This window comes from Gloeomargarita sp. SRBZ-1_bins_9 (assembly GCA_039794565.1).
In the GTDB taxonomy this organism is placed as follows: Bacteria; Cyanobacteriota; Cyanobacteriia; order Gloeomargaritales; family Gloeomargaritaceae; genus Gloeomargarita.
The window spans coordinates 45,001-100,278 of the sequence record JAUQVX010000005.1; the positions used below are offsets into that span (position 1 = coordinate 45,001).

The 55,278-nt window shown below is 59.5% G+C and carries 58 protein-coding genes and 3 tRNA genes (2 of these 61 cut by a window edge); 33 read left to right on the forward strand and 28 right to left on the reverse strand.

The window, feature by feature from the left end; all coding sequences use genetic code 11:
- On the reverse strand, positions 1-849 hold the 5' portion of the coding sequence (locus Q6L55_06360; protein MEN9258332.1) for a peptidylprolyl isomerase. 330 nt of this gene lie to the left of the window's left edge; the window shows 849 of its 1,179 coding nt (coding positions 1-849); its start codon is at positions 847-849; its stop codon lies beyond the left edge, outside the window.
- Between the two features lie 76 nt (positions 850-925).
- Between Q6L55_06360 and Q6L55_06365 the strand changes: the two genes are divergently transcribed.
- The gene (locus tag Q6L55_06365) at positions 926-1,528 is read left to right on the forward strand and encodes a hypothetical protein (protein ID MEN9258333.1); all 603 of its coding nucleotides are present in this window, start codon (positions 926-928) and stop codon (positions 1,526-1,528) included.
- A complete protein-coding gene (locus Q6L55_06370; GenBank protein MEN9258334.1) occupies positions 1,525-2,463 on the forward strand; it encodes a MoxR family ATPase in 939 nt (312 codons plus the stop codon). The genes Q6L55_06365 and Q6L55_06370 overlap by 4 nt, the downstream gene beginning before the upstream one ends.
- On the opposite strand, the gene alaS is transcribed toward Q6L55_06370, so the two are convergent.
- Entirely contained in the window at positions 2,460-5,081 is a 2,622-nt protein-coding gene (gene alaS, locus Q6L55_06375; GenBank protein MEN9258335.1) for an alanine--tRNA ligase, read from the reverse strand. The genes Q6L55_06370 and alaS overlap by 4 nt on opposite strands.
- Positions 5,082-5,249: 168 nt before the next feature.
- On the opposite strand from alaS, the gene Q6L55_06380 reads away from it, so the two are divergent.
- On the forward strand, positions 5,250-6,785 hold the full coding sequence (locus Q6L55_06380) for an NAD(P)H-quinone oxidoreductase subunit 4 (protein ID MEN9258336.1): 1,536 nt from the start codon (positions 5,250-5,252) through the stop codon (positions 6,783-6,785).
- On the opposite strand, the gene Q6L55_06385 is transcribed toward Q6L55_06380, so the two are convergent.
- Positions 6,735-7,538, reverse strand: coding sequence for an SDR family NAD(P)-dependent oxidoreductase (locus tag Q6L55_06385; GenBank protein MEN9258337.1), 804 nt, complete (start codon positions 7,536-7,538; stop codon positions 6,735-6,737). The genes Q6L55_06380 and Q6L55_06385 overlap by 51 nt on opposite strands.
- Positions 7,539-7,580: 42 nt before the next feature.
- Between Q6L55_06385 and acnB the strand changes: the two genes are divergently transcribed.
- The 5 genes from acnB (at position 7,581) to Q6L55_06410 (ending at position 14,817) form a co-directional block, all read left to right on the forward strand.
- A complete protein-coding gene (gene acnB / locus Q6L55_06390; protein MEN9258338.1) occupies positions 7,581-10,103 on the forward strand; it encodes a bifunctional aconitate hydratase 2/2-methylisocitrate dehydratase in 2,523 nt (840 codons plus the stop codon).
- Positions 10,104-10,411: 308 nt separating this feature from the next.
- Complete coding sequence (locus Q6L55_06395) at positions 10,412-12,610, forward strand: glycosyltransferase (protein MEN9258339.1); 2,199 nt, start codon at positions 10,412-10,414, stop codon at positions 12,608-12,610.
- On the forward strand, positions 12,607-13,212 hold the full coding sequence (locus Q6L55_06400; GenBank protein ID MEN9258340.1) for a hypothetical protein: 606 nt from the start codon (positions 12,607-12,609) through the stop codon (positions 13,210-13,212). The genes Q6L55_06395 and Q6L55_06400 overlap by 4 nt, the downstream gene beginning before the upstream one ends.
- Positions 13,136-13,765, forward strand: coding sequence for an adenylyl-sulfate kinase (cysC, locus tag Q6L55_06405; GenBank protein ID MEN9258341.1), 630 nt, complete (start codon positions 13,136-13,138; stop codon positions 13,763-13,765). The genes Q6L55_06400 and cysC overlap by 77 nt, the downstream gene beginning before the upstream one ends.
- Positions 13,766-13,782: 17 nt before the next feature.
- On the forward strand, positions 13,783-14,817 hold the full coding sequence (locus Q6L55_06410; protein ID MEN9258342.1) for a sulfotransferase: 1,035 nt from the start codon (positions 13,783-13,785) through the stop codon (positions 14,815-14,817).
- On the opposite strand, the gene Q6L55_06415 is transcribed toward Q6L55_06410, so the two are convergent.
- The 8 genes from Q6L55_06415 to Q6L55_06450 form a co-directional block, all read right to left on the reverse strand.
- Entirely contained in the window at positions 14,792-15,565 is a 774-nt protein-coding gene (locus Q6L55_06415; GenBank protein MEN9258343.1) for an ABC transporter permease subunit, read from the reverse strand. The two genes, Q6L55_06410 and Q6L55_06415, sit on opposite strands and share 26 nt — an antisense overlap.
- Positions 15,566-15,572: 7 nt before the next feature.
- Complete coding sequence (locus Q6L55_06420) at positions 15,573-16,130, reverse strand: thylakoid membrane photosystem I accumulation factor (GenBank protein MEN9258344.1); 558 nt, start codon at positions 16,128-16,130, stop codon at positions 15,573-15,575.
- Positions 16,131-16,222: 92 nt separating this feature from the next.
- Positions 16,223-16,723, reverse strand: a complete 501-nt coding sequence (dps, locus tag Q6L55_06425; protein MEN9258345.1) for a DNA starvation/stationary phase protection protein Dps — start codon at positions 16,721-16,723, stop codon at positions 16,223-16,225.
- Positions 16,724-16,785: 62 nt separating this feature from the next.
- Positions 16,786-17,046 carry a sulfiredoxin gene (locus tag Q6L55_06430; protein MEN9258346.1) on the reverse strand — a complete coding sequence of 87 codons (261 nt, stop codon included), beginning with the start codon at positions 17,044-17,046 and terminating at the stop codon, positions 16,786-16,788.
- A gap of 71 nt (positions 17,047-17,117) precedes the next feature.
- Positions 17,118-17,561, reverse strand: a complete 444-nt coding sequence (locus tag Q6L55_06435) for a hypothetical protein (GenBank protein MEN9258347.1) — start codon at positions 17,559-17,561, stop codon at positions 17,118-17,120.
- Positions 17,562-17,937: 376 nt separating this feature from the next.
- Positions 17,938-18,264, reverse strand: coding sequence for a divalent-cation tolerance protein CutA (gene cutA, locus Q6L55_06440; protein MEN9258348.1), 327 nt, complete (start codon positions 18,262-18,264; stop codon positions 17,938-17,940).
- Between the two features lie 4 nt (positions 18,265-18,268).
- A complete protein-coding gene (locus Q6L55_06445; GenBank protein ID MEN9258349.1) occupies positions 18,269-18,409 on the reverse strand; it encodes a hypothetical protein in 141 nt (46 codons plus the stop codon).
- Positions 18,410-18,450: 41 nt separating this feature from the next.
- Entirely contained in the window at positions 18,451-20,121 is a 1,671-nt protein-coding gene (locus Q6L55_06450; GenBank protein ID MEN9258350.1) for a R3H domain-containing nucleic acid-binding protein, read from the reverse strand.
- Between the two features lie 128 nt (positions 20,122-20,249).
- On the opposite strand from Q6L55_06450, the gene rpe reads away from it, so the two are divergent.
- The 6 genes from rpe (at position 20,250) to Q6L55_06480 (ending at position 23,869) form a co-directional block, all read left to right on the forward strand.
- Positions 20,250-20,939, forward strand: coding sequence for a ribulose-phosphate 3-epimerase (gene rpe, locus Q6L55_06455; protein ID MEN9258351.1), 690 nt, complete (start codon positions 20,250-20,252; stop codon positions 20,937-20,939).
- Between the two features lie 69 nt (positions 20,940-21,008).
- A complete protein-coding gene (locus Q6L55_06460) occupies positions 21,009-21,560 on the forward strand; it encodes a M23 family metallopeptidase (protein MEN9258352.1) in 552 nt (183 codons plus the stop codon).
- A gap of 44 nt (positions 21,561-21,604) precedes the next feature.
- A complete protein-coding gene (locus Q6L55_06465) occupies positions 21,605-22,183 on the forward strand; it encodes a pentapeptide repeat-containing protein (GenBank protein MEN9258353.1) in 579 nt (192 codons plus the stop codon).
- An 80-nt stretch (positions 22,184-22,263) separates the two neighbouring features.
- Positions 22,264-23,319 (forward strand): heat-inducible transcriptional repressor HrcA, encoded by a 1,056-nt coding sequence (hrcA, locus tag Q6L55_06470; protein MEN9258354.1) that lies wholly within the window; start codon positions 22,264-22,266, stop codon positions 23,317-23,319.
- A 2-nt stretch (positions 23,320-23,321) separates the two neighbouring features.
- Positions 23,322-23,477 (forward strand): hypothetical protein, encoded by a 156-nt coding sequence (locus Q6L55_06475; protein ID MEN9258355.1) that lies wholly within the window; start codon positions 23,322-23,324, stop codon positions 23,475-23,477.
- A 35-nt stretch (positions 23,478-23,512) separates the two neighbouring features.
- Positions 23,513-23,869 carry a Nif11-like leader peptide family natural product precursor gene (locus Q6L55_06480; GenBank protein ID MEN9258356.1) on the forward strand — a complete coding sequence of 119 codons (357 nt, stop codon included), beginning with the start codon at positions 23,513-23,515 and terminating at the stop codon, positions 23,867-23,869.
- Here Q6L55_06480 and Q6L55_06485 read toward each other — a convergent pair.
- The 3 genes from Q6L55_06485 to cobS form a co-directional block, all read right to left on the reverse strand.
- Entirely contained in the window at positions 23,862-24,137 is a 276-nt protein-coding gene (locus Q6L55_06485; protein MEN9258357.1) for a hypothetical protein, read from the reverse strand. The two genes, Q6L55_06480 and Q6L55_06485, sit on opposite strands and share 8 nt — an antisense overlap.
- Positions 24,138-24,212: 75 nt before the next feature.
- Positions 24,213-25,745 (reverse strand): Hsp70 family protein, encoded by a 1,533-nt coding sequence (locus Q6L55_06490; protein MEN9258358.1) that lies wholly within the window; start codon positions 25,743-25,745, stop codon positions 24,213-24,215.
- A gap of 24 nt (positions 25,746-25,769) precedes the next feature.
- The gene (gene cobS, locus Q6L55_06495; GenBank protein ID MEN9258359.1) at positions 25,770-26,525 is read right to left on the reverse strand and encodes an adenosylcobinamide-GDP ribazoletransferase; all 756 of its coding nucleotides are present in this window, start codon (positions 26,523-26,525) and stop codon (positions 25,770-25,772) included.
- Between the two features lie 47 nt (positions 26,526-26,572).
- Here cobS and petG point away from each other — a divergent pair, with 47 nt between their 5' ends.
- Positions 26,573-26,671, forward strand: coding sequence for a cytochrome b6-f complex subunit PetG (gene petG / locus Q6L55_06500; GenBank protein ID MEN9258360.1), 99 nt, complete (start codon positions 26,573-26,575; stop codon positions 26,669-26,671).
- Here petG and Q6L55_06505 read toward each other — a convergent pair whose 3' ends face one another.
- The 4 genes from Q6L55_06505 to Q6L55_06520 are packed head-to-tail and all read right to left on the reverse strand — an operon-like array spanning position 26,672 to position 29,487.
- Positions 26,672-27,151, reverse strand: coding sequence for an RsmD family RNA methyltransferase (locus tag Q6L55_06505; protein ID MEN9258361.1), 480 nt, complete (start codon positions 27,149-27,151; stop codon positions 26,672-26,674). It abuts the gene before it with no gap.
- A gap of 6 nt (positions 27,152-27,157) precedes the next feature.
- Complete coding sequence (gene mreD / locus Q6L55_06510) at positions 27,158-27,652, reverse strand: rod shape-determining protein MreD (GenBank protein MEN9258362.1); 495 nt, start codon at positions 27,650-27,652, stop codon at positions 27,158-27,160.
- A 7-nt stretch (positions 27,653-27,659) separates the two neighbouring features.
- Positions 27,660-28,421, reverse strand: a complete 762-nt coding sequence (gene mreC / locus Q6L55_06515) for a rod shape-determining protein MreC (protein ID MEN9258363.1) — start codon at positions 28,419-28,421, stop codon at positions 27,660-27,662.
- A gap of 43 nt (positions 28,422-28,464) precedes the next feature.
- Complete coding sequence (locus tag Q6L55_06520; GenBank protein ID MEN9258364.1) at positions 28,465-29,487, reverse strand: rod shape-determining protein; 1,023 nt, start codon at positions 29,485-29,487, stop codon at positions 28,465-28,467.
- Positions 29,488-29,612: 125 nt separating this feature from the next.
- On the opposite strand from Q6L55_06520, the gene Q6L55_06525 reads away from it, so the two are divergent.
- Both Q6L55_06525 and Q6L55_06530 read left to right on the forward strand, forming a co-directional pair.
- Entirely contained in the window at positions 29,613-30,308 is a 696-nt protein-coding gene (locus tag Q6L55_06525) for a Crp/Fnr family transcriptional regulator (protein ID MEN9258365.1), read from the forward strand.
- A 29-nt stretch (positions 30,309-30,337) separates the two neighbouring features.
- Positions 30,338-31,666: a hypothetical protein gene (locus Q6L55_06530; protein MEN9258366.1), complete on the forward strand. Its 1,329-nt coding sequence runs from the start codon at positions 30,338-30,340 to the stop codon at positions 31,664-31,666.
- On the opposite strand, the gene pstC is transcribed toward Q6L55_06530, so the two are convergent.
- The 3 genes from pstC to Q6L55_06545 are packed head-to-tail and all read right to left on the reverse strand — an operon-like array spanning position 31,617 to position 33,404.
- A complete protein-coding gene (gene pstC / locus Q6L55_06535) occupies positions 31,617-32,537 on the reverse strand; it encodes a phosphate ABC transporter permease subunit PstC (GenBank protein ID MEN9258367.1) in 921 nt (306 codons plus the stop codon). The genes Q6L55_06530 and pstC overlap by 50 nt on opposite strands.
- Positions 32,530-32,811, reverse strand: a complete 282-nt coding sequence (locus Q6L55_06540; GenBank protein ID MEN9258368.1) for a DUF3082 domain-containing protein — start codon at positions 32,809-32,811, stop codon at positions 32,530-32,532. Before Q6L55_06540 ends, pstC begins: the two co-directional genes overlap by 8 nt.
- Complete coding sequence (locus tag Q6L55_06545; protein ID MEN9258369.1) at positions 32,808-33,404, reverse strand: hypothetical protein; 597 nt, start codon at positions 33,402-33,404, stop codon at positions 32,808-32,810. Before Q6L55_06545 ends, Q6L55_06540 begins: the two co-directional genes overlap by 4 nt.
- 62 nt (positions 33,405-33,466) lie before the next feature.
- Here Q6L55_06545 and Q6L55_06550 point away from each other — a divergent pair.
- From Q6L55_06550 to Q6L55_06560, 3 genes are all read left to right on the forward strand, one after another.
- Positions 33,467-33,558 (forward strand) — tRNA-Ser (locus tag Q6L55_06550).
- Positions 33,559-33,578: 20 nt separating this feature from the next.
- Entirely contained in the window at positions 33,579-34,061 is a 483-nt protein-coding gene (locus Q6L55_06555) for a Tic20 family protein (protein MEN9258370.1), read from the forward strand.
- Complete coding sequence (locus Q6L55_06560; protein MEN9258371.1) at positions 34,061-35,371, forward strand: FAD-dependent oxidoreductase; 1,311 nt, start codon at positions 34,061-34,063, stop codon at positions 35,369-35,371. The genes Q6L55_06555 and Q6L55_06560 overlap by 1 nt, the downstream gene beginning before the upstream one ends.
- On the opposite strand, the gene crtD is transcribed toward Q6L55_06560, so the two are convergent.
- Positions 35,343-36,854, reverse strand: a complete 1,512-nt coding sequence (gene crtD / locus Q6L55_06565; GenBank protein ID MEN9258372.1) for a C-3',4' desaturase CrtD — start codon at positions 36,852-36,854, stop codon at positions 35,343-35,345. The genes Q6L55_06560 and crtD overlap by 29 nt on opposite strands.
- Positions 36,855-37,035: 181 nt before the next feature.
- Between crtD and Q6L55_06570 the strand changes: the two genes are divergently transcribed.
- The 4 genes from Q6L55_06570 (at position 37,036) to nuoK (ending at position 38,511) form a co-directional block, all read left to right on the forward strand.
- The gene (locus tag Q6L55_06570; protein ID MEN9258373.1) at positions 37,036-37,248 is read left to right on the forward strand and encodes a hypothetical protein; all 213 of its coding nucleotides are present in this window, start codon (positions 37,036-37,038) and stop codon (positions 37,246-37,248) included.
- A gap of 154 nt (positions 37,249-37,402) precedes the next feature.
- On the forward strand, positions 37,403-38,023 hold the full coding sequence (locus Q6L55_06575; GenBank protein ID MEN9258374.1) for a class II aldolase/adducin family protein: 621 nt from the start codon (positions 37,403-37,405) through the stop codon (positions 38,021-38,023).
- Between the two features lie 15 nt (positions 38,024-38,038).
- A tRNA-Leu gene (locus Q6L55_06580) sits at positions 38,039-38,119 on the forward strand.
- An 80-nt stretch (positions 38,120-38,199) separates the two neighbouring features.
- Complete coding sequence (gene nuoK / locus Q6L55_06585) at positions 38,200-38,511, forward strand: NADH-quinone oxidoreductase subunit NuoK (protein ID MEN9258375.1); 312 nt, start codon at positions 38,200-38,202, stop codon at positions 38,509-38,511.
- A 186-nt stretch (positions 38,512-38,697) separates the two neighbouring features.
- On the opposite strand, the gene Q6L55_06590 is transcribed toward nuoK, so the two are convergent.
- Complete coding sequence (locus Q6L55_06590) at positions 38,698-40,887, reverse strand: hypothetical protein (GenBank protein MEN9258376.1); 2,190 nt, start codon at positions 40,885-40,887, stop codon at positions 38,698-38,700.
- Between the two features lie 128 nt (positions 40,888-41,015).
- Here Q6L55_06590 and psbZ point away from each other — a divergent pair, with 128 nt between their 5' ends.
- From psbZ to Q6L55_06625, 7 genes are all read left to right on the forward strand, one after another.
- On the forward strand, positions 41,016-41,204 hold the full coding sequence (gene psbZ / locus Q6L55_06595; GenBank protein MEN9258377.1) for a photosystem II reaction center protein PsbZ: 189 nt from the start codon (positions 41,016-41,018) through the stop codon (positions 41,202-41,204).
- Positions 41,204-41,731 carry a 6,7-dimethyl-8-ribityllumazine synthase gene (ribH, locus tag Q6L55_06600; GenBank protein MEN9258378.1) on the forward strand — a complete coding sequence of 176 codons (528 nt, stop codon included), beginning with the start codon at positions 41,204-41,206 and terminating at the stop codon, positions 41,729-41,731. The genes psbZ and ribH overlap by 1 nt, the downstream gene beginning before the upstream one ends.
- 37 nt (positions 41,732-41,768) lie before the next feature.
- Positions 41,769-41,840: transfer RNA gene (locus tag Q6L55_06605), tRNA-Gly, on the forward strand.
- 769 nt (positions 41,841-42,609) lie between these two features.
- Positions 42,610-43,452 (forward strand): ABC transporter substrate-binding protein, encoded by an 843-nt coding sequence (locus tag Q6L55_06610; protein ID MEN9258379.1) that lies wholly within the window; start codon positions 42,610-42,612, stop codon positions 43,450-43,452.
- 33 nt (positions 43,453-43,485) lie between these two features.
- Positions 43,486-45,732, forward strand: a complete 2,247-nt coding sequence (locus Q6L55_06615; protein MEN9258380.1) for a TonB-dependent hemoglobin/transferrin/lactoferrin family receptor — start codon at positions 43,486-43,488, stop codon at positions 45,730-45,732.
- Positions 45,733-45,734: 2 nt separating this feature from the next.
- Entirely contained in the window at positions 45,735-46,718 is a 984-nt protein-coding gene (locus Q6L55_06620; GenBank protein ID MEN9258381.1) for an iron ABC transporter permease, read from the forward strand.
- A gap of 3 nt (positions 46,719-46,721) precedes the next feature.
- A complete protein-coding gene (locus Q6L55_06625; GenBank protein ID MEN9258382.1) occupies positions 46,722-47,510 on the forward strand; it encodes an ABC transporter ATP-binding protein in 789 nt (262 codons plus the stop codon).
- Here the strand turns inward: Q6L55_06625 and Q6L55_06630 are convergent.
- From Q6L55_06630 to Q6L55_06640, 3 genes are all read right to left on the reverse strand, one after another.
- Complete coding sequence (locus tag Q6L55_06630) at positions 47,505-48,122, reverse strand: DUF3386 family protein (protein MEN9258383.1); 618 nt, start codon at positions 48,120-48,122, stop codon at positions 47,505-47,507. The two genes, Q6L55_06625 and Q6L55_06630, sit on opposite strands and share 6 nt — an antisense overlap.
- Before the next feature lie 85 nt (positions 48,123-48,207).
- Positions 48,208-48,633, reverse strand: coding sequence for a biopolymer transporter ExbD (locus Q6L55_06635; protein ID MEN9258384.1), 426 nt, complete (start codon positions 48,631-48,633; stop codon positions 48,208-48,210).
- Positions 48,608-49,282, reverse strand: coding sequence for a MotA/TolQ/ExbB proton channel family protein (locus Q6L55_06640; protein MEN9258385.1), 675 nt, complete (start codon positions 49,280-49,282; stop codon positions 48,608-48,610). Before Q6L55_06640 ends, Q6L55_06635 begins: the two co-directional genes overlap by 26 nt.
- Before the next feature lie 133 nt (positions 49,283-49,415).
- On the opposite strand from Q6L55_06640, the gene Q6L55_06645 reads away from it, so the two are divergent.
- Both Q6L55_06645 and Q6L55_06650 read left to right on the forward strand, forming a co-directional pair.
- Complete coding sequence (locus Q6L55_06645; protein ID MEN9258386.1) at positions 49,416-50,237, forward strand: TonB family protein; 822 nt, start codon at positions 49,416-49,418, stop codon at positions 50,235-50,237.
- 98 nt (positions 50,238-50,335) lie between these two features.
- Positions 50,336-52,420: a TIGR00300 family protein gene (locus tag Q6L55_06650; protein ID MEN9258387.1), complete on the forward strand. Its 2,085-nt coding sequence runs from the start codon at positions 50,336-50,338 to the stop codon at positions 52,418-52,420.
- Here the strand turns inward: Q6L55_06650 and purL are convergent.
- Positions 52,402-54,681, reverse strand: coding sequence for a phosphoribosylformylglycinamidine synthase subunit PurL (gene purL, locus Q6L55_06655; GenBank protein MEN9258388.1), 2,280 nt, complete (start codon positions 54,679-54,681; stop codon positions 52,402-52,404). The two genes, Q6L55_06650 and purL, sit on opposite strands and share 19 nt — an antisense overlap.
- 10 nt (positions 54,682-54,691) lie before the next feature.
- Positions 54,692-55,278, reverse strand: partial view of a tRNA (guanosine(18)-2'-O)-methyltransferase TrmH gene (trmH, locus tag Q6L55_06660; GenBank protein ID MEN9258389.1) — the 3' portion only. Its footprint extends 70 nt past the window's final position; the window shows 587 of its 657 coding nt (coding positions 71-657); the start codon falls outside the window, past its right edge; the stop codon is at positions 54,692-54,694.

Below are 55,278 nucleotides of genomic sequence, written 5' to 3' on the forward strand. Positions count from 1 at the left end.
ACGACCGGCGGCCTCTAGGGTGGTACCGTATAGGGGGGCCGGGTCCCCTTCCACGCGGATTTCTAGGGGGATGCGCCGCACGGTGCCGGTGCGGGGGTCCATGTAGCCATCGGCCTCCCCGGGGGGGTCACCGGCTTGGACCACAAAGGATTCCTCGGCCCGGGTAAAGGGTAGGTGGTCGTAGAAGTGCTGCTGGACCAGGTCCAGGAAATTGCCGGCGGTAATAGGGGCGTTATAGCCATCTAAGACGGCTATCAGGTCGCCTTTGTTGGTGCGGATGCGAACGGTAGCGCGGCCCAAAAGTTGGGGTAAATGCCGGTATGCCTCGGGAATCGCAAAGGGGAATTCCCGCACCATCAGGGCTTCGACTGCGCCCACATGGTCAAGTAGGTCGGCCTGAGTGTCTAGGACGACATTGCGGTTGCGGTCCCTCACAGCTTCATTCAATTCATCCAGATCGGCGGCGATGTGGTCGAGTAGGGCTTGGGCTGGGGCTTGGTTTTCCGGCGCGACCTGGGTCAGGATGTCCTGGCGATGCTCTGCTAAAATCTGCTGGGCGGTTTTGACGTCATTGGCGATGGCTCGCCACCGTTTGGCTTTCAGCTGGTCGCGGATGTCCTCGAGGCGACTTTCGATTTGCCGGATATGGGGTTCATCTACGGGGAGGGCGTGCCGGAGGATGGCTTTGGGGTCGGTGACGGGATTGCGGGCCACCAGTAAGCCACCGGCGGCATATCCGGGCATGGTCGGCATCCACAGAATCAAGATCAGCACCAGACCAACGAGCCAACGCACGGAGCGAAACAATTGCATGTTCCCTTCCCAGACAGCAATGGATTTACCTGGCATTTTCCCACAGGAATCGCCACCGGCTCAACGGTAGTGGGCGGCTATGGTATGGTGAAAGCGTGGGGCGAGGGACGGCATGCTTCGACGCTGGCAAAGGATACTCTTGACAACGGCAGTGATGGCGGGGGTAAGTGCCCCGGTAAGGGTTGGGGCGGAGTTGGCCAACCTGCCGGTGGTGGAGTCGGCGGCCCTGGTGGTGGGGATGCAGGTGCCCTGGTCGCGGCCGGTGTGGGTGCGGGACCCCTTTGAGGGGGAGGCCCTGGGGGTGTTTGACCGGCACGAGTTCAGTCGGGGGGACATTCCACGGGTGACGGTGTTGAGCCTGTGGCAACCCCAACGGGTGCGGTTTCTGGTGGGGTATGGCACGTTCTGTAGCCGGCCTTATGTGGGGTATTTATTTGTGGCCTTCCCGGTGGGTGGGTTGACCTGTAGCCAAATTGATACCAGCCGCAAAATTGGTAGTGTGCAGCTTAAAGTTGGGGAGCATCATGTGACCTTGAACCAAGGTGAAGACAATACATTTGTAGTTTCCAGGGAAGTGGCCCAAGTGTTAGCCCAAGCCCCGGAAGCAAAAGTATTGATGCGGCTGGTGACGACGGCGGGGGAATTGATTGATAGCGAAATCGGGGTGAATACGGTGCGGACCTGGCCCCGGATTTATGGTGGGGTGGCACCATGAGGGAACACCCCATTGCCCAATTGATGGCCAATATCACGTCGGTATTTTTGGGCAAACCCCAGGTGGTGGAGCGGGTGCTGACGGCGGTGGTCGCGGGGGGACATGTTCTCATCGAGGACGTGCCGGGGGTGGGGAAAACGACGCTGGCCCAGGCGATGGCCCGCAGCATTGGGGGGAAGTTTCAACGGATTCAATTTACCAGTGATTTGCTGCCGGCGGATATTTTGGGGGTGACGATTTTTGACCGGAATCAATCCCAATTTGTGTTTCGCCCTGGCCCCATTTTTGCCAATGTGATCCTGGCGGATGAAATTAACCGCACCTCTCCCCGCACCCAGAGCGCTCTGCTGGAGGCGATGGCGGAACGCCGGGTGTCGTTGGATGACCAGACCTATGAGCTGCCCCAACCCTTTATCGTCCTGGCTACCCAAAATCCCATTGAATACCACGGGACCTATCCGCTGCCGGAAAGCCAACTGGATCGGTTTTTGATGCGGCTGTCGATTGGCTACCCGGACCGGGAGATTGAAAAGAAATTACTCCTGAATCGGCAGCAGGCGGAGCCGGTGGACCAGTTACAGGCGGTGCTGTCGCTGGAGGAATTGCTGGCGCTGCAGGCCCAGGTGGACCAGGTGCGGCTGGAGGAATCCCTGGTGGATTACATGCTGCAGGTGGTGGCGGCAACCCGGACATCGCCTTTGCTACGGGCGGGGGTATCCACTCGGGGGGCGCTGGCTTGGGCCCGGGCGGCCAAGGCGCGGGCGTTGGTGCAGGGGCGGACCTACTGCGTGCCAGACGATGTGACGGAACTGATGCTGCCGGTGCTGGCCCACCGCTTGTCCCTAGGAGGGGTGGGGCAAGACCTTCAGAGTCATCGCCAGGAGTCGGAGGCCATCCTGCGGGATTTGGCAGCAGAAATTCCGGTGCCAGTTTAGGAGGTCAGTTTCTGGCGCAGGAGCTGACGGGCCTGTTCTAGGGCGCGGGGGAGTCCTTGGGGGTCTTTGCCACCGGCTTGGGCAAGGTTAGGGCGACCGCCACCCCCGCCACCACAGGTTTTCGCCAGCTCTCCTACCACCTTGCCGGCCTGTAACCCCAACTGCACCACCTCGGGGCTGAAGGCAGCCACTAGGGTGACTTTGTCGGGGGCAGGCACTGCACCTAAGACAACGGCGCCGGGACCCAGTTTCTGCAACAGTTCTTGGGCAACCGTTTTTAGGGCTTCCCCCTCGACCTGGCCCAGTTGCCCCACCAGCAGGCGGTAGCCGTTGATGGTTTCGGCGCTCCCTAAAAGTGGCAGGGCTTGGGCGCGGGCCAGTTGGGTGTGCAATTGCTCGATCTGTTTGTCTTTGGCCTTGAGGTCCTGTTGCAGGTCCCGCACTCGGTCGACAATCTCCTCGGGCTTCACCTTGAAGAGGTCGGTGAGGTCTTTGACGACGCGCTCTTGGCGGTTGAGGTAGTCCAGCAAGGCCAGCCCCGCTACGGCTTCAATCCGGCGAATGCCACTGGCAATGCCCGTTTCTGCCACGATTTTAAATAGGCCGATTTCCTGGGTGTTGCGCACATGGGTGCCGCCACAGAGTTCCATGGAAACGCCGGGGATGTCAATGACTCGCACCGGGTCGCTGTATTTTTCCCCAAACATGGCGATGGCGCCCCGGGCTTTGGCCTCGGCTAGGGGTAGGATCAAAACCTGGGCGGGATGGGCCTCGGCAATCCACTGGTTGATTTGCCACTCAATGGTTTGCAGTTGCACCGGGGTCAGGGGACGGGGGTAGTTGAAGTCAAAGCGCAACCGCTCGGGGGTCACCAGGGAACCGGCCTGGGCAATGTGGGGGTCAAGGCACTTTTGCAGGGCCGCCTGCAACAGGTGGGTAGCGGTGTGGTGGGCTTGGGTGCGATGGCGTTGCCAACGGTCCACTTGGGCTTGGACGGCCATGCCGACGGCTAATTCCCCCTGCTCTACCTGGCCGTAGTGGACCCACAGGTCGGCTTTTTTCTGTACGTCGGTGACCCGAAAGCGCATGTGGCCATCGGGACTGGTCAGGTAACCGGTGTCCCCCACTTGACCGCCCCCTTCGGCGTAAAAGGGGGTTTCTTGGAGAACCACCAGCACTGTTCCTGCCTGGGCATCGCAGCGACTGACCCGCTCGCCCCCCTGGACAATGGCCTGCACGGTGGTGAGGCCGCTGATGTTGAGATAGCCGGTAAAGACGGTGGCACCTAGTTCCTGGGCCAGGTCGGTCCACTGCTGGTCGGCCAGCACATCCGCCTGGGTCTGCCCTTCCCGGGAAAGCGCCCGATGCTGGGCCATTTCCTGCTCGTAACTGGCCAGGTCCACCCCTAGCCCCTGTTCTGCGGCTATTTCCGCCGTCAGCTCCACCGGAAAGCCGTAGGTTGTGGCCAGGTCGAAGGCCACTTTGCCGCTGATGACGGGGGGTTTTTGGGCAATGACCGCCAGCAACAACTGCTCGCCCACATCCAAGGTTTTGAGAAACTGGCGCTCTTCTCGATCCAGTTCGGTTTGGATGACGGTTTGGCGCTCCCGCAGGTGGGGATAGGCCGGGGCGGCTAGGTCAATGGCGGTCTGGGCTAGCTCGGCGGTAAAGGGTCGTCGCAAGCCCAGCAGACGGCCGTGGTGCACCAGGCGCCGGATTAGCCGCCGCAAAACATAGCCCCGCCGTACATTGCTGGGAATCACCCCGTCAGCAATCAGATGTACCACGGCCCGCATGTGGTCGGCAATGATGTGCAGGGAGCGCTGTTGGCCAGAGTCGGTGGGGGGATAGGTCAGAGGCAGCCAGTCGGCGGTGCGTTGGATTAAAGGAAACAGCAGGTCGGTCTCAAAGTTGCTGGGCACGTCCTGGAGAATGCGGGCCAGGCGCTCGAGACCCATGCCGGTGTCAATGTTTTTAGCCGCCAGGGGGGTCAGGTGCCCCGCCGCATCCCGGTTGAATTCCATAAACACCAGGTTGTAAATCTCGACGAAGCGGTCGTCGTCCCTTAGGTCCACCGGCCCTTTTTCCGGGGCAAAGTCATAGTAAATTTCGGAGCAGGGTCCACAGGGACCGGTCGGCCCGGCTGCCCAGAAGTTGTCTTGCGCCCCCATTTTCTGGATGCGCTCGGCCGGTAGCCCCACCACTTCCTGCCAGAGGGTCACGGTCTCCGGGTCGCCTTCGTAAACACTCACCGCCAGGTGCTCCGGGGGGAGACCATATACCCGGGTCACTAGCTCCCAAGCCCAGGCAATCGCTTCCTTTTTGAAGTAGTCGCCGAAGCTGAAATTGCCCAGCATTTCAAAGAAAGTGTGGTGGCGGGGAGTGCGGCCCACGTTGTCAATGTCGTTGGTGCGTAAACAGCGCTGGGCGGTGGTCACCCGGGGAGCCGGTGCCGGTTGCTGCCCCAAAAACACCGGCTTGAAGGGCAACATCCCGGCAATGGTCAGCAACACGGTTGGGTCGCTGGGAATCAAGGAGGCGCTGGGCAACACCCGGTGCTGCCGCTGGGCGTAAAACTCTAAAAATGTCTGACGAATCCGGTCACCGGTCCAGCGCATGGCCCCTTCTACCCCAAAATCAGTACTTCAATTCTAAGGGTTTCCCATGCCGGGCTTCGCCGCTGCCATCCATCCGTTGCCCCTATCGAGGTATTTAACTTTTCTTAACCATCTCGGCCCCGTCTCGGTTACAATAGTTAACATCTAGCGACTAGGTATTTATTCCTAATGAACACGCAGATTCCGTGGTTGACGCTGGCGGTGCTGGTTCCCTGGGGGGCGGCGCTGCTGTTTCCGTTTTTACCGGGCAAATCGGGACGGGCCGCGCGTTGGGTGGCTTTAAGTGTGGCGTTGGTGGACCTGGCTATCCTGGTGACGGGGTTGTGGTTGGGTTATGACCCGCAGGTGCCGGGTTATCAGTTGGTGGAGCAGTGGTCCTGGTGGCCGCAGTTGGGTTGGCAGTGGGCGCTAGGGGTAGATGGGTTGTCCCTGCCGTTGCTGGTGCTGGGGGCGTTGGTGACGACGTTGGCCATGGCCGCAGCCTGGCGGGTGCAACACCGGCCCCGGTTGTTTTATGCCCTGATGCTGGTGCTGTACGGGGCGCAGTTGGGGGTGTTTGCCGCTAAGGATGTGCTGCTGTTTTTCCTGATGTGGGAGCTGGAGCTGGTACCGGTTTACCTGCTCATTGCTATTTGGGGGGGGAGTCAGCGGCAGTACGCGGCAACCAAATTCCTGCTTTACACGGCGCTGGGGTCGGTGTTGATCCTGGTGGGGGGATTGGTGCTGGCACATAGGGCCGGTTCTTGGGATATGGCGCTGCTGGCCCAGTACCCCTGGCCGTTGGAGATCGCTATTGCGGTGTATCTGATGTTTTTGGTGGCCTTTGGGGTGAAGTTGCCGGTGTTTCCCCTGCATACCTGGCTGCCTTTTGCCCACACGGAGGCGCCGGCCCCGGTTTCTATGGTGTTGGCAGGGGTGTTGCTGAAGTTGGGGGGCTATGGGTTGCTGCGGTTGAACGGGCAACTGCTGCCGTTGGCCCATCAGGTGCTGGCGCCGATGCTGGTGGTGCTGGGGGTGATCAATATCCTGTACGGGGCGTTGACGGCCTACAGCCAAGAGCACCTGAAAAAACGGCTGGCCTATTCGTCCATCTCCCACATGGGCTTTGTGCTGGTGGGGTTGGGGGTGTGGAATGCCTGGGGCCTGCAGGGGGCGCTGCTGCAAATGGTCTCCCATGGGTTGATTGCGGCGGCGCTGTTTTTCCTGGCGGGGGTGACCTACGAGCGCACCCACACCCTGGCGATGGGGGAACTGGGGGGCCTGGCGGCGGTGGCACCGCGGGTTTTTGCCCTGTTTACGGCGGCCAGTTTTGCGTCGTTGGCCCTGCCGGGGATGAGCGGCTTTATCAGTGAGCTGTCGGTGTTTCTGGGGTTGGCGGACAGTTGGTACCAGGGCGGATTTAAGGCGCTGGTGCTGGGGTTGACGGCGATCGGGGTGATTCTTACGCCCTTGTATTTGCTGGATAGCCTGCGGCGGGTGTTCTACGGGCCGAAGGGGGCAGCCGCTTGGGCCGGTGGTGATGCTAACCCCCGGGAGTTGTTCATTGCCCTGAGTCTGTTGGTACCGGTGCTGCTGGTGGGGGTCTATCCCCGGGCCGTGAGCGAGTGGTGGAATCCCATGATGACGCAATTGGCCCAATGGGGACGCCCGGCCCTAGTCTCGACGATGGACGCGCAGGGTGTTGGCCTGGTCCACCGGGAGTAGGGTCAGCTCCTGGATGTTGACGTGGGGGGGACGGGTCAGGCAAAAGGCGACGGCTTCGGCCACATCCCGCCCGGTTAGGGGGGTCAATCCCCGGTACACTTGCTTGGCCCGCTCCCCATCCCCATGAAACCGCACGGAGGAAAATTCGGTTTCCACTAGCCCGGGATTGATGGTGGTCACCCGCACCGGTGTACCCAACAGGTCGTGTTTGAGGGCATCTCCCAACATACGCACGGCGGCTTTGGTGGCGCAATAGACGTTGCCCCCAGGGTAGGCGTCGATCCCGGCAATGGAAGCGATATTGACGATGTGGCCCCAGCCCCGGGCGACCATACCAGGCAAAACCTGACGGGTCATATACAGCAGGCCCTTGAGGTTGGTATCGATCATTTCTTCCCAGTCGTCCGGGTTGCCCTGGTGCAGGGGTTCCAGGCCCCGGCTGAGCCCGGCGTTGTTAATCAGCACGTCAATGGCCTGCCAGTCGGGGGGAAGCTGGGTAAACCATTGCTCTACGGCCTGTCGGTCCCGGACATCCAGGGGGCAGACGAGGCAGGGGGTTGGCAGTTCCTGGGCGAGGGTTGCAAGTCGCTCCCGGCGGCGGGCCACCAGCAACAACCGCACACCTAAGGGGGCTAACACCCGCGCGCATTCTTGACCAATGCCGCTGCTGGCGCCGGTAATGAGCACGATCTGTCCGGTTAAGTCCATGGGGAATGTCGTCAACGGTTCACCCTGCACAACCACGCTGGTCATTTTATACTTAACGTGGAGTTAACCCTGAGTGGTGCCCGGCCTATGGTCTCTGATCCCCAGCAACGTGCGGCGTTAGGCATTCCCCCTTTACCCTTGGATGCGGCCCAGACGGCGGCGCTGTGCGAAAAGTTGCAGTCACCCCAGGCGACGTTGGCGGACAAACGGCAGTTGCAGGAACGGGTGCCGCCGGGGGTGGACCCAGCCGCTTATGTCAAGGCGGGATTTTTGGCGGACCTAGCCCAGGGACGGCGCACCAGCCCGGTGATTTCTCCCCTGGAGGCGGTGCAAATGCTGGGGCAGATGATCGGCGGCTATAACGTCTCGGTGCTGATGGAGTTGCTGCAAAGTGAGGAGGCTACCCTGGCCCGGGCCGCCCAGGAAGCGTTGTCCCAGATCACCCTGGTCTATGACGCCTTTCACGATGTGTGGGCGCTAGCGGAGCAGGGGAATCTCTTTGCGCAAGGGGTGATTGACGCCTGGGCGGAGGCCACCTGGTTTACCCGCAGGCCGCCGGTGCCGGAGTGCTTGACCCTGACGGTGTTCAAGGTGCCGGGGGAAATCAATACGGATGACCTGTCGCCGGCGGTGCACGCTACCACCCGTGCTGATATTCCCCTGCACGCCCTGACCATGCTGGAAAGCCGCTATCCGGGGGCAATTGATGAAATACAGCGGCTGAAGCAGCGGGGGTATCCGGTGGCTTTTGTGGGGGATGTGGTGGGCACGGGGTCGTCCCGCAAGTCAGCCATCAATTCCCTGCTGTGGCATATCGGGGAGGACATACCGGGGGTGCCCAACAAGCGCCGGGGTGGGGTGATTCTGGGGGGCATTATTGCGCCCATTTTCTTCAATACGGCCCAGGATGCGGGGGCCTTGCCCATCGAATGCGATGTGACGCCGCTGCAAACGGGGATGGTGATCCGCTTGTATCCCTACCGGGGAGAAATCCAGGATGAACAGGGGCAGCTGCTTGCCCGTTTCACCCTGAAGCCGGAAACGCTCTTGGACGAGGTGCGGGCGGGGGGCCGGATTGCCCTGCTCATTGGCCGGGGGTTGACGGATAAGACGCGCAGTCGCTTGGGGTTACCGCCCCATCCGGGATTTGTGCGTCCCACGCCGCCGCCGGATAGCGGGAAAGGGTTCACCCTGGCGCAAAAAATGGTGGGGCGGGCCTGTGGGGTGCCGGGGGTGCGGCCAGGAACTGCCTGTGAACCGGTGATGACCACGGTGGGGTCCCAGGACACAACCGGGCCGATGACGCGGGATGAGCTAAAGGAGCTGGCCTGCCTGGGCTTTAGCGCCGACTTGGTGCTGCAGAGCTTTTGTCACACGGCAGCCTACCCCAAACCGGCGGATATTCAGGTGCAGCGGGAGTTGCCGGACTTTTTTGCGTCCCGGGGCGGGGTGGTGCTTAGGCCGGGGGATGGCATTATCCATTCCTGGCTGAACCGGCTGCTGTTGCCGGATACGGTGGGGACAGGGGCGGACTCCCATACCCGGTTTCCTTTGGGGATTTCCTTTCCGGCGGGGTCGGGGCTGGTGGCTTTTGCGGCGGCAATCGGCGTGATGCCCATCAATATGCCGGAGTCGGTGCGGGTGCGCTTTCGGGGGTCTTTGCAACCGGGGATCACCCTGCGGGATGTGGTGCACGCCATTCCCTATGTGGCCCTACAGCGGGGGTTGCTCACCCTGGGCAAGGAGAACAAGAAAAACATCTTTGCCGGGCGGATTATGGAAATGGAGGGACTGCCGGATTTACAGGTGGAGCAGGCCTTTGAATTGACAGATGCGACGGCCGAGCGCTCCTGTGCCGCTTGTACGATTCAGTTGAGTGTCAAGACGGTGAGTGAATTTCTGCGCTCGAATGTGGCGCTGATCAAGCACCTGGTGGCGCGGGGGTATCAAGACAGCCGCACCCTCTTGCGTCGGATGGAAAAGATGCAGGCCTGGCTGGATAACCCCCAGTTGCTGACGGCCGACCCGGATGCGGAGTATGTGGCAACGATTGACATTGACCTGGATGACATCACGGAACCCTTGGTGGCGGCTCCCAACGACCCGGATAACATCAAACGTCTGAGCGAGTGCGCTGGAGACCGGATTGATGAGGTGTTTATCGGCTCCTGCATGACGAATATCGGCCATTACCGGGCGGCGGCCAAGGTATTAGAGGGGGCCGGGCAGGTGAAGGTGCGGCTGTGGGTGTGTCCCCCAACCCGAATGGATGAACAAGTCCTGCGAGAGGAGGGCTATTACGCCATCTTTGCGGCCGCCGGAGCACGGATGGAAATGCCGGGCTGTTCTTTGTGCATGGGTAACCAAGCGCGGGTTGCCGACGGGGCCACGGTTTTCTCCACTTCCACCCGCAATTTCGACAACCGCATGGGGAAAAACGCCCGGGTCTATCTAGGTTCGGCGGAGCTGGCGGCAGTCTGTGCCCTGCTAGGACGCATTCCCACCCTTGAGGAATACCGGACCATTGTCACCCAAAAAATTGACCCCTGGGCAGCGGATTTATATCGCTACCTGAACTTCGACCAGATATCAGCGTTTGCTAATAGTTGAGTGTGCAAGCTGGCCGCGTTCTAGATAACACCCACAGGTTAGGATGTGTTCGGCCTCCTGGCCGGAAAACCGGATAATTCACGTTTCCCCTACCGAGAGTCCTGCAAAAGCCGTGGTAGGGCAAGCTTGGGCGGTGGTTCCGAAGCAGCGGTGGCTCATCTGGTTGGTCGGGAAGTTGGCTCCACACGAAAGTTTATAGGGCTGGGTGCCTGAGGGAAGGGTACTACTATATGTCGTTGTGGCTGTCATCTTGACAGCAGGGAATTAGCCACTCTAAAATGAGGCCAGCCCTCGGCCAATTCACTTTTATGAGAATCTTTATTGTTGCTTCAGAGTTTTATCCATACCCTGGTGGTGTTGCTACCTATCTTTACAATTTCTCCAGGGCCCTAGTAAAAGCTGGACATAGTGTGGTTATCTTTGTTAGCGAGCGGACAACTCGGGATAGGTTTCTTGGCAAGGTCTACGAGGATTATCGATTGGACGATATTGAAGTAATTCGTTTGCCTGGTTGGGTTGATCCTATGTCCCGAATTGACCAAATAGCTAGGAAAGTAATCAGCTACATCAAGAAACACGGTAAACCTGATGTTATTGAATCCCAAGAGCTTCATGCCATGGCGTACTACCTACTTCAATATAAGCTACAAGGTGAACCTACCCTGCAAGGGGTGCCTATTGTTTTACACCTGCATACTGCTATGTACCAAGTTAATCTGCTGAACGGTTACCCTGAGTATAAGTTACCCAATTGGTGGGAGGGCTGTCTGGAGAAGTGGTGCATCTTGGCTGCCGACGGCATTGTTGCCCCTAGCCGATTTATCCTAGAAGAGACCCAGACGGAACTGAAAACCGCCCTAAACCAAGCAGCAGTTATACCTTACCCCTTAACCCTGGACCTCCAACAATTGATACCGATACCTACTCCTGGGGACGTTGTCTACTTTGGGCGTTATGAAGTGCGCAAGGGGGTGGTAGAACTTCTGAAAGAATGTCAAAAGCTGTGGGACGCCGGTGTAGATTTTCGCCTAACGCTGATTGGCAACAGCACCCCCTACATCCTAAAAAATTGCGACATGAAAGATTACATTACTAGGGAATACCGACGGTACATTGATGATGGGCGTTTAGTCTTGGAGCCGGTGATGGGGAAGCCTGATTTGTATCAGCGGGTTGCCCAGGCCTGGTGTGTGGTGATTCCATCGTTGTGGGAGAACTTTCCCAACGTCTGCATGGAAGCCATGTTGTTGCAGAAGGTGGTGCTGGCTAGCAGTAATGGTGGCATGAAAGAGATGATCCATTACGCCGATAAACCCGCCGGTTTTGTGTTTGATTGGCAGCAAGCTGGTGACTTTGCCGCTAAGCTCCAACACATCTTGAACCTGAGTGAAACAGAGAACCTATCTATCGGTCAGCAGGCGCGGGAAACGATTTTGCAGATGTGTGGGCCGGAGCGCATTGTTTCGTTGCGGGTGGCCCATTTTGAGCGGGTAATAGAGTCCAGTCGCGGCCAAGTACGGCGGGTTTATCCCTCGTTGAACTACAAACCCACCGGCAAGATTGACTATCCGCCCCCTGTGGAGCCGCTGGGTGTTCCTGGCCGTCTGAGTGTGTGCATTCCCTACTACAACATGGGCCGGTATATCCGGGAGACCCTAGACTCGGTATATCAGGTCAACTATAGTGATCTGGAAGTACTCATCTGGGACGATGGGAGTACGGAGCTAGAGAGTATCCATGTGCTCACACAAGTGGAGAAGGAGTACCCTGGGTTGACGGTCTATCGGTCGGCCAATCAGGGTCTAGCGGGGGCACGCAACAGTCTGGCGCAGGTGGCAACGGGTGAGTTCATTGCTTTCTTGGATGCTGATGACCGAGTTCATCCCGACTACTACTCCAAGGCTGTACAGATACTACAAAGGTATGACAATGTCGGTATTGTCAGCGCGTGGGTGCAACATTTTGGGGACTATCATGGTTGTTGGGTTACCTGGCAGACAGAGTTGCCTTACCTTCTTTGTCATAATATGATTGGTTCTGCTGTTGTGGTGAGGAGGGCGGCTTACTTGCAGGTGGGGGGTCAGAAGATGGAGATGAGTCGCCTTGGTGGCTTTGAGGATTGGGAAAGTTGCATTAATTTCAACAGGAATGGTTGGTTAGGTGTTGTGATACCTGAGTTTTACTTCCTATACAGGATTAGGGAAGGCTCGATGTATCGCTCTTTGAGTCTATCAAACCACGCCCTACTAGGACAATGGATCAGTGTATTCCACGACAGTCTCTACCAGCAATACGGCACCGAGATTTTTAACCTATGCAATCAAAATGAGATTTCACCTATTCATTGGACTAATCCCACGAAAAGTTACTATCTACCAACAGTAGGATTGATGGCTCGAAAATTTCTTAGTAAGGTTGCGAATCGCTTAGGTCTATCGCCAAAGTTAAGGTATAATTTAAAGCGACTCATATATTTACTGTCTTACTATAGGGCTAAATTACTATGAATACACACGATCCTCGGGATAGCTACATAGCTCAAGTTGTGCAAGGTCGCTCCTTTCTCGAAGTGGGTGGCTTGTGGGGAGGAGTTAACGAAAAAGTATCGGTTGCCTATAGGTTCGGCGCCAGGCGGCTGGCAATTGTAGATGTGGCTAAACCTGAAAATCAATGGTGGGAATTTTTTAGGCAGAGAATGACCCAGATGGATATTAAAAACTATGATGCTTATTATGAAGTTACTGATGAACTGATTAAGCTTAAGAAGCCTTACTTTGTAGTATCCTACGATTTCGAATTTGAAAGGTTTCCGGAGAAGGTGGACTTGGCAATTGCACACTCATTATTTACACACTTACCACCAAGACTAATTCACAAATGCCTTAAAAATTTTCTAGTTAAAGCCAAGGGCCAAACGATACTTTTTGCAACATTTTTTGAAACTAATAAAACTGTGAAGAATCCACCTAAGCCAGGCGACCACAAGAGCTTTCTCTACACTAGAGAAGAAATGGTTTATTTTGGCGAAGCTAATGGTTACTCATCACAGTATATTGGTCAGTGGGGGCATCCCCGTGGCCAGGTCATGGTGGCCTATAGCCCAAGATAATTGTGGAGGTTTAACTTTTATGAGCTTTACTATCTGGCTAACTGGCTTACCTGGCTCTGGTAAAACCACAATTGCAACCGCATTGGGAGACTTTCTTCACCAGAATGAACTAACCTATGAAATCTTAGACGGAGATATTCTTAGGAAGACCCTTTGTAGTGATTTAGGATATTCACCCGAAGATAGACAAAAAAACGCTATTCGGGTAGCCTATGTGTGCCAGATCCTGAACAAGAACAAAATCATATCAGTAGTATCTCTGATAACCCCATATAACCAGTCTAGAAAAAAGGTCAAGTCTATTGTGCCAAATTTAGTCGAGGTTTATGTTTTCTGTCCAATTGAAGTATTAATAAAACGTGATCCGAAAGGGCTCTATAAAAAGGCACTAGAAGGAGAAATTAAGGACTTCACAGGTATCTCTGCGCCCTATGAAATTCCAGAATCACCAGATGTTATAGTTCAGACTGACCGAATGTCAGTTCATGAGTGCGTGAAATACATAATAGATGCTGCTACTGACAAGGGATTTCTTGGTAAAATATTTCCTTGAGTTATATATGGACTGGTATGTGTGAGGCCACCTGCTTCATCATTGCTGGAATGCACAGGTCAGGGACATCCTATCTGGCTGCCCTGCTTCAGAGTGCGGGGGTTCACATTGGAGCTAAACTTCTTAAACCTGATCGGGGTAATCCAAGGGGCTATTTTGAGAATACAGAATTTTTGGAATTTCATATGACTATTTTGGAAAGCTTGGGTCTGAACAATGGTGGGCATATTGAACCCAGCATTCGGTTTATTCGTGTCCCTGAACAATTCGTTACTGAAGCAAGGGAGTTGATTAAAAAGAATCAAGTGGCACCATATTGGGGCTGGAAAGACCCTAGAACCACTTTATTCTTAGATTTTTGGCATAGTTTGCTACCCGATGCATTTTTTATCTTTACCTATCGCAGGCCTTGGGAAGTTGTAGATTCATTATTTCGGCGTGGTGATCATCTATTCCTGAAGAATCCAAAACTTGCACTGCAATCTTGGATGAGTTCCAATATGAGAATATTGAGCTTTTATCTGAGAAATAGTGAAAAGTGTCTTCTTTTAAATGTGGAAACTTTCTACAGAAATCCTGATTTAGTAGTTGAATATTGTAAGCAAAAGTTTAATATTCGGCTTAATCCTGTTAACAGTAATGTAAGGGATTTCCATCTTCTGAAGCGAATAGAATCAACCCACAGAATCGAACTTCTCAGAGAATTTTTTCCCGAATGCATTAGCCTGTATGAAGAGTTAAACAGACTATCTGGATTTAGTGATGATAATTTCAAAATTTACCAAGACTTCCCAAAAATCAAAACTTTAGATTGGATTCTACAAGACTGGCAGCTCACTCGTCACTTAGAAAGCCAGCTTACTCAAGCTACTCAACAATTGCAAGCAGCGAAACATGAGTTAGACATCACAAAAGCCGAGCTTGTATGGTTTAAAAAAGAGTTAGAGCGCATCCACAACAGCCGCTTCTGGAAGGTCTGGAAAGTGCTGCGGCGAGTTAAGAAGTTAGTGACTGGCCTCTTAAAGCTTAAAACTCACGACGGGCAAAAATAAGTACTGTCGCTGAGAGGAGGAAAATAGTGTATAGGATGCCGTACAAAACGCTTGACCAGAGGATGCCGGTATCGGGAAGCAAACCGTAAACGGCTGTGTTTTTCCAATCCAGACGGGAAAGGTCAGGAACAACAAGAAATAACCCCTTTAATACCTGCAAAAGTTGGGGGTTGCGAATTAAGCGCCCCAGGGTGATCACATCGGAACTGAGGTGGCCGATGAAAAAGGTGGAGACGGTCAAAAAGGTCGCAATTAAAGGACTGGTGAAAACGCTAAACAACAGGGCTGCTGCTGTCAGAAGGGCAAACTCTAGCATCATGAAACCAATGGCAATAAGGATGGCTGTAAGGGGGTAGCTGATGCGCAAGAGACTGAGATAGCCAAAATACACCACTGACATCAACAGCAATAACACAACTAGGGCACCGACTAATCCTAAATGCTTGCCCACTACCAGTTCTAGTCGGCTCATGGGCTTAGCGATCAAGATAAAAATAGTGCGCTTTTCCACTTCGCGAGCAAGAAGATTAGGAGTGGTGAAGACCACAATCACCAACCCAAAAATGAGCATGAGTGCTAGGCCAAAATCGGGAATGATTTTATTTTCAGTTGCCGCTGCCACTTCGGTAATAAGCGCTCCCCCGGCCACCAAGAAAATGGCATAAAGACCCGCTAGATACAATAAACGCTCCCGCAGTAACTCCAGAAAAGTGTGCTTGGCAATGGCCCAAATCCGTACAGCGTTCATGACCGGTTCACGAAGGGGCTAACTCCACATTCACTTCGTTGAACTGGCGAGGGGTTACAGGGACTGGCTGACGCGGCGGAATCCCAAACCAGTTAGCTAATACCGCATCAATTCGATTGAAAGAAACCTGACCCACTTCATCCAATAGCACGTGATTTTCCCCATCCTTACCAGCCAGAATGACAACCTGGGGAACACGACCGCGATAGTACGTGATGGGGTTGGTAGAGTCGGCTTGTTCAGTCGGTAATAGACTGTCTACGGTGATGGGGATAATGTCAATGGCTCGCCCGTAAAATCGCTGCACCTGTGAGACAGTACTGGCAAACATTTTGCAATCACGGCTGTCGTCCAGGTAATAAACCAGCATGGCGGGACGCTCGGGGTGGGCTAGCGCTTCCTTTAACGTCACTCGCGGCGGTACCAACGATCCATTCCCTGCATAGAGGGCAAAGATATTGCCGTCAAAACGGTCGTCCTGCAATCCCGCCCCCGCAGGCTGCACCCACCCGAACACAATCAATAGGCACACCATCAACCCATTGAGGATGAAGCGTCTCACCATCGGCAGACAAACTCGCCTCTACTGTTATACAGCAAAAAACGGCTAAAAAAACGGGCTACCCCCACAGGATAACCCGCTACCTAAACTTACCTTCAACCATGCAAATGGGCTTCCAGGAACCACAACCGCTTGTCCACCGTACGGGAAATTTCGGTGAACAAATCAGCCGTGTCGGCATCACCTAAATCCGCCGTCTGGTCAATCGCCTGCCGCACGAATTTGCCGTACTGGGCGTAGCGGTCGGCCAGCGCCACCAGGTGGTCTTTGCCATTTACCGCATCGGCCGGATACTCGGGCAACTGGGACGCCTGGGCCACCATGCGCACGGTTCCTTGGGCCACCCCCGCCAAAGCCGTCACCCGCTCTGCCAAGTCATCCACGTACTCCAGGAGCTCGCCGGCCATTTCGTCAAATAGTTCGTGCAGGGCGTAAAAGTCCGAACCCTTGACGTTCCAGTGGGCCTGCTTGGTCTGGGTGTACAAATCTAGGGTGTTGGCCAGGGCTTGGTTCAATATGGCAATCACCTGACTGCGGACTTCGGCACTCAAATCCAAACGGGTTGGATATAAGGTTGATTTGACTTGCGTAGGCATTGTCTATCCTCCTAAAACAACTGGCTTGTCTTTTTTAGCGGGACCGGCCTGCTTTGATCGTATCAAGCCAGATGCAGCCGCAGGACCTCTGGCGTCGCCCGCCGCACCCGACACCGGATGGTCCGACAACCAAGCCGCTGCATGGCCTCGTACCGATGACAACCGGAAAACCCATAGTACCGCCCGTTGACCTCGAGTACCTCAATCGGCTCCTGCTGCCCGATCTCGGCAATCGACGCCATCAGCTGCTTGACTTTCTCTGGGTCCGTCTGCCGCGGTAAGGGCCGCCGAATCTGCTCCAAGGGCAACTCTAGAATCCGCATCCCCCACCTCCCTATCCAACTCTATCTAAATCATACTCATAACGATTATGAGTTGGCAAGGGGGAAGTGGTTTACTTACCGGTGGTGGTCAGGAGGAGCATGTGCCGGAGGGTTTGCTGGTGGGACAGGCCGCGGGTGCGCAGGGCGTAGTACAAAGTCAGGTTACGCAGGAAGTCTTGCTTGCCTTCGCCGCTGGCCACCAGGTTCATGCCGTCGAGAATCTGCATCAGGTTGGCCTCCAGTTTCTGTTCCTGGAGTTTCTTCCAGATGGCTATGGCAGCGTAGCCCATCTCCTCTCGGGTCTGGCGGTAGTTGAGGGAGAGTTCATCGAGGATGGTACGAAAGCGGGAAATTGCATTGGCGGAGGCAACGGGGTTGGCGGTGGTTTGGTTGCTCCCTAGAAGTGCCAATTGATATTCAATGGAATGTTCAACTTGGGCATGACCAACAGCCGCCAGTAGGATAGCGCCGAGCAAACCCCCTAATACCCAACCGCCTCGCCGTAGCGCATTCATGATTGACAACCCCCCACAACCGATTTTAGTCCCAGCATAGCAAGAGACCTGGGGGGTGTACAGTCAGCTAGGTTGATAGCCCTTTGGATCGATGGCCTCGCATCGGTTTATAACCACTTATAACCACAGACCATCGTGGAGACGACCTGCCGTAATAAATCGAATCGGGGCTGTATTACGACTCGTCCTGGGTGTTAATAAATCCCCACAGAGGTCCGGCTTTGGAGGGTCGGGGATGGCCGTCGGTGCCACCTCCCCTAGGTACAAAAACTGGGGGGCCATCACTTCGGTGGGTTTGGGGGTGCTACCTGCCGACATCCCACCAGCCCTGGGACTAACACGGCGGCCAGCAGGGAGCGATGGGGTTGCCCAAGCATTAGGGAGTCATGGGTTGAGTTTGCTGGAGGACCCAACGGAGATAGGACTCCGACCCGGCCACCACCGGCAACGCTAAAATCTCCGGCACATCATAGCTGTGCAATTGCCGCACCTTGGCTTCCACTTGGGGATAACGACTTTTGACCGTTTTAATCACCAATTGAAATTCCACCTGGTTTTCCCATTGGCCCTCCCACTGATACACCGACTCAATGGGTAGGATGCCTACACAGGCCGCCAGTTTCTCTTCCACCAGAACACGGGCTACGTGGTCCGCCTCGCTGCGCTCCCCCACGGTCACCAGGACGATCAACCCTTCCGTCATGGGGTTAGCCTAAGCTCCGGCGGATGTGTTCAAAAATCCGTTGTTTACGGGCGTCCCGGTCGCTCACCGTGCGCTGGAAATTAATGTCGGTCGTTCGCCGGACATGGTCCATAATCCGCCGTTGCCGGGAATCAAAATCGGCCATACCCCCATCCCTGAAAGCCACCAGGTCCTATCATAGCCGATTCAGGCCGGAAAGATACGCAGCCGCCGGTTGGGTTCCTCACCAAAGCTCACGGACCGCAGCCGGTAGTGCTCCACTAGCTCGTGCTGCATCTTGCGGATTTCCGGAGGACGCGGCAAGAGTTCCACCGGTTGCCCCGTGGGAATGACAATCTGCTCCACCGCCAGGCGGGCTTCCTCCAGGGCCTCCACCTCGTCCTCATCGCGCCCTTGGGTCAACAACGGCCAGTCTTCGCCCGGTTCACCTTCATCCAGACGCAACAACCGCCGCAACGCCCGAGTGATGTGGGGAATGGTATTGCCCTTGACGGTGTAGACCGGCAGTTGACGGGATTTGGCCATCTGACGCACCTTGGGGTTCTGGCGGGCCTGGGCGCGGGGAACCAGCATCACATCCGCTTGGTTGATGTCCCGCACTACTACCACCGGCAAATCCAGGGCAGTAATCACCTGGTGTAACAACTCTAAACTCACTCCATAGGGATACACATGCACCGGTTCCTCCCCCTCTGCGGTCCCGTCCATCCCCAGGGACAGAGTTTCTTCGGCCTGCTCCAGCCAGTTCGCCGGTTCCTCAGCAGCTTCGGTCGTTTCCGGCAAGGCCAAAATCCGTCCCGCCCGTCGCCAGCGCCGTAGGGGTGTGGCCGGTTCCGGGCTGGGCAGTTCGTGGGTGGTCACCACCTGGCCCCCTTCCCCTAACGTGCGAATCTGCACCGGCACCTTCCGCCCCCGCAGCAGGTTGTCCACGGTTTCGGCTACCCGCTCGTGGATCACCCAGCGGTAGCGGTCCTGCATTTCCACCGCAATCGTAAACGTGGGCGGCGCTTTGCGCTCTAAAACCGTTTTTTGCGTCCCCCGTCGCCGGGCTTCCTCGTCCCCCAAGGTCACCGCCTGGATGCCGCCAATCAAATCCGCTAGGGTGGGGTTTTTCATCAAGTTTTCCAGTTGATTGCCGTGGGCCGTGCCAATCAGTTGCACCCCCCGCTCGGCAATGGTACGGGCCGCCAGCGCCTCCAACTCTGTACCGATTTCGTCAATAATGATGGCCTCGGGCATGTGGTTTTCCACGGCTTCAATCATCACCTGGTGTTGCAGCTCTGGCCGGGCCACTTGCATCCGTCGCGCCCGCCCAATGGCCGGATGAGGAATGTCCCCGTCACCGGCAATTTCATTGGAGGTATCAATGATCACCACCCGTTTGCCTAGGTCATCCGCTAACACCCGGGCAATCTCCCGCAGAGCCGTGGTTTTGCCAACGCCAGGCCGCCCCAGCAGCAGGATAGACTGGCCGGTTTCCACCAGGTCCCGAATCATACTCACCGTGCCGAAGACCGCCCGGCCCACCCGACAGGTCAGGCCAATGATTTTTCCCTGGCGGTTGCGGATGCCGCTAATCCGGTGCAAGGTTCGTTCAATACCGGCCCGGTTGTCCCCGCTGAATTCCCCCACCCGCTCAATGGTATAGTCCAAATCTGCCCGGGTGACCGGTTCTTCGCCCAAATACTCGCTATGGTTGGGAAAGCGGGCTTCGGGACGTCGCCCCAAATCCAAAATAATTTCGATAACTTCTGAACGCTGGGGGTGTTGGTCAAGGGACTGACGGATAGGGGGCGGCAAAATGGCCAGGAGGGCGTCGAGGTCGTCGGTCACGGAAAGATTCTGAGGGTAAGCCATGTCCAGGCACCCAGGGACAAGCCACTCGGTCACACTTACAGATCTAGCACGGAGACACCCTGTTCGACTAGTGTTGATCGGCGCGCCTGACATTACACTAGAGGGTGGTAAAGGTGAGGATCAGGGGTATGGCGGGTAAGTCTGTGGTAGTGGCACCGTCTATTTTGTCGGCAGATTTCAGTCGTTTGGGTGAAGAGGTGCGGGCGGTGGATGCGGCCGGAGCGGACTGGATTCACGTGGATGTCATGGATGGCCGGTTTGTGCCCAATATCACCATCGGCCCGCTGGTGGTGGAGGCCCTGCGCCCGGTGACGACTAAACCCTTAGATGTGCATCTGATGATCGTGGAACCGGAACGGTATGTGGCCGATTTCGCCAAGGCGGGCGCCGATATTATTTCGGTCCATGCGGAAAGCAGCTCGACCATTCACCTGCACCGTACCCTGAATCAAATCAAAGAGTTAGGTAAACAAGCCGGCGTGGTCCTCAATCCCGCCAGCCCCCTGGAGTTGATTACCTACGTGCTGGACATGGTGGACTTGGTGCTGATTATGAGCGTCAATCCGGGCTTTGGGGGTCAGAGTTTCATTCCCCAGGTGGTGCCGAAAATCCGCCAACTGCGCCAGATGTGCGATGAACGCGGGCTGGACCCCTGGATTGAAGTGGATGGGGGTCTCAAGGCGAGTAATACCTGGCAGGTGCTGGAGGCGGGCGCTAATGCCATCGTGGCCGGTTCGGCAGTCTTCAAAGCACCCGACTACCGCGCGGCCATTGAGGGGATTCGCCATTCCCGCCGGCCAGAGTTAGTCACCGCTTGAATGGGTTTCCCTTGAATAACCGCAGCGCCTGGGGTATGGTGTTCCTAGGGAACCCAACCCGGTCTGTGTATGGGGTGGTGGCGAGGAGTGATCAGCCTGCTGGTCGCGGCAGGGGTGTGGGGCTGGTGCCGGGCGGGACAACCCCAGCGGGTGGTCGTCGGGGGGTGGCATCAGGCGGCTTTTCCGGTTGAGCAGTTTGTGGGCTATACATCGCCCTTTGGCCCCCGGGGGGAGGAGTTCCACTACGGACTGGATATAGCGGCGCCGGAGGGGAGTTATGTCCGTAGTTGGTGGGCAGGGCAGGTGGTGCAAGTGAGCCAGGATGGCCTGTGCGGCACGACGGTTATCATTGCGTCCGGGCGCTGGCGGCACATTTACTGTCATTTGCGGGGCCAACCCCGTACCTACCGTGGCCGGAATTATCTGGATGACCCGGGCAGTGGTCTGGTGATTCGGGAAGGCCAATGGGTGGCCACTGGCTCCCGGATTGGGCGGGTGGGCATGACTGGCCGCACTACTGGACCCCATTTGCACTGGGGATTGCAGTACGACGGTCGGTGGATTGACCCGGCGCTCGTCCTGCGGGCCATGCTGTCTGACCAACGACGGGCACAACGCTGATTCGGCCCCACCATCTGGCCCCCCAGGTCCCTAAAAGGGGTAAGATGACGGTGGCCGAGCAAATTCATCGCTCCTGTACCGGTTGCCTGGGGAGTGTAGGTATGGGACGGCTAAGGGGCTGGTGGATCGCTTTGGTATTGCTGGTGGCCTGCGGACGGTCGGTGGATTTACAGACCTTACAGACGACGGGGCGCTGTCTCAACTGTCAACTGCGGGGCGCTCCCCTGGCAGGACAGATGCTCAAGGGGGTGATTCTCACAGGGAGCAATCTGGCGGGCGCGGACCTGCAACAGGCGGTGCTGACGGAGGCCGACCTGCGGCGGGTGAACCTCCGGGGGGCGGACTTGCGGGGGGCAAATTTGGAGGGCGCTAACCTGGGAGAGGCGGATTTGATGGGGGCGAATCTGCAGGGGGCGAATCTACGGCAGGCCAATTTGTTCCGGGCGCACCTGCGGCAGGCCAATCTCCAGGGGGCGGACCTGCGCCAGGCGGTGTTGTTCGGGGCCGATTTGCGGGAAACCCAATTGACCCAGGCGGACCTGGTGGGGGCCAATTATAGCGACGCGACCCAGTTTCCCCCCGGCTTTGACCCAGTCGGTCAACTGATGGAGCGGGTGAAGTAGCTTGCCGAGCTGCCGGCCCATTGGGCATCATGGTAGGTAATTGACAAAAGTGCCAAGATAAGCAGGGATAACAAACGCCGATGACCCAAGGGGTGGAACTCACGGAACGGCAACGGCAGGTGTTGCAGGCAACGGTGGAACACTATGTGGCCACGGGCGAACCGGTGGGTTCCCGCACCTTGATGACGCACTATGGGATTCCGGCCAGCCCGGCAACCATCCGCCAAGCCATGGGACGGCTGGAACAGGCGGGTTTGCTTTACCAACCCCACACCTCGGCCGGTCGGATTCCGTCGGATTTGGGCTACCGGCAGTATGTGAACTGGTTGCTCCACAGGGATACCCTACCAGTGGCGTCCCTGGGGTCTTATCTGCCCTCGCCGGAGGCAGTTGACCACTGGGAAGGGGTATTGCGCCAGGCGGCCCAGTTGTTGGCCCAGTTGAGCGGTTCGATTATCCTGGTGACCCGGCCCCAACCCCGCAGCGCCCGCTTGAAGTATCTCCGGTTAGTGGCGCTAGGGGAACGGGTGGCCCTGATGGTGGTCCTGGAGGGGGAACGGGTGGAGTCAACCCTGCTGGATTGGACGCCCCCGACGTGGGTGGAGGTAGATTCGGCCTTGGATATGGTGGGGCAGTTTCTGAACCATCACCTGCAGGGGCTGACCCTGGCGGAAATTGTGACGCTAGACTGGGGCAAGCTGGAGCGGGAATTTGCGGCCTATGGGGATTGGCTCCGGACGCTGGTGCCCCCCTTGACCCAGCAATTGCGCGCCTGGGGACGGCCCACCTCCACGGCACCTTTATTGATCAGCGGGGTGGCGGAGGCCCTGCGGCGTCAACCAGAATTTCAACAGGCCAGCCAAGTGCAACCGGTGGTGGAAACCCTGGAAAGGGACCAGGAACGGCTGGGGGCTTTGCTCTGGGACGAACAATCGCCGGTGCAGGTCATTATCGGCCAAGAAAACCCCCTGGAATCCATGCGCCTGTGTAGCCTGGTGTCCACCATGTATCGGCAAGAGGGGGTGCCGGTGGGGTCGGTGGCGATCCTGGGGCCAAAACGGATGCCCTATGGCCGGATGATTGGCCTGGTTCAGGCGGCAGCTGCCTATGTTTCCCAGGTTCTGGAGAGCAATTGACCATGCAACGGGGCCGCCTGACCGCTCTCGTTACGGGGGTGATCGCCATTTTGCTGGGGGTGCTGTACCTGGCGGTGGCCTGGCTGTTGGATAGCCGCGGTCCCCTACAACCGCTGCCTACGGACGAATTGGGGAGCCTGTTGCATCTCTACTTCTGATACAGTGAAGGAGGGAACGGCCAGGGTGGATTGCCATGACCCCAGCAGAAATCCAAACCTTTCTCGAAGAGGTGCTGCAGGACCCGGCGCGGCAAGAACGCTTGCGGGGGTTGACTGACCCGGAGGCCCTGGCGCAGGTGATCGCGGAATTAGCTAGGGAGGCAGGCTTCCAGGTGACACTAGCGGAGGTACAAGCGGCTTTGGGGACCGAGACCCCGCCCCCCGACCGCTCCCAAATGACCATCGCCGAGCTGATGCAGGAATGCCGCACCGAGCAGACCATGACCCTGTGGACGGAAGAGATAGACGGACGGGTGACCGGCCTGGTTTTCGCCGCCGCCAATCCCCATCCCCTACTGGTGCGCCTCTTCCGCCTGCTGGTGCCTAATTAACCCCGAATTGTTGGAGGATCTGCCACACCAGGTAGGAGTTTTTGAACAACTGCGTCCAGAAGGCCCCAAACAACACGGCGGCCAGTAGGACACCGTTGAGGAACCGGCCTACCTCCGGGTTGTAGCCCAAAACATTGTCCTCGCGGCTGGCGGTGAAAAACAAGGACCAGGCTTGGGTGGCCGTGATCCGCTCGAAGTTGTTGAACCCAGGCCGAAACACCACTGGCCCCAACAACGCCGGATTCCGAAACTCTAAATCGGTACGCATAACACCGCCTCCTCGGACGAACCGTCACTTTGTAAATAAATGTAACAAGTTCTTTACAAATTGTCAAGGTAGGGGTCAAGTCAGGGTGAGGATGGGTTGGTCTTGGCAGAGGAGGTGGCCGGTGTGCAGGTCGCGGGCGGTAAGGCAGAGTTGGCGGTTGTCGTTAACCCGAAAAGCCAGGTGCAGGCGGTCTTCCCCGGGTTGACCAGGGGGGTCCAGGGGTAGGTGCAGGGCCTCATGGAGGATTTGCACGGTGGGGTCCTGGGCGGCACCACGAAGGACGAGACGGCCATTTTCCCAGTACACGGCACCTTGGCCAGTGGGATGGCTCAGTTCCCCTAAAACCAGTTCCACGGCGGGTTGGTCGGGTTGGGAAGCGCCCAGCACCAATTCCACGGGTTCAGGGCTGGGGTACGGATGACCGGCGGGAATCAGTTCGTGCCAGTGGTGGCCCTTGCGGCGTTTGTCCCAGTAGCGTAACCCGTAGCTGTGGTAGAGGAAATCCCGGATGGGGGCGCTTAGGTTCAATCCCAAGGCCCCGTAGGCCACTACCGCCAGGGAGCGTTGATGGTGGATCTTGGCAGGCGGGAAATAGGTTTGTAACCACTGGCGCACCGCCGGCATTTGGCTCATGCCCCCCACCAGCAGTACGGCGTCCACATCCCGTGGTCGGTAGCCCTGCACCCGCGCCTGTGCCCACAGGTATTCCATGACTGCTGTCAACTGCTCAAAAAACTGGTGTTGCCGCAGGATGTGGTCGAGTTCGGTGCGCTCCAGCAACCAGGACTGGGTGGCGCCGGTGCGGTGGTCAAAGTAAATCTGGTGGCTGCTGGGCTGGTCGGACAGTTGAATCTTTAGGCGCTCGGCAATCGCCAGGGTCAAGGGGATGTCATCGCCGGCTGTCAACCCCTGCCTGCGCACCAGGTAGTCAAAAATCCAGCGGTCAATATCGGCGCCCCCCAGGTTCACACCGGCCTTGGCTATCACCTGGGCTTGGCTGCTCCGCTGGCGGTGGTCAAACTCCCGGTCGCCCCAACGGATAATCCAACCCAAGTGGGTGCGCGTTCCCGGTCGTTGCAGTTGCACCAAGGCCAAGTCCAAGGTGCCGCCCCCCCCATCCACCACCAGCACCAGGTCGCTGTCGGCTACTCCGTACCCTAGGGCCGCCGCCGTGGGTTCATCCAGCAAGCGCATCTGGGGGACTTGCCAGGTCCGGGCGAGGGCCGTCAACCATTGGCGGTAGGGTTCAAAGGCATCCACTGGCGCGGTCAGCACCAGGGCATTGAGGGAGTAGTTCTGCTGCTGTAGGCCCTGCAGGAGGCGTTGGAGAAACCCGGCCCCGACTCCTTTGGCGTCCTCATCCCCCTGTAAAATGGCCCGTTTGAAGTGGTGGTACACCGGCGCCTGGGGGAATCGTTGCAGGTACTGGCGCACCTGGTGGCCGTACAACACTGTGGGGGGGTCCCCCGGCACCTCACACACCAGGGTCGGGATCAGGCCGTCGGGTTGGGAGAGGCCCGGTAACGTCAGCATTTCCGGTTGACCCGTCACCGGCGACCGGCGGGCTATGACCGTATTGCTGCTGCCAAAATCGAGGGCGTAGTCCATCCCTGTCGTCAACCCACCGGTTTTCTATGATAGGGGCTGGTCCAGGGGCAGAGCCGTCAGGGCACACCAGCACAGGGCCTCAACCCATTCCACCACGGCGCCGTAGGTATCCCCGGTGTGGCCCCCCAGTTGGCGATACAGGACAAAGCCGACCCCCAGTGCCAAACCGCACCCCCATCCGGTCAAGGCCAAGGGCCAGAGCCAGCCATGACCCACACAGCCCCACAGCCCGGCCCAGAGCAGCAAAGCCGCCAATCCCGGCAACCAGGGGCGGGCCCCACCCGTTGGTTGGGGGATGGCTCCTTTCCCCTCCCGCCGCAGGTAGGGATAAAAGCTCATGGCCGCCACCTGCCCCCAGCGACTCCAGCCCATCACCCCCGTTAACAACCAGAAGCGGGCCACCGGCAAATGCCCCAGGGCCAGGATTTTCAACATCAGCACCAGGCAACCGGCCATCACCCCATAGGCCCCCGTGTGACTCTCCCGCATCACCTCTAAACGCCGTTGTGGGTCGGTCACCCCTAGCCCGTCCGCCGTGTCGATGACCCCATCCAGATGCAGGCCGCCGGTCAAGCCCACCTGGGCCGCCACCAACAACCCACTGCGAGGTAGGAGGGGCATGGCGGAGAGCAACCCATCAATACCGGCCAGGACAGCCCCTAGCCCCAACCCCACCACGGGTGCCCACACCGCTACCCCCTGCACTTCCGCTCCCCTGGGGGTTGGCAAGATGGTGTAGAAGGCCACTGCCCCCCAAAATCGCCGCCACAGACGACCCACTGCGGTACAATAGCCAGATGACTTTCCCACCCTAACAGGTCGAAGCGATGATTGAACCGTTGGTGTTGAGTATTGTTCTAGGGCTGGTGCCGGTGACCATTGCCGGTCTGCTGGTGGCGGCCTACATCCAGTACAAGCGGGATTAACTAACTCGCCAGGCGGTAGAAACTCAACACCGTATCGCCGTAGGTCCGCTGCTGGACGCGCACCAGGTGTTGCACATGGTCGGGCAGGGGCACATGCCGGTGGTGTTCAACCGCCAACTCCCCATCGGACGCCAGTAATCGGTGGGTCAGGATGGCCTCGAGCACCGGTCCATATAACCCACTGGCGTAGGGGGGGTCAAAGTAGATCAGGTCAAAGGCGGTCTGGAGATGGCGCAGGCAACCCGGTAAATGGCCCTGCATGACGATAAAGTCTTCCTGGTTGGCCTGGGGGGCAAGCGCGCGAATCGCTCTGGCGGAACTATCAACGGCGACCACCAAACGGGCACCGGCCTGGCGGGCTGCAAGGGCAATGGCCCCCGTCCCAGTACACAAATCCAGAAAAGTGGCCCCCGGGAGTTGGGCGCGCCAGATGTTCACCAGTGCTGCCCGTACCTTAGCGGTCGTGGGGCGAATGGGCATCCCCATCTAATCCCGTTGCCACAGGCGGCTCAAGGGCACATAGACCAGGGGCGCCCAGAGGCTACTCAAAATCGCCGAAGCCAAGGCCAACCGCTGATGGTCTAGCCAAATCTGCCCCAAGGGACGCTGGCCCACCACCATCCACTGCACCGCCATCACCGTTTCCGCAATCGGGGCCATGGTAAACACGATCAACGCCACCGAAATAAAGTCCTCCTGGATCAAGCGGTCTTTCTGCAACAGGGCCGTCAAAAAACCCACCACCCCCAAACTCAACCCGTGGGAGGGCCACCACCCTACGCCGGGATTCACCAGCCCATCCTGCATCACCCCCAACGTAACGCCGGCCACCAACCCCTGCCACGGGGTGCGCTTGACACTCCAGGCCACCACCCAAATCAAGGGCCAATCGGGGGCAATCCCCGCCAATTCCATCCCCGGCCAGCGCAACGGCAACAACGCCAAGGCCACCACCGCCGACACCACCGTAGTCGCCACCACCCGGCCGTTAGGGATCCATGAGTTCAGCCGACTTCTGACCATAGGAATGCAACAGGACCCACTCCAGCCGTTCGATGGGGGCATTCAATTGCACCGTTGCCCGGGGCGCCGGCATGGCTCGCCAGTCAATGCTCTCCACCTTGCCCACCGGAATCCCCGGCGGAAAGATGGTGCTAAAGGGGGACGTGACCAGGGCATCCCCCGGCTTGACATCCGGATTCTTATCGAAAAACTCCACCACCAACTGCTCCGTACCCTGTCCCACCAATACCCCCATTGCCCGGGACCGGCTGACCATTACCCCCACCTTGCTACTGGGGTCCGTCACCAATAACACCCGGCTGGTGGAAGGGGTCACATCCAAAACCCGACCGACTAGACCCCCTGGCGCCAACACCACCGTCCCCACCGTGATCCCCCTGTTGCTCCCCTCGCCCACCCACAGTTGCTGCCACCAGTGCCCAGGGCTGCGCCCCACCACCGCCGCCGCCACCGTCGCCAGGGGCATTTGCTGCCGATAAACCAGCAACTGCTGCAACTGCCGGTTTTGGGTTTGCAACTCCTGCACCCGCATCTCCAGCTCCAGCACCCGCGCATCCGTCAAATGGGTATCTGGGACCTGTCGCCCCCACAGCCCGCGATACAGCTCCCGGATCAACCACGCCTGGGTTGTCTGTAGGTAAATTCCTGTAGCGACCACCCCCACCCCCGCCATCAACTGTAGGGCATAACGCTGCCACCAACGCTGGAGGAACGCGAACCGGTTCATGGTTGTCCGCCGCAAACTGCCCCTATCCTACACCGACCTCGGCCTAACCGGAACGACTGCTAAACACCCGCTCTAGGCCCCGGGAACTTTCTAGGACCTTACCCGTTCCCAGCACCACACAATTGAGCGGCTCCGGCGCCACGTGCACCACGATGCCCGTCTCATGGCTAATCAGGGTATCCAAACCCCGCAGCAGCGCCCCACCCCCGGCCAGCATAATCCCCCGGTCCACAATGTCAGCAGCCAACTCCGGCGGCGTCCGTTCCAGGGTGCGCTTGACCGCATCCACGATTACCGCCAGGGGTTCCGCCATACTCTCGCGCACCTCCGCCGCCTTAATCGTCACCGTCCGGGGCAATCCCGACAACAGGTGCAACCCCCGTACCTCCACCACCTGGTCATCGTTGCCCACAGGATAAGCGGAACCCGCATCAATCTTGATGTCCTCGGCAGTGCGCTCCCCGATCACCAGGTTATGCACCTTCTTCATGTAGTTCATAATGGCTTCGCTGAGTTCATCGCCGGCCACCCGCACCGATTCGCTCAGCACCACCCCCTGCAAACTCAGCACCGCCACCTCCGTCGTGCCGCCGCCGATGTCCACGATCATGTTGCCAATCGGTTGATCCACCGGCAGGCCAGCCCCAATCGCTGCCGCCACCGGCTCATCAATCAAATCCACCTTGCGCGCCCCCGCCCGCATCGCCGCATCGATCACCGCCCGACGTTCTACCCCCGTCACACCGCTGGGAATGCCAATCACAATGCGCGGCTGGGCCAGGGAACGTCCCCCATGCACTCGGCGGATGAAATGCTTGAGCATCAATTCCGCGGTATCGAAGTCGGCGATCACCCCATCCCGCAAAGGCCGGACCGCCACCACATTACCTGGCGTGCGCCCCAGCATCCGTTTGGCATCCTCCCCTACCGCCAGGGGAATTTTCTGCTCCTGGTCAATGGCGACTACCGACGGCTCCTGCAAAACCACGCCCCGCCCAGCGACGTAAACCAACGTGTTGGCCGTCCCCAGGTCAATGCCCATGTCCCGCGAAAAGCGACTGAACAAACCCACGACTGGCGTCCCCCGGTTCTGCCTACGTCACAGCGCATTTTAACAGAATTTGGGGCTGGGCTTGTGGGGGTCACCTTTGCTGCCAAAATGGAAGTGAACTTCCCTGGTCTGACCCGGCCATGTCCGCCCCACCGATTCCAGAGCTGCTCAACGCCACCCTGTTGTTCCACAACCTGCCTCCCAAACTGGTACAACGGGCCAGTCAACGGCTGGTGGTCCGGCACCACAACCCCGGTGTGACCCTGTTGCTCGAGCAGGACTGGGGCGATGCGGTGTATTTGCTCATCCAGGGCTGGGTGAAAATTCAGACCCGCAGCCGGGAAGGGCGGACCATCATTCTCAACATCCTGGGGCCAGGGAACCTCTTTGGGGAAATGGCCAGCCTAGAGTCCTCGCCCCGTTCCAGCGATGTGGTGACCCTCACTCCCGTGACGGTGGGCATTATCCCGGCGGAGGACTTTGGGGAATTACTCAACCGGGAACCCCAAGTGGGCTTTCGCCTGGCCCAGTTGCTGGTCAAGCGCATCCAACAACTCAACCGCCGGTTACAGGTGAGAGAATCCAATAGCAGCGTTCGGTTAGCGGATGTGTTGTTATTTTTGGCGGAAGGACAAGGGCAGGTGCAGACAGGGGGTGTAGTGATTCCCCAGTTGCCCCATCGGGAACTCGGCAGTCTCTGCGGCCTCAGTCGGGAAACCGTCACCCGCGTGCTGAAAAAACTGGAGCAGGAGGGATTGATTCTGCGGGCTGATCCTGACCATTTTCGGATCCCTGACCGGCGGCAACTGGAGGCGTTGGTGGACGGCTGTCGCTAAAATGCCAGTACAGACCACGCGCATCAACCATGCCCAAGATTGTCAGCCGCCGGTGCCTCGGCAAAAGACCTGTCTATGATATCGGCGTGGCCCGGGACCATCATTTCCTGCTGGCCAGTGGGTTGATCGCCTCCAACTGCTTCAACAAATCCCACTCCACCGCCTACGCCTACATCACCTACCAGACCGCCTACTTGAAGGCCAACTACCCGGTGGAGTACATGGCGGCCCTACTGTCTTCCCAAATCGGCAACCAGGACAAAATCCAGCGCTACATTGCCACCTGTCAAAGCATGGGGATCCAGGTCGACCCCCCCGACATCAACCGTTCTGACATGCACTTTACCCCCCTCAAGGACAGCCGCAAAATCCTGTTTGGTCTCTCGGCGGTGCGCCATGTGGGGCAGGGAGTCGTAGAACACATTCTCCAGGTGCGCCGGGCTGGACCCTTTCAATCCCTGGCGGACCTGTGCGACCGGGTGGATACCAGCCTAGTGAACCGACGGGCTTTGGAAGCCTTGATCCAGGCGGGCGCCCTGGACAGTTTGCATCCCAACCGGCGGCAAATGCTGGCGGATCTGGAACTGTTATGGGATTGGGCCAACAGCCGCGCCAAGGACCGGGAAGTGGGACAAGCGGATTTGTTTAGTCTCCTGGGCGATGGACTAGCCCCCACCCCCCTGACAACCGCCCCCCAAGCCCCCCCTATTCCCGATTTCTCCCCCCAGGAAAAGCTCCAGTTGGAGAAAGAATTGCTGGGGTTTTACATCTCCGACCATCCCCTCAAATCCCTGAGTCAACGGGCGCAAGTGCTAGCCCCGATCCGTTTAGGTCAGTTGGAACAGGTGCCGACCAATCGCCTGGTGACAGCCCTGGCCCTGGTGACCCACCTCAAACCCATTACCACCAAAAGGGGGGAACGGATGGCGGTGGTCACCCTGGAAGACCTCAGCGGTAGTTGTGAAGCCGTGGTCTTTCCCAACGTTTTTGTCCAGATTGGCGCCCACCTGACCCCGGATCAACCCTTGGTCGTCTGGGGGCGATTAGACGAACGGGATGAGCAGATGCAGTTGATTATCGAGGACGCCCAACCGGCCCACACCGTCCAAATCCTGGAAGTAACCCTGACCCTCGACCAGGCTAGGGATGTGCAGGTTCAAGCGCAACTGCGGGACATCCTCAAGCCCTGGTGCAGGGAAACGGCCCGGATCCCCGTAATTGCCACCCTTGGTCATCCCCTGCAGCCGGTACACGTGCGGTTTGGCCCCCAATTTCGCGTCCAGGATGGACCGGCCACCGCCGATGCCCTTACCCAAGCCGGCTTTCCCGCCCGTTGTCAATCCCTGGTGAGTGGTTAGGCCAAAGCCAGCGGGCCGCCAGATGAATCCCTATCGTCACCCCCAAGAGGACCAGCGCTGCATACATCAAAGCCGCCACCTGCATTCCCTGGGCTTCGGCAAATTGATTGGCCAGCAGGCTGGGCAGGGTACTCCCCGGTTGCCACAGGGAACGGGGCCAGCGATGGGCATTGCCGATCAGCATGGCAACGGCCATGGTTTCCCCTAACGCCCGCGCCAAGGCCAGTAAAATCCCCCCACCAATGCCCAGTCGGGCCGCCGGCAACACAATCCCCAACAGGATGTCCCAGCGGGTTGCCCCCAGGGCCGCCGCCGCCCAGCGATAGGTCTGGGGAACCTGCTGTAAACTACTGCGGGCGACCGCCGCCACCGTCGGCACCACCATAATGGCGAGCACCAAACTGGCGACCCCCACCGACGGGCCAATGGTTTCACCGCCAAACCACTGGGGTTGCCACTTTTGCCAAGCCCGCAACGCCGGCATCAGCACAAAAATTCCCCACAGCCCATACACCACACTGGGAATGGCCGCCAGGACCTCCACCAGCGCCGCTCCCCACCTTTGCCAGCCCGGCCGTAACCAGGGCCACGGTTCCGCCAGGCCAATCGCCACCCCTAACCCCAGGGGAACAGCCAACCCCAGCGCCAGCCCCGTGGTCACCAGGGTCCCCCACAGGGGCGGTCCAATGCCGTATTCCCCCTGCACCGGGTCCCAAACTGCCCCCACCAGAAAGGCCCCCCCGAAGGCCTGGATCGCCGGTAACGCCTGGACCAGTATCGCGGCAGCCATAACCAACCACACCCCCCCGGCCCCTAGGGCGCAAACCGCCGCCAGCAGCACCAAACCCCAGTCACCCAGCCGTTCAGGCATCGGGAGGGGAAACCGCCACCTGCACCGCCAGGATCAACAACCCCACCGTAAAAACACCGAACACCACCACCGCCAATGTTCCCCCACCCACCAGCACCGTCCGCACCACACTGGCCAGGCGCAGCACTAGGGGATTCTGGCTGGGCACGGGATGGGCCGTCAAAGCAAGGACGATAGCCCGGGTCAGCCCCCAGATGGCCAGTCCCAGCCCACCACTGATGGCCGCCCCTGCTAGGCAACGCCCTGGCGTCAAGGGAGGTTGGGTTTCCGTCATAGGGCCAGTTCCTCCTGGAAATAAATCGCGCAAATATCTGCCGGCAGATGGGTCATGAGGGCATCCTGGCCGCGGGAGACCAAAGCCGCCACCTGATCCGGCGCCAAGTCTAACTCCCGACCAATCTGTTCATCCGACCAGCACCCCACCGTTTTGAGGACCATCACCGTGCGCAGGGGCGTGGCCAACTGGTCCAGGGCCTCCTGCAAATAGCACCATAAAGGCGGCGGGGCGGTCAGCAACTGGTAGCGAATCTGCTCGGGCGGCGGTATGTCCACCTGGCTTAACCAATCCCCCGTTCGGTCCACCAGCCAACTCTGTAAGCTAGTTAAATCCGCTGGTGGCGAAAACTCCCGCAATTGTTGGTACAGGTAGCGCCAGGTGGTGGCAAATAGATAATCCGCCTGGACCTGCGTTGGAGCAGCATGGCGCACCAGGCTGTAGATCAACAGGGCATACCGGCAAAATAAGGCCACAAACGCTCGTCCTTGGGTCGGTTCCCCCTGCAACTGCTGCAACAACTCCCGGTCGCTGTGTCCCTGCAACGCCTGGATCAACGGGTGCTGGCATTCACCGAAATCCGGCATTTGCATCCTGTCCACTCCATACGCCCTGGCGCTATGTTATATTACAGGTCTATCGCCAATCCACTCCAGGAGAGGTGGCTGAGTGGTCGAAAGCGGCAGATTGCTAATCTGTTGTACGGCAGGTAACTCCGTACCGCGGGTTCGAATCCCGCCCTCTCCGTTGCCTGGGAGGTATTGATTATGGTATGGCGCCATTCGACCACGGCCCTGGACCGGCTCTGGGCAGCCCTGGTGTATCTGATTCCTCTATACGACGGTTTACTCTACGGCCAGTTTCTCTTTCGCCAGTTTCCCCCTTTGGCTTACCTGGGGTACCCCCTGCTACCCCTAGCCTTGGTCTATAGCGCCTTACCCCTGGGGCTGGGCAGTTTACTAGTCTTTATCCTGTTGTTTGTCGCCGTGGTACGCAACGAGAAAGTGCCCCATTTCATTCGCTTCAACACGATGCAGGCCATTCTGCTGAGCATTGTGCTGACCCTGGTGACCCTGGTGTACAACTTTGTCCTAGCTCCCCTGGTGCAGGGCTTCTTGCAGGAGGTGCTGTTCAACACCGTTTTTCTGGCGGTCTTGGCGGCGGTAGGCTATGGCATGGTGCAGTCGGCGCGGGGACGCTATCCAGAAATCCCGGTGATTGCTGAGGCCAGCTATCTCCAGATCCGGTAATGGCGGTGGACTACAACGTCGTCATCCTGGGCGGGTCGTTGGAGGCCCGATGGGCGGCGTTGTGGGCAAGCCAACAGGGGGCGCGGGTGGCCCTGGTAACGGACGGGGACAGGGACTGGGCCATGGTAGCGGCGGGTTACTGGAGCCGGGTTGGTGTCATCGCCCAGCAGGGACAACAGGCCAGTTGGCTGTGGCCGGGGGGCACCCGAGGACACCCCTCGTGGGAACGGGCGTATCACTGGGTCAAGCACCAGGTTTGGTGTGGCCAGAGCTGTTACGGAGATGGGGCGTTGCTCCAGGCTGGGGTAGATGTGGTGGCCGGTCCGGGGCAATTCATCCTAGAACCCCCGCTAGCCCTGCAAACCCCCCAGCGAACCCTGCGGGCCTGTGGCTACATTGTGGCCCTAATGGGAACGCCCCTGCTGCCGGAAATTCCCGAATGGCGCCGCGTACCGTTTCAGACCGTTGACGACTGGGTTGCTTGGGGCAAACCGCCAGGGCGGGTGGCCATCTGGGGAAATACCCCGGTCGCTGTGGTACTGGCGCAGGCCTGGGCGCGGCTGGGGGTGCCGGTGACCTTTTTCCTGGGGGAATCGCGGCTGCTGCCTTTGGAGGAGGAACTGATCGCCCAACGTTTAACGCGTATCCTGCAGGCGGAGGGGGTGCAGGTGTTGCCCGAAACACCCCTCAAACGGGTGACCCCCCAACCATCAGGAATTCTCCTCGACACTCCCCAAGGTCCCTGGGAAGTAGATACCCTGCTACTGACGACGCCCCCCCATGTCCCCCCCGAACGGCTCGGTGCCGTCGAATTCCGTCGCCGAGGTCCCCATCTCCAGGTCAACCCCTATTTGCAAACCAGCCACCCCCGCATCTACGCCGTCGGCGATGCCATCGGTCATTACCCGGTGCCCGCCGTGCTGGGTTACGGACTGGCCCTGGCCCTGAACAACATCCTTTACCGGCGGCGCCGCCCCGTTTACCGGCAGTTGTCCTGGGTGATTCCCACGGACCCCCTATGGTTGCGCCAGGGCTGGACCGAATCCCAAGCCCGCCAAGCCTATCCCCGTCGCCTCCAGGTGCACACCCAACCCCACCGTAAACGCCTGACCCAGGGCCGAGGTAAAGTATTGGGCTGGCACGCCCTGGATAACACGGACCCGTACAGCCACTTCAGCCGGATGGCCGATCAACATCTCACCTGGGACAGTTGGCGCTGGCTGAGCGGCGTAACCCGCATGCCCTCTGCTCCCCCCGCCACCTGGTGGCGTCGCGCCTGGTTTACGTGGCAGCGGGATAGGACGCCTTAGCTGAACGGGCCATGGCACAGATTTGCTCCACCGCCTGCACCGCGGCATAGCTTACCCCCGCCGTCCCTTCCCCCGGATGCACCGAATCCCCCACCAACCACAGGCCGGCAACGGGTGTACGGGTCGCCAGGGCCAAGGGGCCAAAGGTCCTCACCCGCTGGCCAACGCCCCCCACCATCCCCAGGTGCCGGGCCGTATAGCGGGCAAACGTACGGGGGGTGGCCGCCTCCACATGCACCAGGTGTTCCGGCGACAGGTCAAAAAAAGTGCCCAAGCGGGCCAGCGCCTGTTCCGTGTAGTGCCGTTTCAAAGCAGCATAGTCCCCCTGTTGCCATATCCCCACCGCCGTAAACGACGACGCCACCAGGGTAGCCATCCCCGCCGGCGCCCGCCCATCCCCCGGTTGACTCACGGAAACAAACAGGGAGTTGGTTTCACCGATGGGACCGTTGGCGTCATAGAGAAATTGCAGGTGCATGGGACAACCCGTGGGAATGGCGGCCTGTTGCACCCCCAGGTACACCACAAAAGCGCCGGACGCCGGGGGCAAATGGGTAATACGCCAGCGGTACAACGGCGGCGCCCCCTTCCCCAACAACCGCAATACATCCGGCGCCGTTACATTGGCCACCAGGTGGTCCACCCCTTCATAGCGCCGTTGCCCGTGGGCGTTTTCCACCCAGACCCCTTGCACCCGTCCCCGTTGCACCACAATCTCTGTGACCCGGTGCCGACGTTGGACCCGTCCCCCCCAGCGATGCAGTCCCTGGAGCAACCGCTGGCTGAGCACCTGCATACTGCCCTGGAGATGGAACAACCCCTGGGGTGCATGGGGAATCCCCAACACCGTAGCTCCGTACAACAGCGCCGTCTCATCGGCCTCACACTGGGAGTACAGCTTCAGTTGCATATCCAGAAAAGTCTTGAGCCGCCGCTGGTTCCCCAAGCCCATCAACCGCAACACCTGCCCCACGGTCAACCAAGCAAGCGGCGTGATCAGCAATGTTTCACCATCTAACGCCCCCAGCAGGCGTAACCAATCCCAGAGGGCACGCGGGGGAATCACCGGCTGCCGTTGCTGGAAGCGCCACCCCACGGCAAACAACCAGTCCATCAGTTGCCAAAACCGCTCACTGCCGGGAAATTGCCGTTGTCGTTCCGCCTGCCACTGCTGGGGGTCCCGCCAGACCCGGATGGGGGTTGTTTCACCGGGCAAATACACCGCACAGGCCGGGTCACACCAGCACCCCGTCGGTAAAGCCACCCCCAACTCCGTCAACACCCGGTGATGAATGCCCCCCGGCTCCAGGCCCGCCACCTGGGTCGCTCCCACCTCGAATACAAAGGGTCCCCGCCGGAACGTGGAGGCGCATCCCCCCACCTGGACCGCCTGTTCCCACACCACCACCTCAAAGCCCCGTTTCGCCAACAGCGCCGCCGCCGTTAACCCGCCTATCCCTGCGCCAATGACCCCCACCCGCATCGCCAGTCCGTTACAAAACTTCACTTTTCCTATGGTAGGGTGGGGCTAGGGGTGTTTGGCGATGGGAGGATTCTGTTGCTGTCCCCGGAGATAGGCGTGGCCACCAACCTGGATAACTGGGTGGTCGGGACTACCTATGGACTCCAGCGGCGCCGCATTGGGGTTTGGGCCAATGGTCTGATTGCCCTCTGCAGCTGTGACCGGTGGAGAACACTTGCGCCAGTGGTTGAGCGTCCCGGTGGGTGAACGGTTGGCAGGTGGCGTGTTTTTAGCATTAGCGGCCCTAACCACGGCAGAACTTTTGCGGAGTCAAACCCTGGACAGTTCACCTGGACCCCCGGCGCCGATTTCCCCGGCAGAGGCCTTGCCGTTGGGGGTTTGGGGGCGGGTTTAGCGGGTTTTGCTCCCTGGACTCTAGCCGGTGTTATGGTGGTGTTTAGCTGGCTACCGATTGGGGTGGGGCAATGGTTGGGTCGTCATCTCGGCGCCCATATCCGGCCCGACTGGACCCATGGGACGGCGGCCATGGTTTTCTTGGGGGCTGGTCTATGGGAAGTGCTCCACAGCCTGAAGGGGTCATCAAATATCGGGTGCGCCACCAGGCAGGACCGCCCATCCCCTGGGACCTGGTGACCGAGTTAGAGCAGTGGCGACAAAGGCTGCGGGCGCAGGGGTGGTTAGGTCAGTATCCCGACGGCCTGAGCTACGGCAATGTCAGTCAGCGCCATCCCCAGGGGGGCTTGGTGATTACGGCGACCCAGGTAGCCCATCGCCCCCAGCTCACGGCGCAAGATTACGTCCATGTCACGGCCTATGACCCGGCCACCCACACCCTCACCGTCGTTGGTCCCCTAGCCGCCAGCAGCGAAGCGCCGACCCACTGGGCGATATACGACCTGCATCCTGACATCCAGGTGGTGTTTCACATTCATTCGCCCGACCTATGGCGACGGTTGTTACAGGAGCCGGGAGTTCCCTGTACTGCCCCTGATATTCCCTACGGCACCCAGGCGATGGCCCAGGCAATCCGCCGCCTCTATCCCCCGGACATTGACCCCTTTGCCCATCCCTGCTTCGTCATGGCCGGCCACGCAGATGGGGTGTTTAGTTTTGGTCGCACAGCCCGCCAAGCCGGTCAGGCCCTGATGCAATGGTTGACCGCGTGTTAGACTAGAAGTCTGAATGCGGATGTGGCGGAACTGGTATACGCGCACGTTTGAGGGGCGTGTGGCTTTGCCATGCGAGTTCGAGTCTCGCCATCCGCACTTAACGAATAGGGTTTTCCCTGGCTGCAACACCAGCTGTGCGTTATCATGACTAGCAGTCAGTGATGGAATTAGGGGCAATGGTTTTACAACTGCAATACTTTTTGCTGCTGGCGGCTGCCTTGTTTTGCATTGGCATTTACGGCCTAGTGACCAGCCGGAATGCGGTGCGGGTTTTAATGTCGGTGGAATTGATGTTGAATGCGGTGAACTTGAATTTTATTGCCTTTGCCAATTACCTCGACCCGGCGGATATTAAAGGTCAGGTTTTTTCGATTTTTGTGATTACAGTTGCCGCCGCGGAAGCCGCTGTGGGTTTGGCGATTGTGTTAGCCATTTACCGCAACCGGGAGACGGTGGATATGGAACGATTTAACCTACTCAAGTGGTAATGGCCGTCATTAGTTATTGTCTGAGGGATGTTGTGAGTTAGTGTTGTGTCAGTTGTGATAGTGGTACTAACAGCGGTGACTGCTTAGCGCAAGATGAAGGTAGTGCTACGTGCGGACTGAGGCACATTTTGTGACCAACAGCGCTATACCCCTATCAGCCAGCACCCACAGGCGTTTTACTTGCAGTCAGGTCAGCAATTGCCGCACGCGCTGGACAATGGCCTCGGCGCTCAAGTCATTGTAGGCCAGCAGTTGGTCTGGGGAAGCGGCCGTTTCGCCCCGACGCCACCCCACGGCATCTCGCCGGGACACCCGGGCGCGCAGGAGTACCGGTTCCAAGGTGCACACCGGCCCCCCGCTAATCCCCAACAGCGCATCGCCCCCAAATAGCCCCTGAAACGTGGACTCGTCCATGAAATCGCCATCGGGTTCGGCGCAGGTGGACCAGGCAATATCCGTGGGACGATACAACCGCCGCAGGTTCACCAGACTGACCACCCGCGTGCCGAGGCCCTGGGCATTGAGCTGCGCTGCCGCCACCAATACCGGTATCAACACCATATCCCCCACCACCGCCAGCACCACCAGGGGGTTCCCCGGCGTCTCCTGCAGGACTATCGCCCCCTGGGTCACGGCCTGTTGCGCCTGGGTCCATGTGGTGCGAATGGGCAAGGGGGTTTTACTGGCAAAGATGGCGATGCCTTTGTTGGAAGTGGTGACGGCCCACAGGTAAGCCGCCTGGGCGCAATGGGCATCCGGGGGAAACAGGGGGTACACATTGCCGTTGCGCATCAAAGCCATGTAGTAGGCCTCGATTTCTGGGCGCTGGTGAGTCCAACCGTTGCGTCCCTGCTCCAAAGCTCCCGCCGTAAACAGGGCAACCGTCGAGGGGGTAGGCCGCCGCAGTTCTGCCATCGCCTGGGTCACCGTCTGCCAGATGGGTAGGCCATTGATGGCAAAGGATTCATAGGAACACCACAGGGACCGTCCCCCCAGCAAACAGACCGCCGCCGCCAGACCCGCGCAGGCATCCTCGCTCAGGGGTTCGTACACCTGCCCCTGGGGGGACTGGTTATACAGGGGGTCCACCGTCGGGTGAATGACCTTCAGGCCCTGATTGATATTGGCTATCCCGGAAGCTTCGTTGCCATCGGCGTTGGTGACCAAAAACTTAGGGTCGCTTTGCCCAAGTTGCACCACCAGCTTGCCCACCGCCGTTGTGGCCACCTGCTTTTCCCCCATGGGCCATTCCTGATGGACCAACCCCGGCAACGGGGGCAAGGGTCGCACCGATTCCGTGACCGCTACCTGGGCTGCCGGACCACCCCCTGCCCGCCGGAAATTCTCCCGCACCAGGTCCCAAGCCTCCACCGGTAACGCCCGCTGTTGCAGGGCCTGGACAATATCCGGGTTCTCTAGGGTGTGCTGGGCGTAGAGATTATGGGCTTTGGCCCCCCGGGCGTGAACCCCAGCCCCCTTCAACTGCTTAAGGATAAATACTGTCAATTGCCCCCCCAGGGCACTTTGCGCTGCCTGATCCAGACCACTGAGGACCGCCTCGGTAAAGCGTAACCGCTGGCCAAAGCTAAATCGGGTGCTGTCCACGTAATCCCCCGGTTGCCCCTGGTCGTCAAAGTCTTTCGCATCCACTAGAAAGACAGCCTCAAACCCGTGGGCCTGCCAATAACGGGTCATCCAGGTGTTATCTACGGTGGCATTCATGCTGTGGTGCTCCTGGCTGTAGCCGTTCCAGACCAGGATGGGCAAAAAATTCGTCACCCGGGGAAACGCCGTGTGGAAGTGCAAAAAGCTACTCATGACGTAGGGTTCCCCTAGCCCCCCATCCCCAATCGTCACCGGGAACAGTACATCTGGGTAGAGATAGGCTCCCGCCATAGCAAAATGCTGCCCTTGACCCAGGGGACCCGCCGGCCCAATCACCCCAGGAATCGCCCCTGACAGGTGCCCTAACAACCCATGCATTTCCCGGAACCGCGCCCGCAAATCCGCCACCGTGCGAATCCCCATCTGTTCCAGGGACCCATCCAAAAACAAAGCCGCATAAAACCCCGGCGCGTGATGGCCCACTTCGGTGGGGATATTTTTGTACCCCAACATGAACAGGGCGGCGATGGCTTCGGCGCAACTGGCAAAGCCCCCCGGGTGTCCTGAGGCCTTACTGGCGGTCATTTGCAGCACCAGGTAGCGCAACGCGTCAGCGGCCAGCAGGGTTTGGTAAACCGCCTGGGGGTCCTGGGGGTCGGCAATGCGGCCGGTAGTGGCGTTGACTGCCGGTTGTTGGCCATAATGGGACCAATCCGGCCATGCAGCCCCCAAATAATCAATGCCTTGCCAGCAGTCCGTTGCGACAGTCATCGTCCCTACCTTAGCCGCTTCAATTATTGAGCATTGTAGTATTGCCGAGGCAATCCGGCGAGGAGGAAGTTGCGGACGACCCAGTTTTTGATAGCCTGATAGATGGGCTGTGTTGGGAGTTAACAGCAATGACGATTTTGTTTCAGGGACTGGTGTTGTTGCTGGTGCTGTTGACCTTTGTGATGGTGGTGGCGGTGCCGGTGGTCCTAGCGACCCCCGGGGAATGGCAGCGCTACCAACGACTGGTCTATCTGGGCGCCGGCGTCTGGGTTTTGCTGATCTTTGCCATTGGTCTGATGGATGTCTTTATCGTCTGATGGCCGTCTTTGAAGGGACCTTTACCGAAGTTGACCGTCTCCGGCTGGCCATTGTCATTGGGCGGTTCAACGACCTAATTGCCGGCAAGCTGCTGGAGGGTTGTCGGGATGCCCTGCAACGGCACGGGGTGAACCTGGAGACGCAGGTGGATTATTTCTGGGTGCCGGGCAGCTTTGAAATTCCGGTGGTGGCCCACCAGTTGGCCCAAAGCCAGCGCTACGATGCGGTCATCTGCTTGGGGGCGGTCATTCGTGGCGATACCCCCCACTTTGAGTACGTCGCCGCCGAAGTCGCTAAGGGCATCGCCGCCGCCAGTTTCCAGACCGGGGTACCGGTCATTTTTGGGGTGCTGACCACCGATAACCTACAACAGGCCATCGAACGCGCCGGCGTCAAGAGCAACAAAGGCTGGGAATACGCCATGAACGCCCTGGAGATGGCCAGTTTGATGCGCCAGGTGCGGCAGTTGCGCCCGGCCTATACCCCATCGCTGCCCCGGGTAGCAGACCTCCCCGATGCCCGTTGACAGGGACACCCAACTCGCTAGAATAGATGAAGCGACTGCGGGCATAGCTCAGTGGTAGAGCGTCACCTTGCCAAGGTGAATGTCGCGCGTTCGAATCGCGTTGCCCGCTCTGGGGGTAGGGATAGGTAGTTACAGTTGGGCGCAAGTCCTCGGGCCGAAGCTCCGGTGGCTTGACTGACTTAACCCCGTTTTGGGTAGGCAGGTTCCACAAATATTGCTGCACTCATGGCAATTTCCATAGGCTGTTTCGCAGCTGTGGATAAGTGGTCTAGCGCCCGCCGTCACCCGGACACCCTGTTTCCTCTGGCCAGAGGGGGTTCCTGGGTTCTCTCGCCATTGTCTGACAGCCCCATTGACCGGCCCGCCCGCTTTGGACGCAGACCCCAGAACTACGGTTGTCACCCGTGCACCCCGCCGAGTGGCGGATTCCCCCGCAGCTGTAGTAGCGCACCCATTCCCAAACGCTGCGTGACCTATTCCCCTATGAACCGGAGGTGTCAGTACGCCAGTCATTTTTCCCGGACACAGGGACGATCAACCTGCGGGGCGTGGGAAGCCGGCGCATCCTGGGCTTCATAGACGGCATACGTTTGCCCTAGACGCCAAGCCATGGATAATCCGGGCAATCACTTGGCACATAACTTGCTATAGCTAACTGGCCAACCCGCCCTTGAGGGCTTAATAGCTGAGCCATTGCATCGGGCAGACCCAGGAAGAATCAGGCCTGGAGTTAGAGATGCCACGCGCCGATCCAACCGGGCAAGGTCTCCGCTCACCAGGATCATGCAAAAGCAAACAAATTAGACGCTATGTTTGTTGCTTTTGACTTTTGTTTGCAATAAACTGGGGGTAAGTTTTAGCGATTGAGGTTCAGGAAGATGGGAAGATGGGTGCGCCGGGGTGTACTGGCGTTAGGGCTGGTATTGGCTGGTGCGACGGCTGTGGTCGGACAACCCTATCGGCGGATTGTGGCGCTGACGTCCTTAACCGCCGACATGGTGCACCGGTTGGATCGGCAACGGCTGGTGGGGGTGCCGGGGAGTTCGCTTTTGGCCCAGCAGCCGGAGTTGGCCCGTTTGCCGCGGGTGAGTGAGGGACGGTTGCAGCCGAGTCTGGAGCGGATTGTGGCCCTGCAACCGGATGCAGTGGTGGGCGCCAGTGCGTTTCACGAAACTACCGCGCAACGCTTGCAATCTCTAGGGATTGCCACCCACTTGGTGGATGTTCGGCGCTGGGAGGACCTGGAAACGGTAACCCGCCAGTTGGCCGCCTTAACGGGAACCAGCCCCGATCCCTTGCTCCGGCTGTTTCGCGCCTTACCAGCCCCGAAACCGGCTCGACATCGCCGGGTCCTGGTGCTGGTGAGTGACCGGCCCATTTTGACACCTAATCGCGATAGTTGGGCAGGTTCCCTGCTGGAGCGTTTTCATTTGCGTAATCTAGCGGCGGACTTGCAGGGACGGTCGCCGTTCCAGGGATACATCACCCTATCGCCGGAGCAGGTGCTGCGCCTGGACCCGGAGGTGCTCATCCTGGTGGGAGGGCCGGGGGAAAATCCTTGGCCGCGCTGGCAGTCCCAATCGTTTTGGCGGCGGTTGCAGGCGGTGCGCCAGGGGCAGGTGTACGTGATGGACTACTACGGGCTGGTAAACCCCGGCAGTGTGGCGGCCATCCAGCAGGCGGCTCGGCAGTTGCAGGCGATTGCCCAGGGACGGCGCTAGGTCTTTGTTACCAACGAACAGTGGAGGTGTGGGATGAACGGTCAACGTTATGTCTGGATGGGTGGTTTACTGGTGTGGGGAGGGATGGGGGGTGTGGCACTAGCGGCCCGGCCCTGTCCTTTGTGGCATGAGGGAACGGCAGCCTTTTCCCGCCATTGTCTGGTGGCCCAGGCGGAGGACATCGAAATCACGGTGACGGGAACGCGCACGCCCCGGGAGGCGCAGCAATCCCCTAGCTCGGTGACGGTTATTGACCGGCAGGAGATTGAGCGTGATAATGTCCAGACGCCCCAGGATTTATTGCGTTACCAGCCGAATGTATCAGCGCCCTTTTCGTCCCGCTATGGCACGCTGAACTTCAATATCCGGGGTCTAGAGGGTAACCGGGTGCTGTTGCAGGTGGATGGGATTCGCTTGCCAGGGGAGTTTGAACTGGGACCCATTCGCATCGGGCGTGATTTTGTGGACCTGAGTACCCTCAAGCAGGTGGAAATTCTCAAGGGGCCGGGTTCGGCGCTGTATGGTTCGGATGCCTTGGGGGGTGTGGTGACCTTTACCACCGTTGACCCGGAGGATTTGCTGGCGATTACCGGGCGGGATACGTATTTTCAGATTTCTCCCAATTATACGAGCGCCAATTCCGCCAGTAACCAGCGGGGGGGGGTGGCGTTTCGCTCTGGACCGGTGTCGGGGGTGGCCCTCTATACCCGGCGGGATTTTCGCGAACCGAATCGTCTAGGGGATGCTCGCTTCCATGACCGGCAATCTGGGGAAAGCAATAACTACTTCGGTAAGCTGGTGCTGCGCGTAGGCGATGGCCACACTGTGAAATTCACCACTGATTTCCTGGACCGGTCACTGACCACGCGATTCTCACCAGCCAACATCCTCGAGGAAACCCGGTCACGGCTGGTGCGGCGATTGACGTCCCAGGTGCGCACCCAACGCCAGCGGGTGAGTTTGGAATATGATTTCCAAAACCCGGAGACCGGCTGGCTGCAGGGGGCTAAGGTGTTGCTTTACTACCAAAACACTGAGGTTCCCGAAGCGACATTTGAAGACCGGGGGCGCTTCATCCGGCGTTCGACGGGGAATTTCCTGGAACGCATCGCGGGCGCCAGTGTGCAGTTTTCTAGCCCATTGCGCACGGGGGCGGTAGAGCACCTGTTGACCTACGGGGTGGATTTTTCCCTGCAGCGCAATGAACGTCCCCGCGACAAAATCCAGGTGGACCGGCTAACGGGGGCGGTGACGCGGCAGCGGATCCCGGAAAATTTCCCGCTGAAGGATTTCCCGGACTCGGACACGTTGCGGCTGGGGATTTTTGTCCAGGATGAGATGCAAATAGGGGAAAGCTGGAGTCTGATTCCGGGATTGCGGTTTGACTTTTATCGCTTGACGGCCAGCCCGGACCGGGATTTTCTGCGGAATCTTCCGGCGGGGATCCGTACAGCCAATTTTGAGGCCATCAGTTTTTCCCCCCGTTTGGGCTTGGTGTGGCAGTTTGCACCGGGGTTTAACTTGTTTGCCCAATACGCGCGGGGGTTCCGGGCGCCCACCTACGACGAGGTCAACAGTGGCTTTGCCAATACGGTAACTTTTCCGGCCTACTACGTGGAGCCGAACCCGGACCTGAAGGCGGAAACCAGCGATGGGTTTGAATTGGGGTTCCGCGGCCGGTCGGACCGGGGACGGTTTACCTTGGCGGCCTTTTACAACACCTACCGCAATTTCATCGAAAAATTTGCCTTCGCGGGTTTTACCACCCTGCCGGGGATTCGGGGGCCGGTGTTGCGGTTTCGTTCCCGGAATGCGGCCCGGGCGCGGATTTATGGGGTGGAATTTAGCGGCGAGTATCGGTTCCTGGAAGACCCCTTTGCCCTGAGTGTGTTTGGGTCCCTGGGCTATGCGGTGGGGGATGACCTGACCAATGACCGACCCCTGGCAACGGTGGATCCCTTGAAGGCGGTGGCGGGTTTGCGGTTCCGGGGCCAAGAGGACCGCTGGGGGGTAGAACTGGTGAGCACGTTGGTGGGACGTCCCCGGGTGCCGGAGCCGGCTGTCTTTCTGGTGCCCCGGGGCTATACCCGTTTGGACCTGTTGGGCTACTGGCGCATTACGCCCCTGGTGTCGCTCAATGTGGGGATTTTCAATCTCACCAACACCAAATACTTTGAGTACGCTGACTTGCGCAATTTCCCCCGGGCGGATGCGTTTCGGGTGGACCGCCTGGCGCAACCGGGCACGAATATTTCGGTGGGGGTTAATTGGCAGTTTTAGGGATGAAATGTAAGGCGCGACCGCTGGGGGGACTGCTAGGGTTAACGCTGCTGCTGGCGGGGGTGGCCGTTTTTGCCCTAGGGCTGGGGTCGGTGCCCATGACGGCGGCTCAGGTGGTCCGGGCGTTGTGGGGCCGGGGGGAAGAACTCCATCAAACGATTATCTGGGAGTTGCGTTTGCCCCGGGTGCTGTTGGGGATGGGGGTGGGGGCGGCCCTGGGGACGGCGGGGGCGCTGATGCAGGGGATGTTGCGCAACCCCTTGGCGGACCCCTATTTGCTGGGTATAGCGGCGGGGGCGGGCCTGGCGGCGGTGCTTCCTTTGGTGCGGGGGGTGGCGTTGGCGTGGATTCCCCTGGTGGCCTGGCTGGGCAGTGTCCTGGCGGCGCTAGTGGTCTATGGATTGGCCTGGCAGCGGGGGCAATTGGCCATCACGCGCTTGATTTTGGCGGGGGTGGCGGTGAGCGCCTTTTTGGGGTCTCTGACGACGCTGTTGCTGCTGGGGGCTGATGACCGGGTGCAAATCGCCCTGAATTGGCTGGTGGGGAGTTTGAACGGGCGTGGTTGGGAGGAGGTGCAGGTGATGGCGGGGCCGGTGCTGGGGGGATTGCTGGCGGCGCTGCCCTGGGGTCGGACGCTGGATGGGTTGGGTTTGGGGGAAGAGCGGGCGCAGAGTTTGGGGATTTCCCTGGTCAGGGCGCGGGTGGGGATTGGACTGACGGCGACCTGGTTGACGGCAGCGGTGGTAAGCGTGAGTGGGTTGATTGGGTTTGTGGGCCTGATGGTGCCCCACCTGGTGCGTCTGCTGGGGATAAACAGTTATCGCTGGCTGGTTCCCTGGGCGGCGGTGATGGGGGCGCTGGTGCTGACAACGGCGGATACGTTGGGGCGCTTGGGGGCTGTAGAACTTCCCGTCGGAGCCATTACAGCCCTGATGGGGGCGCCCTTTTTTATCGGCCTGCTGTACCAGCGAGAAGGGGGAGCCTAAGCCATGACCACACCCATCCTGGCGGCGGTTGGGGTTACGGGGGGGTATCAGCCTAGGCAACCGGTGGTACGGGGGATTGACCTGGCCGTCCAGCCGGGGGAATGGTTGACGTTGGTGGGTCCCAACGGTTCGGGCAAGTCCACCCTGTTACGGTTGCTGGGCCGGTTGCTGGTTCCTTGTCAGGGGGCGCTGTTGCTTGGGGGACGCCCGCTTTTGAACTACACCCCTCGGGAATTGGCCCGTCATATTGCCCTGTTGCCCCAAACGCCCTTGGTGCCGCCGGGGTTGACGGTGCGGGAAACGGTGAGTCTGGGGCGCTTGCCCTACCAGCGCTGGTGGCAGTGGGATTTAGATACAGCGGGACAAGCGCAGGTGCAATGGGCGCTGGAGCAAATGGAACTTCTCCCTTGGCAGGACCGGCGGGTGAGCGAGTTGTCGGGGGGGCAACGGCAACGGGTGTTTCTGGCCCTGGCTTTGGCCCAGGCACCCCAGATTCTCCTGCTGGATGAACCCACCACCTTTTTAGACCTGCACTACCAACTGGCCCTGCTGAACCAATTACGGTGGCTGCAAAAGGAACAGGGTTTAACGGTGGTGGTGGCTTTGCACGACTTGAACCTGGCTTTACGCTACAGCGACCGGGTGGGACTGATGCACCAGGGGCGGTTGTATGCGGTAGGAGACCCCCAGGCGGTTTTGTGCCCTGACCATTTGGCCGCCGTGTTTGGTCTGGTCGCCCAGGTGCTGCACACCCCCGTGGGTCCCCAAATTCTGGCGCTGGCCCCCCTATAGCAGTTGCAGGTTGTCGAAGGTCAGCTCGTGTTCTTTCCGGGTGCCGTTTTGCTCTTCCACGGCCCGGCGACGGGTGACCGTCCAGTAGGGACCCACCTGTTGGTGTTCATCCCAGAAGCGAAAGGTCATCCCCGGCACCGTTGCCCAATAGGTCTTGGCCATGGCCCCCTCCGGCGTATCCGTGAATTCATCCACATGAATTTCGATGGCATGGGGACCCAGGTGGCGATAGACCATGGTGATGTGATTGTCCTTCAGGTGGTAACGGTTGGTGACGTTGGGGTCCACCTGTACCAGGATTTCCTGGGAACCGTCCGGCTGGGTCGCCCCATAGCTGAACTGGTGGCCTTCGTGTTCCTTTTCAAAGGGCCGCCGCCCCAGATGCGTAATGATTTCCCACATCTGGTGCTCCACCCACTGGCGAATTCCTGCGTCTGTGATGCCGGTTATGGTGCACTTCAAGTTGCGGTCAACCGTCACTTCGCCAGTCGCGCTGCCTAGGCTGCCCTGGTACTGCACCTGCGCCCGGTAACCGGGAAAATCCGGCCCCCAGGTGTAGCGATGCTCGTAGGCGGCCCGGAAAAAGTCCACTGCTGGTGTCATCGTTTGCATGGAAGTGCCCTCCTGGTTAACGGCTTATTGACAATTGACAGTCAACTGGGTTCTCCTCTCCGCTTACCCTATCACTTCCCCGGCCTTAACGACCAGCGGCTCCTGGGCGCGTGGCAATGGCTACCTGGATTGTCGGCATTTGCCGCAGTTGGTCTAACACCGCCACCACCTGCCCATGGGGAACCCGTGCATCCGCCCGCAACAGAACCACCAGCCGCTCATCCGGCCTTTGCAGCGTCCGGAGCCGGGATGACAACGCCTGCAACGTCAACGGTTGCCCCTGGAGAAACAACGCCCCCTCATGGGTCAAGGTTAAGGTGACCGTCTGGAGCTTTTGCGCCCGCGTGGTGGCCGCCTGGGGCAGTTGCACCTCCAGTCCTTCCGCCCGCGTAAGAAAAATAGACGCAAGGATAAAAAAGGCCAACACGGAAAACACCACGTCAATCATGGGTACCAGGTTGACCTCCGGGGGGGTGTCGTGGTCGCTATCGAGGGGAAACATGCTGCCCATTCTCCCATGGCTGCGTTTCGTACCATTCGGCGTAGATCAGCTCCAAATGCCCCATCACCTCCTGCAGTAACGCCAACTGCCGCCGGTAAAAACTGCGAAAGAGACTGGCCACCGCCAGCGTGCCGATGGCAATCACCAGCCCCATGGCCGTGGAAATCAACGCTTCGCTGACTCCACCTGTGACTTCCAGCGCCCGCGTGCCCCCAATGTTTCCCAAAGACAAGGAAGAAAATGCCCGGATCAATCCCGTGACCGTCCCTAACAGTCCTAGCAACGGCGCCACCGTCACCGTGGTATCCAGCACCGTTTGAAACCGCCGCAACCGGGGCAACTCCCGCTGGGCCGCACTCAACAGGGCAACACGAAACCGCTCCGGGGGCAACAACTTACTGCCGCTGACTGCTGCGGTCAACGCCCGTTCCCAGACTCGCACCCAAGGCACCTGCACAAACCGCGTTGCCTGCTGACGTATCCAGTCCGGTCCCTTGTCATAGGCCGACAAGAGTTCTGCCAAGGCCCGCCCCTGCAACCGGTGTAACCGCCCCCAAAACCAACATCGCTCCCCGGCACAGGCCAAGACCAGTACCGAAAGGGCCAGCAGGGGATAAACCACAACTCCCCCCGCCGCCAAAAATTGACTGGGCTGCATATCCGCATCACCACCCTTAGCCGTTAAAATACTCTTATCGCTAGTTAATGTCAACTGCAATAGGGTTAAACAGAAACGGCTAGGGGCTACCATACTCGCCGTTAACTGGGATCGGCTAGTTGGGGGATGGACCATGACGCTGTTGATTCGCACCAATGAGTTGCCCAGGGAATCCCGATTGGGTGTTTGGTTGCTGGGGTCGGTGCTGGTGCATGGTCTGGTCCTGCTCAGCCTGGTACGGGGCTGGTGGGACCCTTGGCGCCCTCCAGAAGAAGAACCCCTAGCGCCGGTGCAATTGGTGGTCGAACCCGAGCCACCACTACCTGTCACTCCGCCTCCGCGGCAACCGATGCCACCCACGCCGCAGGTGCGCGCCACTTTTGGTTCCCCACGCCCCCCGGTGTTCAGCCCTCCATCCCAGCCGGTGACGACGGCACCTACTGCTGCTGTTGCACCACCGACTGGGGAACCACGTCCTTCGCCGGTGCTCCCTCCACGAACCCACCGTCCAGGGATGCCCATGCCCGGTGAAGGGCCAGAGGCCTTGGGTCCTGCACCCCCTAATGCCGAAAGTCCGACTGTCGGCGGTAGCGCACCTACACCGAGTTTTGAGTCGGCTGCAGAGGCTCTCGCACCGGTGGCGCCCCCTGCCCCCAAGGAATCCAGCACTCCAACCGCTCCAGGAACGCCGGTGGCTGTAGCCCCCGTGACCTGTGTGCGTTGTCCCCAGCCCCCCTATCCGGCTCACCTGCGGCAACAGGGGATGGAAGGGCGGGTGGCGTTGACGATTGATGTGGGACCGGACGGGCGGGTCACAGCCGTCAACCTGCGCCAATCGAGCGGGTCACCCCAGTTGGACGAGGTGGCCATCCAGGCGGTGTGGCGCTGGCAATTTACCACTAGTTCCCAAGGACGCCAGGGTTTGAACGTCTCGGTGCGGTTTCAGTTGCGCTAAATAACGTAACTTTTGATACAAGACCTAGGCACCTTACCATGGCAGTGTTACTCTCGTTGTCCATGATGACCCGGTAGCATCCTGAGGTACGCTCTCCGATGAGCCGTCTGCGTTATTTGATGTGTCCGCCTGACCATTACCAGGTGAATTACGTGATCAACCCCTGGATGGAGGGCAATGTCCACCGCTCGTCCCAGCCCCAGGCGTTAGAGCAATGGCAGCGGTTGTACCAGCTGGTGCAGCAATACGCAGATGTGGCCTTGATCACACCGGCGCCCGGTTGGCCGGATATGGTGTTCACGGCCAATGCCGGGTTGGTGGTCAACCGGCAGGTGGTGTTGAGTCGTTTCTACTATCCCGAGCGCCAAGGGGAGCAGCCCTACTTTCGGGATTGGTTTGCCGCCCAGGGGTATCAGGTGCGGGAGTTGCCGGAGGGAATTGCCTTTGAGGGGGCCGGAGATGCTCTGTTGGACCGGGGCGCCGGTTGGCTGTGGTGTGGCTATGGCTTTCGCACCATGTTGGAGGCCCATCCCTATTTGGCCAAGTGGTTGTCTTTGGAGGTCCTATCGCTGCGTTTGATTGACAAGCGTTTTTATCATCTGGACACCTGCTTTTGCCCCCTGAGCGATGGCTATTTGTTGTACTATCCCCCGGCGTTTGACACCTACTCTAATCATTTGATCGAGCGGCGGGTCCCCCCGGAGAAACGGATTCCTGTGGGTGAGGCGGATGCGATTCGCTTTGCCTGCAATGCGGTGGAAATCAACCGCGTGGTGATCGCAAACACCATGAGTGCTGCCTTGCAGGAGCGGCTGCACCGGTTGGGCTTTAGGGTTATCACCACCGATTTGAGCGAATTTATCAAGGCGGGGGGGGCGGCCAAGTGTCTGACCCTGCGTTTGGATGAAGCGGTCGCCCCTGTCCCGGCGGTGGCGGAGGTCGCCCGGCGCTTGGTTTCCCTGCAAGGGCACCTGGTGGACAGCAATTTGTTGACAGAGGCCCTGGACCGGATTACCGATGGGGGTGGCAGTTTTCAAATCGAGCGGCTGCACTTGGGGGCCCATCGGCCTGATCCTTCGGAGATTCACCTGTGGGTGTCGGCGCCGACAGAGGCGGTCTTGGACGATATTTTGAATAACTTAATTGACCTGGGGGCGCGGCTGGCCGATAGCACGGAAACACCGGTGCGCCTGGAACCCGTGACCCAACCCGGGGTGGCGCCGGAGGAGTTTTACGTCACTACGATCTATCCCACCGAGATTTATCACCAAAACCGCTGGATCCGGGTGCAAAAGCAACGGATGGATGCGGTGATCGTGGTGGAGGGGGATACGGCCACCTGTCGTTTGCTGCGGGATTTGCAGGTGGGGGACCTGGTGGTGTGTGGCGTGGACGGGATTCGCACCCTGCATAGACCCACCCAGGAGCGCAGCCAGGAGTTTGGGTTTATGGAATCGGGGGTATCCAGCGAGCGGCGGGTGGAACTGGTGGTGGAGGAAATTGCCTGGGAGCTGCGGCGTATTCGGGAACGGGGCGGCAAAACGGTGGTGGTGGCAGGGCCGGTGACGATCCACACCGGGGGCGGTCCCCACCTGGCTACCCTGATTCGCGAGGGCTATGTGCAGGTGCTGCTGGGGGGTAACGCCATTGCCGTCCATGACCTGGAGCAAAGTCTATACGGCACATCCCTGGGGGTGGACCTGGCCCGGGGGCGCGTCGTCAAGGGCGGGCACCGGCATCACCTGAAAACCATCAATCTCATCCGGCGCTATGGCAGTATCCGGGCGGCGGTGGAGGCGGGGGTGATCCGGTCGGGCATTTTTTACGAGTGCATTCGCCGGGGGGTGCCCTTTTCCCTGGCCGGTTCCATCCGTGACGACGGGCCGCTGCCGGAAACGCGCATGGATTTGCTGCAAGCTCAAGCGGAATATGCCCAGTTGCTCGAGGGGGCGGACTTGATCCTGATGCTGGCGACTATGCTCCATTCGATTGGGGTGGGCAACATGACGCCGGCGGGGGTGAAGTTGATCTGTGTGGACATCAACCCGGCGGTGGTGACCAAATTGGCTGACCGGGGGTCCCTGGAATCGGTGGGGGTGGTGACCGATGTGGGGCTGTTTTTGAGCTTGTTGGTGCGGCAGTTGCAGCAGTTGGGACAGCCTTATCAGCTAGCCACCCGTTGAGGGGGAGACAGGGGCGTGGCCAAACGTCGGGGTAATGCTGCTTCCCAGGTCTGGCGCAGAACGGCCACCGGCAGGTCAATGAGGGTGTGCTCAGGGGTGCGAATCACCAGGGATGGTCCGCCGATAACCCCCCAATAGCCCCATGCGCCGGGTAAATGTTGAGTCAAATAGGCTTCCCAAGCAGCCTGAAATTCCGGCGCCACCGTCACCCAAATCCGGCTGCCCCCTTCGCCAAAGAGCCATTCATCCCAGCGGCAACCCACCGGCGGTTCCCCCTGGAGCACCACGCCCTGATCACCGGCAATGGCCATTTCCGCCAGGGCCACGACTACGCCCCCATCGCTGACATCGTGGGCTGCCGTAACCCACCCCTGGGCAATGCCGTAGCGACAGGCTGCCTGTACCCGTTTTTCCCGTGCCAAATCCACTGCCGGCGGGCGCCCGGTCACCAAGCCATGAATGGCCGCCAGGTACTCCGAACCCCCTAGCCCACCGGCTGGTTGGCCCCAGGGCACCCCCAGCAGATATAACCGGTGGCTGGCAATCCACTGCATCGTACAGCGCCGGCGAATATCGGCCACCCGTCCCACCATGCCTACCACCGGCGTTGGGTAAATAGCTTGCCCCTGGGTCTCGTTGTACAGGGACACATTGCCCCCCGTCACCGGCGTGCCCAATTCCCGACAGGCCTGGGCCAATCCCCGGCAGGCCATGGCCAACTGCCAATAAATCTCCGGTTTCTCCGGCGACCCGAAATTCAAGTTATCCGTCACGGCCAAGGGTTCGGCCCCCACGCAGGACAGATTGCGCGCCGCCTCCGCCACGATGGCCATGGCCCCCCGTTCCGGGTCAAGCCACACCCACCGCCCGTTGCCGTCCATCGTTGCCGCTACTCCCAACACCCCCTGCACCCGCAGCACCGCCGCATCCGCCATCCCCGGCAGCACCACCGTATTGTTTTGCACCTGGTGGTCGTACTGGCGATAAATCCAGCGCTTGCTGGCTAGGTTGGGTTGGTCGAGTAGCGTCAGCAGGAGTTCATTCCAGGAGCGCCCTCCTACCCCCTGAGGCGTCGCTGGCGGTAGGGTTTCCCCTCTCCAGGCCCAATGACGCTGGAGGTCAGGCGGTGGCTCCGGCAAGATCTCCCGCTGATAAACAGGGGTGTCCGTCGCCAAAGCGGCTGCCGGAATCTGGGCCACCGGCTTTCCTTGATACACCACCTGCACCTCCGGTTCAGGAATCACCTCCCCCACCACCACGGCCGCCAGACCCCAGCGCCGGAAGATAGGGAGCACCTCCGCCTCACGGCCCCGGGCCACCACCAGCAGCATGCGCTCTTGGGACTCCGACAGCATCAGCTCCAGAGGCTGCATCCCCGTTTCCCGCACCGGCACGGCGTCCAGGTTCAAGCGAATCCCGACTCCCCCCTTGGCGGCCATTTCCGCCGTGGCACAGGTCAACCCTGCCGCCCCCATATCCTGGCAAGCCACCACCGCCCCCGTTGCCAACGCCTCCAGACAGGCTTCAATCAAGCACTTTTCCAAAAAGGGGTCCCCCACCTGCACCGCCGGGCGTTGGGCCTGGGTATCTTCCCCCAGCTCAGCACTGGCAAAGCTAGCCCCGCCGATGCCATCCCGCCCCGTTGTGGCTCCCACATACACCACCGGATTGCCCACGCCCTGCGCCGCCGACGGCATGACCCGGGGTTGAGTCAAAAGGCCCAGGGCCATCACATTCACCAGGGGATTGTCCCGATAGACCGGGTCGAAATAGACCTCGCCCCCCACCGTCGGCACCCCCACGCAATTGCCATAGTGGGCGATGCCCGCTACCACCCCTGTCAGCAACAGGCGACTGCGGCTATCTTCTAGGGGACCAAACCGCAGGGAATTGAGCAGGGCCACCGGTCGCGCCCCCAGGGTAAAGATATCCCGCAGGATGCCCCCCACCCCCGTTGCCGCCCCCTGGAACGGCTCAACCGCCGACGGATGGTTGTGGGATTCCACCTTAAAGGCCAGGTACACCCCCCCCAGGTCCACCACGCCGGCATTCTCCCCTGGCCCCACCACCACCTGCGGCCCCTGGGTGGGCAACTGGCGCAACAACGGTTTGGAGTTCTTATAGCAGCAGTGCTCCGACCACATCACCCCAAACATGCCCAGTTCCAGGCGATTGGGGGGACGGCCCAATTTTTCACACACCAGGCGATACTCCTGGGGCGTCAGGCCCGTGCGCTCCAGGTCAGGGGGCAAGGTTTCCATGTCTTGCATTCTACGACGCCGTGACCATCCACGCCCGCAAGGTCTCTAGGTCAGGCGCAGGTCGGTTCTGCTGGCAATACCGGGCTGCGGTTTCCGGGTCCAGCCAAGCCAGGATTTGTTGGGCCATTTGTTCCGGCGTCAAACGGGGACGGTCGTACAACCCCGCCTGGAGACGTTGGCGCTGGGCCTCAAATAGGATCACCGCCGTTGCCACGGACACATTCAACGACTGCACCATCCCCAGCATGGGAATCACGATGTGTCGGTCGGCCAGGGCGGCGGTTGTCTCGCTCACGCCGGATTTTTCGTTGCCCACCACGATGGCTGTGGGTTGGGTGTAGTCCACCTGCCGGTAATCCACCGCCGTTGGGGATAAATGGGCCGCTAGTACCTGCATCCCCTGGCTCCGCAAATAGGCGATGGCTTGCTCTAGGGTCGGATGCACCACCAGGTTTACCCATTTTTCGGCGCTGGCGCTGGTTTCGTTGTAGGTGGGAACGCCGCCGGTGGGATTGACCGCATGCACCTGACCGATACCCACCGCATCGCAACTGCGCAGGATGGCGCTCAAGTTGTGGGGTTTGTGGACCGCCTCCG

Coding starts and splice junctions, on each gene's coding strand:
- Q6L55_06530 (MEN9258366.1), top strand. CDS start 30,338: ATGCCCAAGATTGTCAGCCGCCGGTGCCTCGGCAAAAGACCTGTCTAT.
- Q6L55_06485 (MEN9258357.1), bottom strand. CDS start 24,137: ATGCGTACCGATTTAGAGTTTCGGAATCCGGCGTTGTTGGGGCCAGTG.
- Q6L55_06540 (MEN9258368.1), bottom strand. CDS start 32,811: ATGACGGAAACCCAACCTCCCTTGACGCCAGGGCGTTGCCTAGCAGGG.
- Q6L55_06650 (MEN9258387.1), top strand. CDS start 50,336: ATGAGCCGTCTGCGTTATTTGATGTGTCCGCCTGACCATTACCAGGTG.
- nuoK (MEN9258375.1), top strand. CDS start 38,200: ATGGTTTTACAACTGCAATACTTTTTGCTGCTGGCGGCTGCCTTGTTT.
- Q6L55_06400 (MEN9258340.1), top strand. CDS start 12,607: ATGAATACACACGATCCTCGGGATAGCTACATAGCTCAAGTTGTGCAA.
- Q6L55_06575 (MEN9258374.1), top strand. CDS start 37,403: ATGGGAAGTGCTCCACAGCCTGAAGGGGTCATCAAATATCGGGTGCGC.
- rpe (MEN9258351.1), top strand. CDS start 20,250: ATGGCGGGTAAGTCTGTGGTAGTGGCACCGTCTATTTTGTCGGCAGAT.
- Q6L55_06365 (MEN9258333.1), top strand. CDS start 926: ATGCTTCGACGCTGGCAAAGGATACTCTTGACAACGGCAGTGATGGCG.
- Q6L55_06505 (MEN9258361.1), bottom strand. CDS start 27,151: ATGCCCATTCGCCCCACGACCGCTAAGGTACGGGCAGCACTGGTGAAC.
- Q6L55_06635 (MEN9258384.1), bottom strand. CDS start 48,633: ATGGGCAGCATGTTTCCCCTCGATAGCGACCACGACACCCCCCCGGAG.
- Q6L55_06475 (MEN9258355.1), top strand. CDS start 23,322: ATGCAACGGGGCCGCCTGACCGCTCTCGTTACGGGGGTGATCGCCATT.
- cysC (MEN9258341.1), top strand. CDS start 13,136: ATGGTTACTCATCACAGTATATTGGTCAGTGGGGGCATCCCCGTGGCC.
- Q6L55_06430 (MEN9258346.1), bottom strand. CDS start 17,046: ATGCGGATTCTAGAGTTGCCCTTGGAGCAGATTCGGCGGCCCTTACCG.
- Q6L55_06380 (MEN9258336.1), top strand. CDS start 5,250: ATGAACACGCAGATTCCGTGGTTGACGCTGGCGGTGCTGGTTCCCTGG.
- acnB (MEN9258338.1), top strand. CDS start 7,581: ATGGTCTCTGATCCCCAGCAACGTGCGGCGTTAGGCATTCCCCCTTTA.
- Q6L55_06395 (MEN9258339.1), top strand. CDS start 10,412: ATGAGAATCTTTATTGTTGCTTCAGAGTTTTATCCATACCCTGGTGGT.
- Q6L55_06625 (MEN9258382.1), top strand. CDS start 46,722: ATGACCACACCCATCCTGGCGGCGGTTGGGGTTACGGGGGGGTATCAG.
- Q6L55_06465 (MEN9258353.1), top strand. CDS start 21,605: ATGACGGTGGCCGAGCAAATTCATCGCTCCTGTACCGGTTGCCTGGGG.
- alaS (MEN9258335.1), bottom strand. CDS start 5,081: ATGCGCTGGACCGGTGACCGGATTCGTCAGACATTTTTAGAGTTTTAC.
- Q6L55_06620 (MEN9258381.1), top strand. CDS start 45,735: ATGAAATGTAAGGCGCGACCGCTGGGGGGACTGCTAGGGTTAACGCTG.
- Q6L55_06590 (MEN9258376.1), bottom strand. CDS start 40,887: ATGACTGTCGCAACGGACTGCTGGCAAGGCATTGATTATTTGGGGGCT.
- Q6L55_06410 (MEN9258342.1), top strand. CDS start 13,783: ATGTGTGAGGCCACCTGCTTCATCATTGCTGGAATGCACAGGTCAGGG.
- mreC (MEN9258363.1), bottom strand. CDS start 28,421: ATGAACCGGTTCGCGTTCCTCCAGCGTTGGTGGCAGCGTTATGCCCTA.
- Q6L55_06645 (MEN9258386.1), top strand. CDS start 49,416: ATGACGCTGTTGATTCGCACCAATGAGTTGCCCAGGGAATCCCGATTG.
- Q6L55_06370 (MEN9258334.1), top strand. CDS start 1,525: ATGAGGGAACACCCCATTGCCCAATTGATGGCCAATATCACGTCGGTA.
- Q6L55_06545 (MEN9258369.1), bottom strand. CDS start 33,404: ATGCAAATGCCGGATTTCGGTGAATGCCAGCACCCGTTGATCCAGGCG.
- Q6L55_06555 (MEN9258370.1), top strand. CDS start 33,579: ATGGTATGGCGCCATTCGACCACGGCCCTGGACCGGCTCTGGGCAGCC.
- Q6L55_06525 (MEN9258365.1), top strand. CDS start 29,613: ATGTCCGCCCCACCGATTCCAGAGCTGCTCAACGCCACCCTGTTGTTC.
- Q6L55_06615 (MEN9258380.1), top strand. CDS start 43,486: ATGAACGGTCAACGTTATGTCTGGATGGGTGGTTTACTGGTGTGGGGA.
- pstC (MEN9258367.1), bottom strand. CDS start 32,537: ATGCCTGAACGGCTGGGTGACTGGGGTTTGGTGCTGCTGGCGGCGGTT.
- Q6L55_06560 (MEN9258371.1), top strand. CDS start 34,061: ATGGCGGTGGACTACAACGTCGTCATCCTGGGCGGGTCGTTGGAGGCC.
- cutA (MEN9258348.1), bottom strand. CDS start 18,264: ATGACGGAAGGGTTGATCGTCCTGGTGACCGTGGGGGAGCGCAGCGAG.
- Q6L55_06445 (MEN9258349.1), bottom strand. CDS start 18,409: ATGGCCGATTTTGATTCCCGGCAACGGCGGATTATGGACCATGTCCGG.
- ribH (MEN9258378.1), top strand. CDS start 41,204: ATGGCCGTCTTTGAAGGGACCTTTACCGAAGTTGACCGTCTCCGGCTG.
- Q6L55_06460 (MEN9258352.1), top strand. CDS start 21,009: ATGGGGTGGTGGCGAGGAGTGATCAGCCTGCTGGTCGCGGCAGGGGTG.
- Q6L55_06415 (MEN9258343.1), bottom strand. CDS start 15,565: ATGAACGCTGTACGGATTTGGGCCATTGCCAAGCACACTTTTCTGGAG.
- Q6L55_06490 (MEN9258358.1), bottom strand. CDS start 25,745: ATGGACTACGCCCTCGATTTTGGCAGCAGCAATACGGTCATAGCCCGC.
- dps (MEN9258345.1), bottom strand. CDS start 16,723: ATGCCTACGCAAGTCAAATCAACCTTATATCCAACCCGTTTGGATTTG.
- Q6L55_06480 (MEN9258356.1), top strand. CDS start 23,513: ATGACCCCAGCAGAAATCCAAACCTTTCTCGAAGAGGTGCTGCAGGAC.
- Q6L55_06385 (MEN9258337.1), bottom strand. CDS start 7,538: ATGACCAGCGTGGTTGTGCAGGGTGAACCGTTGACGACATTCCCCATG.
- Q6L55_06610 (MEN9258379.1), top strand. CDS start 42,610: ATGGGAAGATGGGTGCGCCGGGGTGTACTGGCGTTAGGGCTGGTATTG.
- Q6L55_06435 (MEN9258347.1), bottom strand. CDS start 17,561: ATGAATGCGCTACGGCGAGGCGGTTGGGTATTAGGGGGTTTGCTCGGC.
- Q6L55_06630 (MEN9258383.1), bottom strand. CDS start 48,122: ATGCAAACGATGACACCAGCAGTGGACTTTTTCCGGGCCGCCTACGAG.
- petG (MEN9258360.1), top strand. CDS start 26,573: ATGATTGAACCGTTGGTGTTGAGTATTGTTCTAGGGCTGGTGCCGGTG.
- psbZ (MEN9258377.1), top strand. CDS start 41,016: ATGACGATTTTGTTTCAGGGACTGGTGTTGTTGCTGGTGCTGTTGACC.
- Q6L55_06450 (MEN9258350.1), bottom strand. CDS start 20,121: ATGGCTTACCCTCAGAATCTTTCCGTGACCGACGACCTCGACGCCCTC.
- purL (MEN9258388.1), bottom strand. CDS start 54,681: ATGGAAACCTTGCCCCCTGACCTGGAGCGCACGGGCCTGACGCCCCAG.
- Q6L55_06420 (MEN9258344.1), bottom strand. CDS start 16,130: ATGGTGAGACGCTTCATCCTCAATGGGTTGATGGTGTGCCTATTGATT.
- hrcA (MEN9258354.1), top strand. CDS start 22,264: ATGACCCAAGGGGTGGAACTCACGGAACGGCAACGGCAGGTGTTGCAG.
- crtD (MEN9258372.1), bottom strand. CDS start 36,854: ATGCGGGTGGGGGTCATTGGCGCAGGGATAGGCGGGTTAACGGCGGCG.
- Q6L55_06640 (MEN9258385.1), bottom strand. CDS start 49,282: ATGCAGCCCAGTCAATTTTTGGCGGCGGGGGGAGTTGTGGTTTATCCC.